Here is a 56703-nt window from a genome sequence, read left to right on the forward strand (position 1 = left end):
TCTTGCAGTTCTCCACCGCGGCAAACGAACTGCCACTGACTGCGTTTCGTCTCCGCGAACACGAAGGCTTCGTCTATGTGTATGACTTCAACGCGTGGTGGCGCCACGAGATACGGGTGGAGCGGCGTAGGCTGCGGCAACATCCTGGCGGGCTGCCACGTTGCGTGGCCGGTTGCGGGCCTTGCCCGCCAGAGGACATGGGCGGGATCGAGAGCTATATGGCGGCCAGGGACGAACGCAGTGAGTATGAGTTCCTCGATTGGCTCGAGTCGCTGCGCGAGCGTCCAATCGTGCTGGAAGATTTACGCGAGGAGGTCGGCCAGTGGCTGGATCGGCGCTTCGACCGCCGGACCGCCAATAATCGCTTGCAAGAGATCCTGGCATAGACTGGCTGCCCGGACATGCGTGGGAGAGCGGTTCGTCAAACGCCAACAGATGGCCTGGCGGCCACGGCACGCGCACGCACTGGTACAAATCCGGACTGCCGTGCTCAATGCCCAGATCCGATCGCACATTGAACGATGGTATCCCTCCATCGCCAGAGCAGAAAACCACCGCATTGCCGCTTAGTCAGCCCCCGCTTTGGCTCGGTCTCCTTCAAGGGCGGTGATGTGCAGGAGGTCGGCTCTAGCCGCTAGATTTGCATCGGAGCGGACGGGATGCCGAGCACGGTGTGCGTCGCATCGTGCCCGTTGACGTCGGCGCACGCGTCCTCGCGCAGATGCGGCAAATTCCCCGCCGATGTAGCACTAGGATTGACATCGAGGATGCCGTGGGATTGATCAGGGCAAAGCAACCGCCAAGTAGGGATCAAGTTTCGGCAGTGCGGGCGGGGGGGCGCAATCCTCCAGGGAGGTGGGCATGTCAAGCGCTGGATTTCCGTATGCAAAAGCCTGTGTTATCGCTACTCCCTTCGTTTACTGATCGTAGCCTGCAATGCGCGCTAGGACGCTGGCAACCGCGAGCAGGCGTGCGTCATCCGCATAGCGTCCGATCAGTTGGGCTCCAATTGGCAGCCCGGCGGGGCCAGTAGCTATGCGCAATGAAATCGTGGGCAGGTGCAGTGCTGTCCAGAGTGCGCCGAAACGTGGCGAGCCCGAGTCCATCAGGCCTAGCTCGGCTTCGCCGTCCGCGGCGGGGTAGAGCAGCACGTCAAAATCGCCGAACATGGCGTCGGCTTGTCGCGTACCTACATGCATACGGCTTCGTATTTGCAGGTAGGCCTCTGTGCTCACGGTCTCCCCACCGGCCAGGCGCGTTTGCAGGCGCGCACTGAGCTGCTCGTGATGTTGCGTACGCTCATGGGCGAGCGATTGCCGGGCCTCATAGGCGAACATGCTGCTCTGCAGATCGATCAAGGCTTCCAATTCCTGCGGCAGTCTGCAGCGCAGCACGCTTGCGCCGGCCCGCTCGGCGCGTGCGGCGATCGCGTCGAGGGCGTCGTGCGTTTCGGGGCTGGCATGCTGCCACTGACTCGACAGGCATACGCCAATGCGTGGCCTCAACCCCAGTTGTTCGGTGACGCGCGTCTGCGCCAGGCCAAGGGAGAAGAAGGCGGCGTCCGCGACGGTACGGGTCAGCAGGCCCACCGTGTCCTGGGTATGGCTGAGCGTCTTCACGCCCCCACTACTGATGAGGCCGAAAGTCGGCTTGTAGCCGACAACGCCGCAGTACGCCGCCGGGCGCGTGATCGACCCGGTAGTCTGCGTACCGAACGCGACGGGCACCATGAAATCGGCGACGGCGGCTGCGGAACCGCTGGAAGAACCGCCCGGCGTGCGCGCCAGGTCGAGTGGGTTACGGGTTGCGCTCGGCGTCTGCGTGGCGAATTCGCTGGTGGCAACCTTCCCAAGTATGACGGCACCGGCCTCATGCGCCGACGCAACGCAGCCGGCGTCTGCTGCAGGACGATGCCCGGCATAGATCGCTGCCGAGCCATAGGCCGTATCGTAGCCGACGGTATCGATGATGTCCTTGACGGCGACAGGAATGCCGCGCAGCAGGCCACCGGGGCGACGATCCGCCGCACGCGCCTGGGAGAGAGCCAGATCGGCATCGACCGCCACGAAGGCGTGCACCGCGCCGTCGCGCTCTTGTATGCGATCGAGACAGGCTCGCGTCAGTATTTCGGCGGTAAGGTTGCCTCGCTCGATCCGGGCGGCCGCCTCAAGGGCGGTGAGACGATTGGGGGTGCGCATGAGCTGGATGGTCTTAGTTTACAGTGATGCCGGCATTGCGGATGACAGCCGCCCAGCGATCATGTTCCTTGCCGACAAAGACGGCAAAGGCTTCGGGCGTATCGCCGACGGGCTCCGCGCCCTGGGCCAGCAGTTGCTCGCGTGTCTTGGGATCTTTCAGGATGCGGACAACTTCCGCATTGATGCGGCTGACCACTTGTTTGGGCACACCGGCTGGCGCAAACATGCCGAACCAGCCTTCCACTACGTAGCCGGGCAGGCCCGACTCGGAAATCGTGGGAACGTCGGGCAGCAGAGGCGATTTCCGCGCCGAGGTCACGCCGAGGGCAATGAGCTTGCCGGAGCGGATATGCGGCAGGCATAGCGGGAGGTTGCAGAACATCATTTGCACGCGCCCGGCGAGCAGATCGGTCAGCGCAGGGGCACCGCCCTTGTAAGGCACGTGAAGGATATCGGTCTTCGACATGGACTTGAACAATTCGGCCGACAGGTGCTGGCTGCCACCGGCGCCTCCCGATGCATAGCTGTATTGCTGTTTGTGCAGCAGTGCCAGGAGTTCCTTGACTGAGCGCGCGGGAACGCTAGGGGGAACCACAAGCACATTGGGCACGCTAGCTACATTGACTACCGGCACAAAGTCGCGTTGGGGGTCGAACTTGAGGTTGGTGTGGAGGCTGGCGTTAATCGCGTTGGTGCTGGCCGCGCCAAAGAGCAGCGTGTAGCCGTCGCGCTCCGCAGCGGCAACATAGCCTGTGCCGATGTTGCCGTCGGCGCCCGCCCGGTTGTCAACCACGACAGGCTGGCCCCAGGCCTCACTGAGCCTGGTCGCAATGATGCGCGCCAGGGTGTCGGTCACGCTACCAGCGCCGAACGGTACAACCATATGGATCGGCTTGACTGGGTATTGCGAATGTTGTGCCACGGCGGGGAAAGGCAGGAGGGCGCTGAAGCACACTGCGGCGATACTTCCCGCCAGGGTACGGAACAGGGCTTTGAGATTCATGTTGGAGTTCCTCTGGGCAAGAATAGCGGGGACATCGAAGGCAATCTTATGCTGGTCTATTCGATAGATCCAATATAATATTCCAAGGAATTCATTCACTTTTATGTATCAATGGCTCTCTCGTTGCACGCACTGCGCCTCTTTGTTGTGGTGGCCGAAGAGCTGCATTTCGGACGTGCCGCGGCGCGGCTCCATATGGCACAACCGCCTTTGAGCCAGCAAATCCGGCAACTGGAAGCAAACGTTGGTGCGGACCTGTTTGCGCGAACGACGCGGTCGGTCCAGTTGACGGAGGCGGGCAGGGTGCTATTCGACCGGGCAAGGCAATTGCTGGCCGATGCGGACGCCGCCGAGCAGGCAGTGCTCAGGGCAGCGCACGGCGAGACGGGACGGATCTCGCTGGGATTTACAAGTAGCGCGGCGTACCGCCTCTTGCCACGCATACTGTCTGCTTACCGCAGTGCTTATCCTGCCGTGGCATTCGATTTCACGGAGGCAACGTCAGCCGAGCAGTGGGATGCCTTGCGCTCCGGCAAACTCGACGTGGCGCTGCTTCGCCTGTCCACACTGCCGGTGGAAACGGATTTCGATGCGTTCGAAGCCGATCGTGAGCCGATGTTGCTGGCGTTGCCGCTCGGGCATCCGCTCGCCGCTGACACTGCGGTGGCGCCAGCGGCGCTTGATCGCCTTCCGATGGTTGSATTCAGCGCCGTCGGCTCAACCTATTTTCGCGACTTGAGCCAGAAGATCTATCATGCGGCCGGCGTGCAGCCGCGCATCGAGCAGGAGAGTGTACTCCCGACGATACTCGCTCTGGTCGAGGCCGGGCTAGGCGCCGCGCTGGTGCCCGCTTCGGCGGCGGAAATGCGCTCGGCACGCGTGACATACCGGCCGTTGCAACCGGCAAAGTCCAGGCGAGGCGGCACTATCGATGCCGTGTTGCACTGTGCACGCCCGCATGCCAGCACCAACATGGCCGCGCTCGTATTTGTCAGGCTGCTTGCCACGATGAGCGCGTCGCCGGCACATACAGGCCAGGCAGGATGAACGGAAGGCATTGTCTTCCGCTTTGGGGGCTGCGTTGATTGAGCCGAAGGCACCAATCGCCAGCGCCCACGCATCACTCGGCCACTCGCCGCTCTCGCTTTGATTAGGACCTCAAGAATGGCTGACTCCGCGCCTCCCACCCTCGACCCTGCCCAGGAGGTTCGCATCGAGGCCGTACATGGCGGATTTCTGTACCAGCACCTGTATGCCGTCGGCTGTCTCCTCGCCGCCGCTCGCCTGAACGCGACGCAGGTCGTCATCGAGCGCGACGAGGATATCGAGGTCGATACAGGGCAAGGCCGCACTTACATTCAGGTCAAGAAGCGCAATCGACCGATCATCCGCAGCGACATCCAGTCCGCATTCAACAGGTTCGAGGTACTTCGGGAAGAGCACCGCCAAGGGCGCCGAGCGGGCGCGGCGACTTTCGCGATCGTGGTCAATCAACTGTTGGGGCCTGAGTTGGCCTCCGATGTGGCGTCTGGGGCGATTTCGCCGGACGTCGAGGTGATGTGGCCCGGCCGACCGCCAAACTCCGTGTTTGCGGGCTTCCCGCCGGCTTGGTCATCGATTGATGATGCCCTGGCATGGTGCGTTCAGGCGGCGTCGACTGTCCCGCTAGCGATGTTGGCGCCGGACTCGCTGGTCTGGAAACTCGCGGGCCGTGTCCTGTCCGCCGCGGCAGGCACGGCGCCACACGCCGACCATGGCCGAGCAGGAGACAGCCGCCGTACAGGCCGACTTCGACGCCGCCCAGCAGGCGCGCGCGGCGCTGCAGGGGGAACTGGACGCCGAACGCCAGGCCCACGCGGCCGCGCAGGCGCGTCACGAGGCAGGAACCCGCCAGGTCGAGGCGCTCGAGCGGCAACTGGTTGAGTTGCGTACCCAATTCTCGACGGAGCTGGAGCGCACCCGCGCGCAGGTCGCGGTGACGCAGGAACGCGCCGAGGCCACCGAGCGCCGCGCGTTGCGCGAGATCGACCAGGAGCGCACGCTGCGCCAGAAGGCCGAGCAGGCGGTCGCGGACCTGCGCGCTGAGCTGGCGGCGGTGCAGGCGAGGGCGCAAGACGCCGCCGTGGCCGGTGCCGAGGAGCGGGCGCGGTTGCAGGCCGGGCGCGACACGCTCAGCCGGCAACTGGCGGAGGCAGAGCAGGCGCTCGGACGAGGGCAGGCGGCACAAGAAGGGCTGCGCGCCGAACTGGAAGCGGCGCTGCGGCGGGCAGAGCGCGCGCAAGCCGAGACCACCGCGACGCGCCGCCTGGCGACCCCCAGGCGCCAGGTGCCAGCGACCAAAACCAAGTTCACGTTCAAGTTCAAGCCGGGGCCGGCCTGAGGGGTGTGGGCGGCAGTAGGATTTGTCCACCGCGCCATGGGATAAACCTGTGGACAAATCGCGCGAGGACCAGATGCCCGGCGGGCTCCTCGGGTCTGATTAATTTTTGAGCGGCGGGGTGACCACGTGATTCCCAACTCCAAGCGAGCGGGTTGCGTTACACCAGCGATCCGCCGGACCAATGTTGAGGCCTAACGGTCTTTGAGACGACAACGCAGGATCCTGCTCCGCAGCTTCCTCAAATCTGTGCACCTAAAATGATGTCGATCGAAATCGAGCGCGCCGAAGCGATTACCTGGATCCGCATTCAGTTGGCTACCCGGACTTGGCCCTGGCTCTACCGGTTTGCCTGGCTGGCGAAAACGCTTGCCCTCCGGAAGACGTTGGCGGGCCACACGGATATGCGGAATTCCTTGCAGCGCTTCGGGACAAGACCCACGAACAGCACAATGACTTCCGGTCGTGGGTTGGCGGCGTATTCGACCCAGTTGGCTTTGATGTGAATGCGGTCAATGCGAGGCTGCGGGCGATTCGGTGACGCCTGCTGGCCTTTTGTGTCAGATGAGACCGCGCCAAAGCGGGGGCTACGGTCAGTCTTACCTCAGAGGATAATGAGACACCTACAGTGTGTACACGCCCCTCCCCCGCAAGCGATCTCCGTTTTCCAGTTGCGAATCCGCCTGCGGGGATTGACCCCGCCGCTTTGGCGACGCGTCCATTCCTTGAGCGGTGGGAGACGAACTGGAGAATCCGGATGGCCCATGCCGCATGGCGTCGTGGTTTCGGCCACCGCGTTTCACATGGTTCCGTTACGAGCCCCAAAGGCGTTGTGCCCCCAAAAGCACAAAATGGCAGTGCTTGTGCGCAAGATGCCTTGCACGCCGAGCCGAAATTCGTTCGCCCATTTGCGCCAAGTCCTCGCATTCGGGAGATAGGCGCGGCCAAGACTCCTTCAAGAGGAAATTGAATGCCGCCCCCTTGAAAACCGGCGACAGATTGCCTAATTTAATTTCGCCCAGGCAGCCGCGATGTTGCGCGCTGCGTGTTTCTGTTTGTTTGCCAGCAGTTTGGCAGGCGAGTGGGAGCGCATAGGCCCGTTCGCCTCCTTGCTGCATCAAAGGAGGATACGATCATGAGTGATCTCTTTTTCGGGACCGACCTCTTCAGCGAGTTCGACCGCCTGCAGCGCCAGATGGCGAGCTTGTTCGGCGGTTTCCCGTCCAGCATCCGCTCCGAGCGATCCGGCGCGTTCCCTGCCGTCAACGTTGGCACCACGGAAGATTCGATCGAAATCGTCGCATTCGCTCCTGGCATCAAGCAAGACAAGCTTGAGGTGTCGATCGACAAGGGCTTGCTGACGATCAGCGGCGAACGCGAAGCCGCGCACTCGGAGAATGACGCCGAGGTACGGCCGTACGCGCAGGAGCGATTCGTCGGCCCCTTCCGGCGCATCGTCGAACTGCCACAGAATGCTGACCCCGACAAGGTACAGGCGCACTACGCCAACGGCTGCCTGTCGATCAGCATCGGCAAGCACGAATCCTCGAAGCCTCGGTCGGTCACTGTCCAGTAACGTGAGGAGAATGCCATGAGCGACACTACCCAAGTGGTTGAGCGCGGCCAAGGCGCGGTGGCGCAACGCCAGGAAGAGAGGCCAACGCGCAAGATCACGCTGCTTCCCGCTGTTGACATCTTCGAGGACAGCAACGGCGTCACCCTTTGGGCGGATCTGCCGGGGGTCACCAAGGACAGACTCAATGTGAGTGTCCATGATGGCACCCTGAACATCGAGGCGGAAGCCGTGGTGCCGACCCCGGCCAACCTGCGAGTGCAACACGCGGAAATTCGCGAGCCGCACTTCGCCCGCGCGTTCGCCTTGAGTCCAGAGTTCGATACGTCGAAGATAGACGCGCACTTGCAGGATGGCGTGTTGAAGCTGACGATCCCGCGCCGAGACGAGGCACGGCCACGTCGCATCGCGGTTAGCGTCGGGTAAGCTCTGTCGTGCCATTCACGGGGTCGAAACGGCAGGGTGGCGTCCGGGTGGGCGCCACCGTCGGCCCTTAGAAGACGCGGATGACCGTATCGGCGGCCTCACCACCAGGGTTGGGTCTTGCGGCGTCGCCGGTGGCCGGGCGCGACCGGTCGTTGCCGGCGGTCATTCGTACCCATCAACTGAGCATTCGGCAGGAGGGTAGGATGAAAACGGAACTGGGCAAATGGAACCCCTTCAAGTTCCTGCGGAAGACGACAAGTGACAAACAACCGATGGGGGATGCGTCCAACGTGCCCGCGCCGAGGCACGGCACGCCCGACTGGCCTGACGTTGCGCGACTGTTTTCTAGCGATCCCTGGCGAGCGATGGGAGAATTCCTGCACGAACCGTTCGCGAGCTTCGGTGGTTTGGATCGATGGTTCGGCGACTTTAGTTCGTCTCGCTTCCAACCTCGGATCGATGTGGTCGACGATGGCACTGCCCTGAGAATCACAGCTGAGTTGCCGGGCATGGACCGCGAAGACCTCCAGACCACCATCGAGGATGGCGCGCTGGTGTTGCGGGGCGAGAAGAAGCAGGACATTCGGAGCGAAGAAAACGGCTGCTACCGCCTGGAGCGAGCGTACGGCGCATTCATGCGCAGTATTCCTCTGCCGGATGGTGTCGACGTGGATCACGTTGACGCGAAATTCGAAAAAGGACTGTTGACACTACGCCTCCCCAAGACCGGGTCGTCGCGCTCTGCCGTAAGGACGATCGAAGTGAAGTGAGATGATGTCTGCAATCCTGAGGAATCGTATGTATTTGCGCGAAGCGTGCTCCACGCAGGCGGGCAATCCTGGCGGCCGTGGAAGGGGGCGGCTGACGCGGAACGCCAGAGGCGGGCGCAGCCCCTTTGGCGCGCGCGGTGCTTGCGGCTGCACGCTACGGGCTTCCAATGGGGCTCATTGCAGCGGCGAAGCAAGGCGCGACGTTGCGTTCTTGAAATCGCCGGACTCGCCCCTATTTTGGCGGCAATGTACTGTCGGATGGAGACTTCCATGGAGTTCAATTCTGAGTGGCTGACGCTGGGCAAGCATCGGGTACAGCTCAAGTGCGCGCGCGGCTTCCCTACCGAGCGAACGCGGAGTGTGGCGGAGCTGGCCAAAATGGCCATTGAGAACAACCTGAGCGCGGGGGCCCGCTTGGTCGAGGTCACCGCAGAGGGCGAGAAGGCCTATGTGATCAGTGTCGGCACGACCTTCGCGAAAGACAGGGAGGCAGCGCCCCACCTGGAAGTGGCATTGGCCACAATGTTCGGCCTAGCGCCCGAGCAGGTCAACATAGACGTCGTCGTGGTAAGTCAAACGGAGGTGGATATGCACTTTGGCGTGTATGAGCGGATGCTGGCCGAAAAGCTTGGCGCCGTGCCACCCATTCAGTGAAGCGCCAGAATCGGGTTTCTGGGCCAGTGACGCTTGTGCCGCGAATCCAGGCATCGGCGTTAAGGCTTTCAAGCACGAACAGTGTCAGGACTGGTCGGCCCGTCAAGCTCATGATCACAGTGATTGGATGAGGAGCAAGGCTATGAACATCCGTCCACTACACGATCGCGTCATCGTCAGACGTCCAGACGCAGACCACAAGACGGCCGGCGGCATTGTCATCCCCTAAACTGCCGCCGAAATGCCGGACCAGGGCGAAGTCCTGGCCATCGGTCCCGGCAAGCGCCTGGGCGATGGCCGTGTCTGCGCGCCTAGCGTGAAGATCGGCGAGCGCGTGCTATTTGTGGTAATCGTCCTTTTCCTGCAGATTGATACGGTTATAGTCAGCCCCGAGGGGGTGGGTTGCAGCCCATTCGCCTGACCTTATTGCGGCCGTCCGAGCACTTGTCGTACAGTTTTGTCCCGAACGACACCCAGAAAGTGCAGATTTCGGCATTTGCGTATCGCTACGTTGGCAAGATGCGCCGCGGTCGGCCTACAGCTCGTTTTCCTCCGGGCCTTCGGTCGGCCGTTGGACCGGTTTTGCTGCCGTTCCGCGCAATCTCCTTCAGTACGTGTGCGAAGCTTTCTCCGCGCCGTTGCTGTCGATCGCCAGCCTGAAGACGCTGTACGGTACATCACGGGCACCTGATCTGCGTAACGCTCTCAGGAGGTGACTGCGGCGGTGTGGTATGCGGTACTTGTCGTGTGCTTTATTGAAAAGTATTGCACCGAGTGCTAGATTTTCTCATCTGATTTCTGGCCAGCTACATGAAAAGTCCTGCGCAGCGTGTCTTCAAAACGTCCTGGTTCAGCAAGACGGCAAGCAAGGCTGGAATCGACGATGCTGAATTATGTGAGGCTGCACAGGAACTGATGCTGAGCCAAGGCGATGATCTAGGCGGCGGCGTTTGGAAGAAGCGGCTCAACAAGAACAGGCATCGCTCAATTGTCCTCAACAAGGTCGGCAAGCGATGGATATTCACCTACTTGTTCGCGAAGAAGGACCGGGAAACATTAGCGATAAGGAACTGGAAGGGTTCAAGAAGCTTTCCAAGGATTACGCGGCGGCCTCCGCGTCGCAGATCGCTGGACTGCTCGATCAAGGGGAGCTACTGGAGATTTGCCATGACTGCTAAACGATTCAAGACCGACGCCTTTGAGGCGATCCACAGCGCCGCATCTGGCCTCCTGAAGGCGAAATCCATCGACAAGAAAACCATGCGCGAGTATGACGACTTGTGCCTGGAGGAACCGCCACACTTCGAGGCTAAGGACATCGTTCAGATCCGCAAATCGGTCAAAGTGAGCCAGCCCATTTTTGCTCGCTACCTGAACACAAGTACGTCAACCATTCAGAAATGGGAGAGCGGGCAGAAGCAGCCTAGCGGGATGGCAGCCAGGTTGCTGCAAGTCGTCCAGAAGCATGGTTTGGAAGTGCTTGCTTGAACCCCGACTGCCCGGTCAAGGGCTGACAGGGTAAAGGGCGCCACGGCGCCCCTCGTATATTGGTGTCGCAGTAAGAGACGTGAAGAGGCTCCTGGGTCTACGGGTGGATCAGGTCAGGCGGCCGGAGAATAGAATTGCTGCGCAGCGGACGCAGTGCTCCCCTCCGGACCTCAACCGATTAACTGGATCGAGGAATTGGCGCCCTACAACTGGAAACCCTCTGGCGCGGCCGGATCGGCATCAACCGTGGCGTCGACGTCGTCCTTGCCAGTTGCAGCCTCGGCGACCCGGCATTGAACCGCTGTCGCGCATCAAGCGGAGCGAAACAATGAACCAAGCAAGCGCGGGCAAAGCCGAACGCAAGATCTCCGAGACGATTCTGGACTTCGGCGAGCCGCTTCTGTCCGAGGCCATTACCGAAGACACGCCGATCGCCGTGGTGCGCGAGACATACAAACTGGTGGTGCTTGTCTGGAACGCGCACGTCGCAGCCACGCCCCGCTGGGGAGATCCCAGTTATCTGCAGATGCTGCGACAGATGGCCGCCGCGCCGCAGATGCCACCGCAAGGGCGTGCATGCATCGAGACTCTCTCGCGCCGATGGCGGGAGAAGTTCTCCGACGCCAAATAYTGCGTTGGAGAATGGCACGTCAGGATCAAGCATGACGATACCCTGAGCTTTCTTTGCGACGCCCGGGAAGCGCCGAGGCGGTAGTCCGTCGTCGCGCGCACTGTCCTCGCAACGGTGGCGACGTCGCCGCGTATCCGCGAATCGAGTCCGACATGGAGACCGCGCCAAAACGGGGGCTGACTAAGCGGCAAGATGCGCGTGACCATCGACCATCCCGAGTTGCCGGGCGCGCTCAAGGCGATCGCCGCCAATGCTGCGCAATCGATCTGGCAGGCCGCCAACGAGGCCGCTAGCAGTGAGGGAAGCGTTGCCTGCCCGCTTGACAGAATTTGACCTGCGGCAATTTTTTCAGCTCACTAGTGCTGACATCGCGGCAATACGGGAGCGGTTTCGGCCAGAAAGATGCGCCGCGGTCGGCCTACAGCTCGTTTGCCTCCGGGCCTTCGGTCGGCCGTTGGACCGGTTTGCTGCCGTTCCGCGCAATCTCCTTCAGTACGTGTGCGAAGCTTTCTCCGCGCCGTTGCTGTCGATCGCCAGCCTGAACACGCTGTACCAACGACGCCCGACGTTGTACGAGCATCAGCAATGGGTCAAGGAATCACCAGCCAGGCCGCTTTGCTGGAAATGCTCCGCGTACAAGCCGCCGCAGCGGCACACGTGGATGAACTTGTCACCACCGCTCAGCGATGGCTCTACGATCGGTGCCGCCTCATTCCCGGCCAACGCCAGATCACCGACATGGCACGGCATGCATTTTCCGCCTACAAGGCGCAAATGCTCGCAGCGGTCAACCGCGCAGTGCCGGCGGCCACGCTGCAGCACTGCATGGAATCTGTCCGCAGTCCACGGGCTGACGGCTCTGCAACGCACCTCGAGTGGATCAAGGCGCCTTCCAGGGTGGAATTTTGCCACCGTCCTCGGCTAGACTGGCTGGCCCTTCAGAGATTGCCGAGATCCTGTATGGCTACCGTCGAGCGTACCGCCTACCCGCGTTTCCCGAAGGTTTTCTCCACCAAGGAGCTACAGGCGTGCTATACGCTGGATGCCGAGGAACTGGAGTGGGTCACCCGCTCAACCCGTGGACAAGGTCCGCGACTTGGCTTGCTGGTGCTGCTGAAGGTCTTTCAGTAACTGCATTACTTCCCCAACCTGGACAGCATTGCCGTCGTCGTGATCGACCACGTGCGCGCCAGCGCTGGTCTGGCGCCAGATGCCGCGTTTGGCTATGACCGCAAGCTGTCCCCCACGCTGTACCGGCATTACACGGCGGTGCGCGAATTTCTAGGCGCCCAGGCGTATATTGGCACCGATGCCAACAAGGTCACGATTCGCTCCGCGCGCGAAGCCGCGGAAACGATGGACCAGCAGGTGGACATCATCAACGCCCACCATCGATGCGCTGATCCTGCACCAGGTGGAGCTGCCAGCGTTCTCCACCCTAGACAACATTGCCGAGCAGATTCAGACTCGCAGGCAGTCCGCGCTGTTTCGATGTTTCGCAAGGCGCTTGTCGGATGAGGAACGGCAGCGGCTGGACCGGCTTCCGACCCGGGAATTCACCAACCGCCTGACCGCCTACAACAACATCAAGCGCCACGCGCGCCGTCCATCACGCAAGCATCTCAGCCTACTCATAGAACACCTGACCTTACTCGACGGTCTTGGCGATTTCTCTTGCGCGATCGCAGGCGTGCCAGCCTCGAAGCTGCGCTCGCTGGCCAGCCAGGCCATGAGCCTGGACGCGGCCAATCTACGGGAGATCCTGCCTGAGAAGCGCTACACGCTGATCGTCGCCTCGCTCAACCATATGCGCGTGCGCACCCGCGACGATCTCGCGGAGATGTTCATCCGTCGCATGGGCGCCATCCACAAGCGGGCGCGCGACGAGATGGAGCGCATCCAGTCCCGTCAGCGCGCGCAGATGGAGAAGCTGGTCACCTTGCTCGACGGCGTAGTGGATATCGTCGCCGACGGCCAGGACGACGCGCTKATCTGCCGCCAGGTGCGCCGCTTCCTCGCGCCGTCCGGCGATCTGGAGCAGCTGCGCGAGAGCTGCGCCGAGGTGCGGGCCTTCAGCGGTAACAACTACCTACCGCTGCTATGGCGGCATTTCCGCGCGCACCGCTCCGTGATGCTGCGCCTGGCCCAGGTGCTGGAATGGGAGTCGACCAGCCAGTCGCGCACGCTGCTGGCGGCACTTGCGGTGGTGCTGGACAATGCATCTCTGCATCGCGAATGGATCGCCGCCGACGTCGATGTGAGCTTCGCCTCGGAACGATGGCGCAAGCTGGTGCGCCGCCCCCACGACTAGGGCGCCCCCACCAACCGGCGGTACCTGGAACTCTGCGTGCTCTCGCATATGGTCAACGAGCTGCGTTCCGGCGACTCGTGCGTGGTGGGGTCGGATGCCTTTGCCGACTACCGTGCGCACCTGCTGCCCTGGCGCGAATGCGAACGGCGCCTGCCCGAATACTGCGCCAAGCTGGATATGCCGGCCAACGCACAGGGATTCGTGGCGCATCTACACCAATGGCTGACCGACACGGCGCGTACGCTGAATGCCAGTTTTCCCGACAAGCGCCAGCACGTCACCATCGGGCAGGACGGCGAACCCGTGCTCAAGCGGACAATCGCCAGGGAGATCCCGGCCAGCGTGATCGCCCTGCAACAGGCGCTGATCCGGCGCATGCCGACGCGCAATCTGCTGGACGTGCTGGCCAATATCGAGCACTGGACCCACTTCACCCGGTACTTTGGGCCGCTCTCCGCCAGCGATCCCAAGATCCGCAATGCGGCCGAGCGCTACCTGCTGACCATCTTCGCCATGGGCTGCAACCTGGGGCCCACCCAGGCCGCCCGCCATATGGGGGATCGGGTCACGCCGCACATGATGTCGTTCGTCAACCGCCGGCATCTGAGCCTGGAGCGCCTCGAGACATCGCAGCGGGAATTGATCGGCCTGTATCTGCGGCTCGACCTACCCAAGCACTTGGGGGATGGCAAGACCGTCGCGGCTGACGGCACCCAGTACGACTTCTACGACAACAATCTGCTGGCCGGCTACCACTTCCGCTACCGCAAGATGGGCGCGGTGGCCTACCGGCACGTGGCCGACAACTACATCGCGGTGTTCCAGCATTTCATTCCGCCCGGTGTATGGGAAGCCATCTACGTGATCGAGGGTCTGCTCAAGGCCGGCTTGAGCGTCGAGGCCGATACTGTGCACGCCGACACCCAGGGCCAGTCGGCGGCAGTATTCGCCTTCACGCATCTGCTGGGCATCAACCTGATGCCGCGCATGCGCAACTGGCAGGATCTGAAGCTTTACCGTGCCGATACCAACACCAAATACAAGCACATCGACCGGCTGTTCTCGGACACCGTGGACTGGGAACTGATCGCCTTCCACTGGCAGGACCTGATGCAGGTAGCGCTATCGATCCAGGCCGGAACAATCTCCTCGCCGCTCCTGCTGCGCCGGTTCGGCTCGGAAAGCCGCCGCAATCGCCTGTTTCTGGCGGCGCAGGAACTCGGCAAGGTGCGTGCGCACGGCGTTCCTGCTCGAATGGATTGGCAGCCGCGAACTACGCCAGGAGATCACCGCCACCACCAACAAGATCGAGTCCTACAATGGCTTTGCCAAATGGTTCGCGTTCGGCGGTGACGTGCTGGCCGAAAACGACCCCGACGAACAGCAGAAGCGCCTGCGCTACAACGACCTGATCGCCTCGGCCTTGATTCTGCAGAACACGGCGGACATGATGCAGGCCCTGCGCGCGATGGTGAAGGAAGGGATCAAGATCGACGTGGCCGATCGGCTTCCTGAGTCCCTACCTGACCAGCAACATCAAGCGCTTCGGCGACTATAAACTCAACCTGGAGCGGGTGCCGGAAGCCTGGATTCGCGATAGCCTCTTCGCCGCTCCCGCCCATACCGTCCGCAAGCCTCGCCATGCCTGACACCGATACCCCTTACGGCAGGGTCGACGCCGAGGCGTTGCAAGCGCTTCGAGACACGTTCGACACGACCACCATCCTGCGCGTGGTGGAGCAACTCGATGCGATCCGCGCGCGTTGCTGTGAGCCAGCCGGGCTGCGCGACGATCTGCTGCGCTTGCACGGCATGGCACATACTCTAAACGGCGCCGCATTGTCGTATCCAACCACTGGTCCGACCATCGTGGACCAAGCCGAGGCCATCATAGAAGAACTGGACGACTGGATCGTGCTGCTCAAGCGCGCCGTGCAAGCGCTGCGTCCACTAGAGCCGCTGCGCCCCCGCGACGATGTCTAACTCGGCCAGGTCGCTTGCCCGTCGAGACGGCGCATGTAGCCGGCTGCGACAAAGCGGCAGAACAGAAGCCGGAACGAGCTGGAGCAGCGTAGCCGCGTCCACTACGCCCTTTGGCACACTTTTCCCGATTGCAGCGATGCGATCAGCGGGCAGGATACGTTGCCCTGGCGGGCATGGCAGGCGCACACCAGCTCGCACAGCACGGTCTCCATGCGTCGCAGGTCGGCCAGCTTTGCGCGCACGCCGTTGAGCTTGCGTTCGGCCAGGCTGCTGGCTTCCTCGCAATGGGTGCCGTCCTCCAAGCGGAGCAGTTCGACCCGCTTCATCCTTCGGGGTGGGGCATGCCCGATGGACAACTGTTAAGTCATTGATTTTTCGAAAAACGCAGTCCGGTGAATTCCGATTCCTCACAACAGGCCGCCAGCTTGTGCCAAAGCTGCCGTCAGCCGCTCCTGCAGCGCCCGGGCGTCTAGCGGAGGACCGGCGGCACGACGCCATGTCATGGCATTTCCAAGCAAGTGGTGGCGCCCCGTTGCAATCACCGGCGGCGACGTTCCGAGAGACTGAGGCCTCAGCAGCCCTAACTTCACGGAGACATAACATGCCTATCATTGTTTGCGAATGCAAGGTCGGAATCGAAGCTGGCGTCAAGGCCAAGATTGCCAGCGAGTTCACGAGCGCGATCAGGGAGATCATCCTTTCGCCGCTCGACTTGATTAGCGTCGTATTCCATGAAGCCACGCCCGACAACCTCTACCGTTCGGGAGAGCCCACTTCCGAAACGCTCATCTTCTGCCACATACGTGATGGGCGCAGCGACGGCGCCATACTATCGCTGGCCAAAAAAGTGAGCTCGATCTGGAGCGCGTGCACGGGGGCAACGGAGGACGAAGTCGAGGTTCTCGTCACACTGTATCCCGCCAAATACGTCGTGCGCGGCGGTGAACGCCTGCCCGAAGCCCCTCGCGTGTGAGATGCGGCCATCGTGCATCTGCAGGCCGGCGACCCAGAGCCTGCCAGCCGGACCGCACTACCGAGCGATTCAAGCCGATCCCCCAGCGGTCCGGGCGCGCTCCAACTGAGTCGTGAATCTAACGCCCGGCGGTTCGCCAGCCATGAGGCTCGAAGAGCGCTTGCCCCGTGCCGTTAGATTCAGTCAGCGAGCGCCATGCTCGGACTACCCGGGGCGAGGTATCGGCCCCGCCGCATCCCGAACCTCATACCGAAGATAGGAGAAGATAAGTCAATGAAGTCAACCCGCCCTAAGCTGGCAACAGCGGATGCCGCCTGATGCGGACTTCCTGATTCATATTATGAGCAAAGTCATCATCACATGTGCTGTCACCGGTGCGATTCATACGCCCTCAATGTCACGGTATCTACCGGTCACACCGGAAGAAATCACTGAAGCCTCGGTCGGCGCGGCCGAAGCGGGCGCCGCGATCATTCACCTTCATGCACGCGATCCTGTCACAGGCAAGCCGGACCAGAGCCCCGATGCATTTGGCCGATTCTTGCCGCAAATCAAGGCACGCACCGATGCAGTGTTAAATATCACAAGTGGCGGCTCGCCCTACATGACGATCGAGGAGCGCATTCAGCCGTCAATGCGCTTTGCGCCCGAGTTGGCTTCACTCAATATGGGCTCGATGAACTTCGCGCTGTTCCCAATGCTGGCGCGTTTCAAGGAATTTAAGCATGCCTGGGAGCGCGAAGCGCTCGAAGCCAGTCGTGACCTGATTTTCCGAAACACCTTTAAGGATATTGAATACGCCCTAGCGCAATGTGCCGCCAATGACACGCGCTTCGAATTCGAGTGCTACGACGTGAGCCACCTCTACAACTTGGCGCACTTCGTCGAGCGTGGTCTGGTCAAGGCGCCGTTCTTTGTTCAGACCGTGTTCGGCATCCTGGGAGGTATCGGCACGCATCCTGACGACGTGTTGCACATGAAGCGGACGGCCGACCGGCTGTTCGGCAATGACTATCACTGGTCGGTGTTGGGGGCAGGCAAAGATCAGCTTCGCCTTGCAGGAATGTCTGCCAGTATGGGCGGCAATGTGCGCGTCGGATTGGAAGACAGCCTGTGGCTTGGACGGGGCACTCTGGCCGAGAGCAACGCCGCACAGGTGCGGCAGGCGCGCCAGATTATCGAGGGGCTTGGACTCGAAATCGCCAGCCCGAACGAAGCCCGGGAAATCTTGCAATTGAAGGGCATTGGGAACGTCAAGTTCTGAGAGAAGGAACAGGGGCGGCGTTTTTTGCCAAGCAAATCGCGTTGCGAGGTCCATGGGGCTGAGCGCCGAGATCAGGCGCGCCGGTGCGGCCGACGCTGCAATCGGCCAGGAGTGCCTTTCACCGAGATGTGGCGACGCCGTCGGCTAGACCTAAATCGCCGATCTACTGTGCTTGATGCCGGGCCCCTCGCGGGCCCGTTGTCTTGGCTCATCGCATCGCTATTGCTTCAGACCAGCACGAGTCGAGCCAAGATGCACGATGCGCGGGGGCAAAGCGAACGCGGTTGACGTCCATGCGTCAGCGACCCTCTCCATAAGGGGTATTCACCAGCGACTGATTCGCTTGCGAGGTCAATCGGCCGCGCGCACAATGAGGCTGGACGCAAGGTCGAAGTGGAGGTAAGCAATGCATGGTCACCTTGACTCACAAGCTGAATACCGCGAGGTTGGGGGCGAACTCATATCCGGCACCATTGTTGACTCGCGCACCACCCATGTTGAAGTCCTCGCGCGTCGGGCGACCGGGCCCATCTCTTGGCGTTTTCGTCAACCGCGGCTCGCGCTGTTCTGGTTTCGTAACGGCCTTAAAGAGTTGCATCTGCAACTCGACGGCCGCCGCATCCACTCGGGAATAACACAAGGAACAAACCTTGCGCTGTTCCCGGCCTCGATTTCAGTCGAAGGAGAGTTCGACGTAGCCCCGTGCTTCGACTACACGGTGGTCTTCCTTGACCCGGCCATTGCCTCCGAAGCCGGCTGCCACTTCAATCGGCCGTTGATTGCCTTTGGCAACGAAGATCTGCAACGTGGCCTTTCGGTCCTATGCCGTGAGGCGCGCAATGCAGACAGCCTTTACGGGTTGTTCGCCGAAGGCTGGGCAATGCAAGCACTCGCCCTCCTGGCGCGGGTCGACGGCAGCCAGAGAGCCGCCATTCGGCCGTGCGGTGGCCTCGCACCAAGCAGCTTGCGGCGCGTTATCGACTACATCGAGGCCGACTTGTCGCGGCCGTTCACAATCAAGGGCTTGGCGCAAGTTGCCGGTGTCAGTCCCCGACATTTCATCCGGGCTTTTCGCGAAAGTGCCGGGCAGACGCCTTTACGCTTTGTGTACGGTTTGCGTCTCGAGCGGGCCAAAGAGTTCCTCTTGGATCCTCGTCGCACCGCAACTGAAGTCGCCCTGGATTGCGGCTTCAGCCACGCTCAGCACTTCAGCACCGCATTTAAGAAGGCGACCGGCGTCACGCCATCCGATTTCCGCAGGGCTGCGATGCGTTAAGCGGCCCCGGGGTGCCGTAGTGGCGTTGGTCATCGTGATTTCCTTCAAGGACAAAGTTCGGTGGATCGCACATCAAACTAATCCAGACTTCACGGTGGTCACCCAGAACGAAATGGCCGCCGCGCGGCACAATACCTAACCCGCTTCCTGGGACACCAACCGATGGAGAGCTCATGCTCGAAATACGTCTAGGTTGTCGGTCAACCATTCCGTTAACGAACGTGGGGCCTTTCCGGTCAGTTCCTCGACCGTTGAGGTCGTTTCGGCGATCACAGACTCCCGGAACATTTGGTCGAGTCCAACCAAAAGATCGGCTACGAGCGGAGCAAGTCCGGCGCCGAGCAGAGCCTCTCTCTGCTCGGCAGGCGAACGTTCGACGTAAGTAACCGGATGTCCAAGTAGGCGGGCCAACTCCTCTGCCACCTGGTTCATGGTCCACGCACGTGGACCAGACAGGTGGTACGCACGTTGCGACGCCGGCTCGATTTCCTCGAGCAATGCAATGCGGGCCACTTCAGCAACGTCGCGGGTATCGATGAAGTTCACACGCCCGTTACCCGCTGCGCCGGCCCAGGAACCGGCGGCGATGTGTGGCCCCAGACGCTTGAGCACATGGCTGAAAGTGCTAGGGCGCAAGACGGTAGATGCGATCGGCTGCTGCGCCAAATGCGCTTCGATTTGCATGTGCCAAGCGATGGGAAGAAGTCGGGTCGCGGGACCAAGGGCGGACAGTTTGACGATGTGCCGAACGCCTGATGCAACTGCTGCATCGATCAACGCGATTTCGTTGGCGACCTGTTCGAGGGAGGTGCCGTGCGCGATGAAGAGCCGGTCGATGCCGCGTAGGGTCTCCTCAAGCGTGTCGGCGCGTTTGAAGTCGACCTTGAATGGGATCACCCCTTCGGGCAGTCGCGCTGTGCTGGGTTGGCGCGTTAGCGCGATCAGGTCGATTGGGTCAGCGGCGAGCAACGCCGTCAATGTAGCCCCAACGCGTCCTGTTGCCCCCGCGATGGCGATCCGCGGTTTCTTGATCTTAGCCTTGGAGGGGTTGATCATGGTTAGTACCTCTAAGATGTATCATGGAACGAACGATCCACATATCTTGGAACGATCGGTCCAATTTGTCAAAGGGTATTTGAATGAGCGGTAAGCCGCAATACGACGAAGGTGCCGTCATTGATGCAGCCCTGGATGCCTTCTGGCGTCACGGATACGCGGCTACATCGATCAATGTGTTGACGGAAGCGACCGGACTATCACGTTCAAGCCTTTACCAACGTTTTAAGGACAAAGATGGCCTGTTCCAGATGGCACTTGCAGCCTATACGGATCGGGTGCTACAGAGGATGAAGTCATACGAGGGCGACAGTGCCCGTGCGCGGCTCGAGGCGCTGCTGCGGGGGCTGCTGCCGATGGGGTCCCGTCGCCCCCCTGGTTGCCTGCTGGCACGAAGTTGTGCCGAGCTAGTCGATCTGCCGGAAGCAGGGCAGGAGGCGGCGCTCTCGGGGATGAGTCAGCAGCGCGATCTGCTCGAAGGTCTGCTTCGGGAAGCAATTGCAGATGGCGAACTGCCAACTGATGCAGATGTCGCTGCGCTGGCTTGGTATTTTCTCGGCGTGATGCAAACGATCTTGAATTTGCCGCAGGCGGGTGCTAGCAGGGGCGAATTGGACCGCATGATCGCCGTTGTGATGTTGGCGTGGCCGGCGACCGGTGTCGCACAAACGAGATCTTGAGCCTATACAGGCTCGATGGCCTCAATGTGACCGCGACTTCCATCATCATGGCGCCAACGAGGCGCAGGATGGATGCGTCGTTGGGGAAGATACCCACCACGTTCGTGCGCCTACTCGGAATCCACGTGCCGCTTCGCATAGGAGCCGCAGTGCATTTGCGTTCTGGGAAAACAGGTGCATGTTGCATAACCCGATTGACGACTACCACGGATTCCGTCGCGTCATGCACCGGATCACGCTGGCGGGAACGAGCCCAGTTCGGGCGGCCTAGTCTAGTGATAGTTTTCGCGCGAGATCAGCGCTCCAGGCTATCGCTACGGTACTGTGCAGGTCTTCGACATGGTCCAGACGCATGCAGTTGTCCTGGCGCGCGGTGGACGTGAGGGGGACGCGCCGTGTATATCCAGAATTGGAACTCGGCATTGTCATATTTGCCCATGCTGCACTTGGTTGTAGAGCCCAACTTCTTCGGTGCCCGGCATGCAGCAAACTCTGTATGGCGGCAGCGCATTCTGCTGCGGCTGCCGCCAAACAGACCATAGCGAAAGTGGAGGCGTTAGCCGAAATCAAGCTCCATGATCGGACCGGAGCCGGCGGCGATCGCCGCTGCCAGAGATTGTATTTCGGGTAGCAGCTTCTTGAAATAGAAGCGCGCCGTCGCGATTTTCGATGCATAGATCGGGTCGGCAGAGGCGGCGTTGACGAGCCCGATCGCAGCCATACGTGCCCACATCCATGCTAGACCGACATGACCGGCAAGCCGAAGGTATGATGCAGCAACGCTTCCCAAGACGTGAGGATCCGCCTTGGCTTGCATCGATACTTCGTGCGTCGCATTCCGCAACACATCGGTCGCGCTCAAAAGCGGGGCGGTGAATTCCCGCAGGACTGGATTATCGGCATTCGCGTTGATGAACTCGGTGACGATTGCAAGGAACATCTCCAGCCGTGTGCCCTGGTCGAGGAGAACTTTGCGTCCAAGGAAGTCCATGGCTTGAATGCCGTTGGCACCTTCGTAGAGCGGGATGATACGTGCGTCACGAAGATGCTGTTCGACCTGGTTATCCACGATATAGCCATGTCCACCAAGGACCTGCATTGCCAAGCTGGTACATTCGACGGCGAGGTCGCTGCTGAATGCTTTAACGATCGGTGTAACCAGCGCAGAGAGTTCTGCCGCCTGATGCCGAATCCCGGAGTCATCGCCGAAGTGCTGGGTGTCGGCCAACTGGCATGCCCACTGCGCGAATGCTCGTGTTCCTTCGATATATGCTTTCTGAGTCAGCAGCATACGGCGCACATCAGCATGCTCGATAATCGGATCCGCCGGGCTGTTACGGGCCGATGCTGTTGGGGACCTTCCTTGTGTGCGGTCCTTTGCATAGCCCAGTGCCTTCTGGTACGCCGCCTCCATCAGTCCGATTGCATTGACTCCGACAAGGAGCCGCGCGTGGTTCATCATAACGAACATAGCCGCGAGCCCCTTGTCTGGCTCGCCCACCAGATAACCTGTTGCACCATCGAAGTTCATCGTGCAGGTGGCGTTCGCATGGATGCCCATCTTGTGCTCCAGGGAGCCACAAGTGACTGCGTTGCGTTCGGCCAGATCTCCTTCAGGCGACACCAGGAACTTTGGAACAAGGAAGAGGGAAATACCCTTGACGCCGGGGGGCGAGTCCGGTAACCGGGCGAGTACCAAATGGACGATATTGTCCGTGAAGTCATGTTCGCCTCCCGAAATGAAGATCTTCGTACCGGTTATGCCGAAGGTGCCATCGGCATTCCGTACAGCACGGGTGCGCAAAAGTCCGAGGTCGGTGCCGCAATGCGGCTCGGTCAAACACATGGTTCCCGCCCATTCGCCGGAAGCTAGCTTCGGCAGGTAGAGCGCCCTCTGCGCGTCCGAACCATTTGCCGCCAGGCATGTGTAAGCCGCCTGCGACATACCCGGATAAGCCGCCCAGGCCATGTTAGCACCAGCGAATATCTCCATGACAGCCGCATTGACGGCGTTCGGCAGTCCCTGCCCACCATGCTCCGATTGACATGCCAGTGCGGTCCAGCCTGCCTCAGAAAATCGCTTGTACGCGTTCTTGAATCCCTCAGGCGTCGTCACCACACCTGACGAAGGCATGGTGCAGCCTTGGAGGTCTCCAATGCCGTTCAGGGGCGCCAGAATCTCTGTAGCGAACTGACCTGCGGCTTCGATTACCTGGTTGATCGTGTCGGGATCGGCAATTTCGGCAATTGCGGAGCCGGTGGACACGTCGAGCAGCTCATGCAGCACGAACTGAAGATCGCGGAGGGGGGCGTGATAGTAGTTCATAAGGGCCGGGTGTGCTGGCAGCCGCATGGCTGGCCAGAGAGAAATCGAGAAGGGCTGAGCGGGGCGCTATGCATTGCTTTGCTCAGCAACCAAGCGCGAACGCAAGTCTCTACGCAGGATCTTGCCCACCGTTGATTTGGGCAGGGCATCGACAAACGTAATGTGTCGTGGCACTTTATAGGCGGCAAGATGGGAGCGACAGTGTGCCTCCACTTGTTCCGTGGTGAGCGCCATATTGCATGGGACGATGAAGAGGTGCGGGGCCTCGCCAGAACGGTCGTCAGGCACGCCGATACAGGCGGCCTCGAGGACATCGGGCATCATAGCGACGACGGCCTCGATCTCATTCGGATAAACGTTGAAGCCTGAGACGAGAATCATGTCCTTCTTGCGGTCGACCATTGTCATGAATCCCAATTCGTCCATGACCACAATGTCGCCCGTCCTGAACCAGCTACCATCAAGGAACGCTCTCCGTGTTTCGTCCTCCTGATTCCAATAGCCGCTGAAGAGTTGTGGTCCCTTGATCAGAAGTTCGCCGGCAACACCGAGTGGGACGTCGTGCCCACTTTCATCTACTAGGCGAACGTCGGTCGAAGGCACAGGAATGCCGATCGACCCACTTCGGCCAGGAGGATTGAAGGTGGCGCTCGGTGAGGTCTCTGTAAGGCCATAGGCTTCGGTAACAGGGGGAGCACCGGCCGCGAGCCATCGCTTTGCAATAGCGTCCTGGATTGACGCCCCGGCACCAATCACCAAACGGGTAGCGCCGAAGTCTACGGAAATGAGTTCCGGTGTGTTCACCAAGCTGTTGAACAAGGTGTTGACCCCGACAAGCATTTGAAACGGCCGCCGCTTCAATTCAGCAAGCACAGAACCAGCCTCACGCGGATTGGGAACCAAGCGATTCTCACAACCGAGCGATAGCGCCAGAAGTGCAGTCGCAAGCGGGAAGATATGATACAGAGGCAGTGGTGTCACCATTGATGCCTCCGAGCCTGCTAACGGTGGTCCAACCCAAGTCAAAATTTGCGCCAAACTCGCGCAAACTGACTTGTGCGTGAGGACTGCCCCCTTGGAAACACCCGTCGTGCCACCGGTGTATTGCAGAATGGCGATGTCCTGAGCGGTCTGTGCAACTGGGGAAAGACTGCCTCTGTTTCCCTGCAGAATCGCTTGGGCTAAAGGTTGGCACGTGCGACCACCGGTCGTACCGGCTTGTTGAGCAGCGCCAGCGTCTTTTGCGAGTGCCACGAGTTGACCGACAATGGGTTTCATTCCAACAACCGGTGCCGTCAGCACCTGAACAATGTTGGTTTCCTCCAGCACGTGCTGCAGCGACGGCTGCAGTTGGTCGGCGACGATAATGCAGGTGGCGCCAGAATCCTGTAGCTGATGCCTCAATTCACGCGGTGTATACAGTGGGTTGACTGGAACCGCCACCATCCCTGCTTGAAATACCGCTGCCAAGCCTATCAGGAAAGCGGGGCAACTTGGCAGCATCAACGCTACACGGTCCCCCTTTTTCAATCCCGACTGCTGCAGAAAAGTCGCGAGCGCTTCAGACAGAATGCCGAGCTCTGCGTAACTAAGTGATTCCTCCAGGCAGGTTACCGCAGGACGCGTGGCGAACGAGGCCACCGCACCTGCAATCATGGACCCCAGTGTCGCTGTCGCGTCCACATCAATCTCAAGCGGTATCCCGGGCGGGTAGGAGCTATGCCAGCGTCTGGCTTCCATATTGATGTCTCTCAGTTGTTATACCCTGGTTAGACCCCAGGGTTGTTTCGCTCTGTTGCCATCTGCCCCACGGCTTTCCGAATGAAATCGACTCCGTGTGGTGAGAAGCATCGTGACGAACGCGCAACTCACTGGTAGGCCTACCGACCGAATTCTCGTGTCGGGGACTGGCGCAAACAGATGGCGCGTGGCTCTTTAGTTAACGATCGTTTTGCAAACATGCTAGGTTACCCACTGAGTGATGTCAACAAGTATTCGCGGTTGGTGATTTGACCTGCGCATGCCGTTTGGTGCCCACGGCATAGGAGCGGGACGCGAGCTGGGCGCCTTCGTGTCCCGAGGATGGCACTCAGGCGGGCCGAGAAGAGACAGCGCTTAGACGGGCTTCGACGGCCGATGTACAGGACGGCATCCGCGGCCCCCAGCCCTGGCGAGCGCAGGCCTGTATCTTGGGAATTGGCAGTCCGTTGCGCCGCAGCATCAACCCGAGGCAGAATTTTCCTGAACGATCGTCATGCTATAATTCGTGCCATGTCCTGAATTCGAAGTGAGCTGAAAATGCGCTACTCAAGCACGCACAAGCAGGAGACGCGGGAGAAACTCCTTAACAGTAGTCAAGCGATTGCAAAAAAGGGGGGATTCGATTCAACGGGAGTCGATGCCCTGATGGGTGCCATCGGGCTCACGGGGGGCGCCTTCTATAGTCATTTTGGCTCTAAAGCGGAACTGTTCGCGGAGGTCATCCAGCGGGAGTTGACCAACAGCGCTGAAATGCTCGCAGGCGAGGATGAGACGGCCGAAGATCATTTCGTGAAACGCATCAGAAGCTATCTCAGCAGTTCTCATGCGCTGCATCCAGAATCAGGGTGCGTCCTGCCGACCTTGGGACCTGAAATCGCGAGGTCTGGGCCAGCAGTCCGCGCCTCAGTGGAGGAAAGCGCGAAAAAGCTGCAGAGCAGTTGGAGGCAGCGTTTGGACGATCCGGATGCGGCTTGGGCGTTGATTGCGCAGTGCGTGGGTGCCATTTTGCTGGCCCGGGTGGTTGAAACCGACCGGACCAGGCAGCAGATTCTCGCTTCCAGCCGTCGCTTTCTCGGTCGGTCTATTGAACGGCTCGAACCCCTCAGCAAGACCTAAGCGGTGCCGATGTAGCACCCACCTCCTCCGGGCGCAGTTCTGCGCCCTTTTGAGATCTTCTCGGTGCGCGCAGATATGTGCGTGCATGCCGCGGTACCGCGCTGTCATTGCGACGGCTTCGACTGCCGAACCGGGCCGCACCGCAAGTGCTGTCGATGCTTCCGCTTCGGGGTCCGGCGCGCGAAGCCATGCAGCCAAGTGCGGTCGCGGCTTTTCTTCTTTCATCCTTACCATCCTCGCCACTTCGCGTGCCGCGCACAGGGTGCTCCTGAGCTTCTTCGTTGTAGGTGCGTTAGGGTAAGTTGCCCTTGACTCCTGCACGGGGGTGAAGTACTCTTTCGTTACTAAACGATCGTTTGTTAATAAAGGAGACAGAGATGGATGTCAGAGAGCAGAGGGTAGCGCTCGTGATCGGAGCGGGGGACTCCACGGGTGGTGCAATCGCCAAGCGTTTCGCCGCGGAAGGCATGGTCGCTTGTGTGACGCGTCGTACAGCGGACAAGCTCCAACCGCTGGTTGACTCCATTCACGATGCCGGCGGAATGGCCTACGCGTTTGGCACGGACGCGCGCAAGGAGGAGGAGGTGGTCGCCCTCATCGACAAGATTGAGTCCGAGATCGGCCCAATTGACGTTCTCGTATTTAACATTGGTGCCAATGTGCCTTCTTCCATCCTTGAGGAGACAGCGCGAAAGTACTTCAAGATCTGGGAGATGGCCTGCTTTGCAGGATTTCTGAACGCAAGGGAAGTTGCCAAGCGCATGGTACAGCGTCAACGCGGGACGATTCTCTTCACCGGCGCTACCGCGGGTCTGCGAGGCAAGGAAAACTATGCCGCGTTTGCGGGTGCCAAGCATGCGCTTCGCGCGCTTGCGCAAAGCATGGCCCGCGAACTCGGATCGAAGAACATCCATGTGGCCCATATTGTGGTGGACGGCGCGATCGACACTGACTTTATCCGTACCAATTTTCCGGACCGTTATGCATTGAAAGACCAGGATGGCATCCTGAATCCGGAGCATATCGCGCAGAACTACTGGTACCTTCATTCGCAACCACGCGACGCCTGGACCTTTGAACTCGACCTGCGTCCCTGGACTGAGACCTGGTAATCAAAACGTCTGACCAATGGGATAGAGACCGCTTCCGCACGATCGCAATGCCTTGCCATCCGAAGAAATTTTCCATTCTGTCTGTTGGTGGCCCAGCTTAGCGATGCGTCAGAGAGAGACGCGGTCATAGCGGGATGTCTACCCCGGTATTCACATCATCAAGAGGGCAGCATGAGGGAAGCAGTCATTGTCTCGACGGCACGGACCGGGATCGGTCGCGCCTATAAGGGTTCGTTGAACAACACAAAGTCGCCGACCCTCATGGGGCACGTCATATCGCATGCGGTTCAGCGTGCCGGAATCGCCGCGGAAGAGATTGAGGATGTAGTGATCGGTACCTCGATGCCGGGAGGCACGGCCGGCATGAACATTGGCCGTCTTAGCGCGCTAGCCGGCGGACTTCCGGTCAGCGTCGCGGGTCAGTCCATCGACCGGCAATGCGCCTCTGGCTTGATGGCGATGGCCACCGCAGCAAAGCAAATCATTGTGGACGAGATGGACGTGGTGGTGGCAGGGGGGCAAGAGAGCATCTCGTTGGTTCAGGACCGTTTTGTCGAATGGATGACGAGTGCGGCCGACACGGAATTGATTGAGAGGGTTCCACATGCCTATATGCCGATGCTGCAGACCGCTGAACTCGTCGCGGGGCGGTATGGCATTTCCCGAGAGGCGCAGGATGTTTACGCGGCGGAATCACAGCGCCGTACGGCGCTTGCCCAGGAGAGGGGCCGCTTTGCAGCCGAAATTGTACCCTTCCAAACCTCCATGGCTATCCAGGATAGGGAGACAGGGGAGATCAGTTTCCGTGACGTGCTACTGGACCGCGACGAAGGGAACCGTCCCGACACAACGGTAGAGGGGTTGGCAAAACTCAGGACAGTCATCGACCGCGGCGCTGTCACCGGAGGAAACGCAAGTCAGCTTTCGGATGGTGCCTCTGCCTCGGTCCTGATGGATCGCCGCTTGGCCGAGCGGCGCGGATTGCAGCCTCTTGGTATCTACCGCGGCATCGCGGTGGCGGGCTGTGCGCCCGAGGAAATGGGTATTGGCCCGGTTTTTGCGGTCCCGAAACTCCTGGAGCGGCATGGGTTGAAGGTTAGCGATATCGGTCTGTGGGAACTGAATGAAGCGTTCGCGTGCCAGGTTCTTTACTGTCGCGATCGCCTTGGAATCGATCCGGACCGATTGAATGTGAACGGTGGCGGGATTTCCATCGGGCACCCGTATGGCATGACGGGTGCAAGGCTTGTGGGTCACGCCCTGATCGAGGGCAGACGCCGTGGAGAGAAATACGTTGTCGTCACGATGTGTGTCGGTGGCGGAATGGGGGCGGCGGGGTTGTTCGAGGTAGCGTAAATCGCCATTGGATCACGGTTTTCGGTCACCTTAGATCTACCTCAGATCTATAACCGGTATCGCTGCGATTGCGATGCCACCATACAGAGGATCCAACCGAGGATAGCAATGAAAGACACGGCGTTTGGAAATGATCACGATTCGCAGAAGGCAGCACAGATATTCTCCCTTTTTGTATTAAGCGCTGAAATCGAGCTGGCAGGTGTCATCACGGTAGCGGCGGAATCGGCAGACGATGCGCGAGGAAAATTCGAAGCTGCCCGATCTGCTCACCAGCACTTGTTGTCGGTGAGTCCCGTACCTGGGCAGGCTGTATGACCGCGCTTGCGGAGCGTGGGCCGATTTCGACAGGGATCGTGGAGCATCCGTCGTCAGATCCACAGCAGGTAAGCGGGCTTTGCTAAACGTTCCACCCAAATTTCACCACGTCATATATTAGGAGACACCATGAGCGGCGTACGAGTTCAGTTCCACTTTGATTTCGGCAGCCCGAATTCCTACCTTAGCCACAAAGTCATTCCGAGTATTGAGGCGCGGCAGGACGTCCAGTTCGAATATGTTCCGGTGCTTCTTGGGGGGCTGTTCAGGCTAACGGGGAATCGTTCTCCCGCGGAGGCTTTTGCGGGTATCAAGAACAAGCCGGAGTTTGGGCGTTTAGAGATCCAGCGCTTCATCACCAAGCACGGACTGACCGCCTATCGGGACAATCCATTTTGGCCCGTCAATACATTGCAGATCATGCGCGGGGCTGTGGCTGCCCAGAAGAACGGCACCTTTATGCACTACGTAAATTCCGTGTTCGCAAACATGTGGGAACAAGGTTTGAAGATGGATGATCCCGCCGTCATCTCGGCAGCTCTGGATGTCGCCGGTTTGGACGGAAAAGGCTTCGAAGCCCGCATTGCGGATCCCGAGGTCAAGCAGATCTTGCTGGCGAATACCCAGAACTCATTCGAACGCGGTGCGTTTGGCTCTCCGACCTTCTTTGTCGGCGACGAGATGTTTTTTGGGAAGGATCAGTTGCGGGATTTGGAGGAAGAGATTGAGAATGCGAAAGCACGACTAAGGTAAGCGAACCGTTGCCCACGGCGCATCAAGATGGTGGGGAAGCGTGCACGCACGGTGAGCGACAACCATGGCTCTCAAGAGGGCAGAAAAATCTAGAATGGAAGGCTGGCCCCGCCGGGTACCACTCCAGGAACGAACATCATAAGGAGACGAGATGCAAATCGGTATCCCGCAGGAGACGCGGGCCGGCGAGACCCGTGTTGCCGCCACGCCAGAGACAGTCAAGAAATACGTCGCGCAAGGTCACGAAGTCATTGTCCAAGCGGGCGCCGGAGTCAGGGCAAGCCAGCCGGACTCGGCCTATGAGGCCGCGGGCGCCCGCATCGGCACCGCCGCGCAGGCACTCGGCGTCGAACTGGTGCTAAAGGTGCGCGCGCCGGACGAGGCCGAACTCGGCCAGATAAAGCCCGGTGCCACCCTGGTCGGCATGCTCAATCCCTTCGACGCCGAAAACAACGCGCGTATGGCTGCGGCCGGCATCGTCGCCTTCTCGCTCGAGGCGGCACCCCGCACCACGCGCGCGCAGAGCATGGACGTACTTTCGTCGCAGGCCAACATTGCCGGCTACAAGGCAGTGCTCGAAGCCGCCAACCACTACCAGCGCTTCATGCCGATGCTGATGACCGCGGCCGGCACCGTCAAGGCCGCGCGCGTGCTGATTCTCGGCGCCGGCGTTGCTGGCCTGCAGGCGATTGCCACGGCCAAGCGCCTGGGCGCGGTGATCGAGGCCTCCGACGTGCGCCCAGCGGTCAAGGAACAGATCGAGTCGCTCGGCGCCAAGTTTCTCGACGTGCCCTTCGAGACCGAGGAGGAGCGCGAGATCGCACAGGGCGCGGGAGGCTATGCCCGCCCCATGCCGGCCAACTGGATGCGCCGCCAGGCGGAGCTGGTGCACCAGCGTGCCAGCCAAGCCGACATCGTGATTACCACCGCGCTGATTCCGGGCCGCCCGGCGCCGGTGTTGCTCAAGGAAGAGACCGTGATGGCGATGAAACCCGGCTCAGTGGTAGTCGACCTGGCCGCCGCGCAAGGCGGCAATTGCCCGCTGACGGTGGCCGACCAGGTGGTCGAGCGGCATGGCGTGGTGCTGGTTGGCCATACCAACCTAGCCAGCATGGTGGCGGCCGACGCCTCGGCGCTATACGCGCGCAACGTGCTCGACTTCCTTAAGCTCATCATCGACAAGGAAGGCAAGCTCTCCATCGACCTCGAAGACGACATTGTCGAGGCCTGCCTGATGACCCGGCGCGACGAGATGGCATTGGCCAGTTAAGGAGACATTAATGGAAATGGTGAACCACACGGTAATCAACCTGATCATCTTCGTGCTCGCGATCTATGTGGGCTACCACGTGGTCTGGACGGTCACGCCCGCTCTGCATACGCCTCTGATGGCCGTGACCAATGCAATCTCGGCCATCATCATCGTCGGCGCGATGCTGGCCGCAGGCCTTACCGAAGGCCCCACCGGCCGCATCATGGGCACGCTGGCCGTGGCGCTGGCCGCGGTCAATGTGTTCGGCGGATTCATGGTGACCCAGCGGATGCTGGAGATGTTCCGGAAGAAGGCACCCAAGGCTGCGCCGCAGGCTAGTACCAAGTCCGTGGCCGATGATCTTGTGGCGGAGGCGGCACGATGAACTTTCTGTCCATGAACTCGGTAACGCTGTTTTACCTGTCCGCCTCGGTCTGCTTCATCCAGGCGCTCAAGGGTCTGTCGCACCCGGCCTCGGCCCGCAAGGGCAATGCTTTTGGTATGGCCGGCATGGCGATCGCCGCAACGACCACCGTGGCGCTGATCGTCAAGCTCAAGCAGGAATTCCTTCCTGCCGCCGCTGGCCAGTCATCGGTCGGCACGGGCCTGGTGCTGATTCTCGGCGCGCTGGTGGTAGGCGGCGGTATCGGCGCCTACGTGGCGAAGAAGGTCGAGATGACCAAGATGCCTGAGCTGGTCGCGGCGATGCACTCGCTGATCGGCCTGGCGGCGGTGTTCATCGCGGTGGCGGCAGTCGCCGAGCCAGCGGCCTTCGGCATCAGCACGCCGGGCTCGCATGCGATCCCGATGGGCAACCGCGTCGAGCTGTTCATCGGCTGCTTCGTCGGTGCCATCACGTTCTCGGGCTCGGTGATCGCGTTCGGCAAGCTCGCCGGGCGCTACAAGTTCCGCCTGTTCCAAGGCGCGCCGGTGGTCTTCGCCGGCCAGCACATGCTGAACCTGGCGCTGGCCGTGGCGATGTTCGGCTTTGGCGTGGCGTTCTTCCTCACGCAGAACTGGCAGCCGTTCCTGCTGATGCTGGCGATCGCCTTCGTACTCGGTGTCCTGATCATCATCCCGATCGGCGGCGCGGACATGCCGGTGGTGGTGTCGATGCTGAACTCGTACTCGGGCTGGGCGGCGGCCGGTATCGGCTTCTCCCTGAACAACCCGATGCTGATCATTGCCGGATCGCTAGTGGGATCGAGCGGTGCGATTCTGTCGTACATCATGTGCAAGGCCATGAACCGCTCGTTCTTCAACGTGATCCTGGGCGGCTTCGGCGGTGCGGCGACGGCCGCGGCCAGCGGCAGCGCCGAGCAGCGCAACGTCAAGTCGGGTTCGGCGGATGACGCGTCTTTCCTGATGAGCAATGCCGAGACGGTAGTCATCGTGCCGGGCTATGGCCTGGCGGTGGCGCGCGCCCAGCATGCACTCAAGGAACTTACCGAGAAGCTGACGGAGCACGGCGTGACGGTAAAGTATGCGATCCATCCGGTGGCAGGCCGCATGCCGGGCCACATGAACGTGCTGTTGGCCGAGGCCGAAGTGCCTTACGACCAGGTGTTCGAGATGGAAGACATCAACAGCGAGTTCGGCCAGGTTGACGTGGTGCTGGTGCTGGGCGCCAACGACGTGGTTAACCCGGCGGCCAAGACCGACCCGAACTCTCCGATCGCCGGCATGCCGATCCTGGAGGCGTACAAGGCCAAGACCATCATCGTGAACAAACGCTCGATGGCGTCCGGCTACGCGGGCCTCGATAACGAGCTGTTCTACATGGACAAGACCATGATGGTATTCGGCGACGCCAAGAAGGTGGTCGAGGACATGGTCAAGGCCGCGGGATAGCCGCATGTGCTGACGGTCGACGAACCGGCCTCAGCCCGCCCAGGTGGCCGCCTCCCTCGATTRCACCGTGCCGTCAAGACGTAGCGGCAGGGCTCGACGTGGTGCTGCTCGAACATCGGCGCAGCCGCCATCCAGAAAGGCCTGGCTACGGTGAGCAGCACCCTCGCCCGCCTGGTCAATAGTGGCAAAGCGAGCGAGGCCGAGCACGCGTGGACGGCTCGGTATCCATCGTGCAATACCCATCGTCGCCTATAACGGGCTGGCGACCTTCTCAAGTCGATGCAAATCGGCGCGGTGCTTAGGAGACCGCAATGAAGCACATAGAAGTTGTGGCGGACCGTGGCGTCATGCCCATTGGCCTTAACAGACCAGACCGGAAGAATGCCATCACTTTCGATAGGCACGGAGCCCTTGCTGAGTCAATCAGAGACGCAGGCAGGCGCGGCGAAGTTCGCGCTGTAGTGATACACGACAGCGAAGAAGCATTCACGAGCGGAAATGACGATGCCTCAGAGGCAACATCGAGCTTGGGACTTTGCCCGGAGTTCGGGTCAAGTCAATTGCCGCCGAACAACGTCGGGACGCCTAAGGCGATTGAGTTGCTTCTGCTTAGCGAGCCCTGCACCATGCAAGACGACGCTGAATGCGGCCTGATCGACATTGTCGCGGGAACGGCGTTAGAGCACACGATGGACCCTGGCGGAGTTCGGGCAATGCGTTCCCTCATTCGCAGAAGTGAAGATGAGGGAACGCTCGATCCTATTGACCTCAAACTGCCAGAGTTTGCCATCCGTCTCAGGTCCGCCGAACGCAAGAGTGCTTTCGCGGCCTTTTTCGAGTGTCGTGCGCCTGGCTTCTCCCTTTTCTCTTGAGAGGTGACATGGCGCATCCATCGCACTACGCGCAGACCATGCCTAAGAAGATTGCGGCGGTCTTCATACCTGGCGGGCGCGAAATCACGTATTTCCAACTGGAGGAGGGGGCCAATCGGGTTGCCAATCTTCTCCGCAGTGCCGGGATAAAGACCGGAGACGCTGTGCTCTTCTGCATCGAGAATTGCCCCGAGTTCCTGTATCTGGGATGGGGGTGTCAGCGCGCTGGCGTCGTTTTTACGCCGGCGTCAACCAAGTTAAGCGCCGACGACCTGCGCTATATCGCGCGCGATTGTGGAGCGCGCGCTGTGTTCGTTTCAGTGGCCGCCGTCAACAGCGCGGGTCTCTTAGCGGCCGATTTTGGTTCCGCAGCATGTTTCGCCCTTGGGGGCGATATTCCCGGTTTTGAGCGATTCGAGGACGCGCTTGGTGCGTGCCAAGTCACATCAATCCATGATCCCGCTCGTGGCAGGGAGATGATGTACTCGTCCGGGACGACCGGGCGGCCAAAAGGTGTGCGCAAGCCGATTCCTCCCATATCGTTCCGTGACATGGACCCGCGCGATGCTTCGTTTGCCAGCAAGCCGGGCGTCGATACGTCCATGGTCCATCTCTGTACATCACCTCTGTATCATGCCGCGCCGCACCGAAACGTCTCGGCGACCCTGGCGCTCGGCGGTACCGCTGTGGTCATGGAGCACTTTGATGCAGTTCAGGCTCTCCATGCCATGGAAAAATTCCGGGTTACCCACAGCTTATGGGTTCCGACGATGTTCCATCGATTGCTGCGCCTTGACCCAGGCATGCGCATGCAGTTTGACCTTTCCAGTCATCGTTTAGCGATCCACGGCGCCGCACCTTGCCCCATTCATATCAAAGAGGCAATGATCGAATGGTGGGGGCCGATCCTGGAGGAATATTACGCGGGAACAGAAGGGATCGGCGCCTGTGCGATCAGTTCGCTTGAATGGCTCGCTCACAAGGGGTCAGTGGGTCGTGCCGTCGATGGAATCGTTCATATCCTTGCCGACGATGAGAACGAAGTGGCTTCTGGCTCGACAGGAACGGTGTACTTTGAGTCGGATGCCAGGTTTGCCTACTGGAACGATACCGACAAGACTGCGGCGAGCAGAAGCAAACAGGGGTGGTGGACCTACGGTGATATAGGCCATCTCGACGAAGAGGGATACTTATACCTCTCGGACCGCCGCGATTTCACGATCATATCCGGCGGCGTGAACATCTATCCACAAGAGATAGAGAACATTCTCGTAACAAATGATCGCGTGCTCGACGTGGCTGTCTTCGGCCTGCCCGATGACGAGTACGGGGAAGCGGTACACGCAGTGGTTCAGGTCGAGCGGCAACCGGGCACCCCTCACGCGTTAGCTGAGGAGTTGAGAGCCCTTTGCCGCAGCAAGCTCGGTCCGGTACGGGTTCCGCGGTCCTTCTCGTTTGTACTCGATTTTCCGCGCCTTCCCACGGGAAAGCTTCAGAAGAAGCTGCTGCGGGACACATTAATTCGCTCGATGAAACCTTCGTCCGTGGGCATTTGAGCCGCATATCACCAAGACCGGTAACAGCTACGCAAGGAAGTTGTTCGTCGAGGCAGTCTTGAGCCACCCGCACCCCGGCACGCGTGAGCCTAGAGATCCAGCGTCGGCACGAAGGCATCCCGAAGGCCATCATCGATCGCGCAGGGGACGCGCAGCTGCGGCTATGTTGCCGCTATCGCAAGCTGGCGGCGCGCGGCAAGAGCAGGAAGATCGCGGTAGTCGCGTTGGCGCGCGAGCTGGCCGGGCTCATCTGGAACATCAGCCATGTCGTTGGCCGTGCCGCGAGAGGCGCGCACGGCGTAACACAGCGCTTCGACGACTCAGGCACTGTGGCTGCACCCACAACGCATGGAAGGCGCTGTGCAGGAAATCCGGGAACCGGTCGGGCATTCTCATCTGTACGCCGGTGGCGGCTCGCATTAGCGTGAGCGTGATGAAGGGAAAGTGCGGGTTGCACTGATAGGGAACGCCGTAAGCCTTGCGTGCCGGTCGCAATCTATGTTGGTGTATGCGCCCTTGGCGGGAATTGTCGCGGGCGAGGCATTGCCAAAGGCCTGGAATACCCCGCGGAGCAATATGGGCTTGTGGACAAGCGTGCCACCGGTTTCTTCGCAGATCGTCGGCAATTGCGTCCATGCGAGGTACGATGCCGGACTGCGAGGTCGAAATAGAACTCCGCAGTCTTGGACATGAGTTTTCTCCTGAGTCTGATGGATTTCCGATGTGTACGTCGAGTTTCCTCAGGCGGCAACGCTTTCCTCGGGCATCTGTTCGGACCCGAGAATCCGGGCGAGGCGCTGCCCGATCAGGTGGCTGGCATCCGCCATGATGCGATCGATGAGCTCGCGTACGCTCGGAATGTCGTCGATGAGGCCGGCGACCATCCCGCAACTCCAGGCACCTGCATCCATCTCTCCGTCGAGCATCACTTTCGGATAGACGCCTGCGACCTGCTCAAGGATGTCGGAGATCTGGATCTGCTCACCCTTGACTCGCTCGATTTCCAGGATCTTCTCGACGCCAGCGTTCTTCAGCACACGCTCCGTGTTGCGCAATGGGCGCATCACGAGTCGCGTGTCGAGCTCGGTGGCCGCGACGATGGCGCGCTTCACGTTCTCGTGAACAGGCGCTTCCTTGGTCGCCACGAATCGCGTGCCCATGTTGATGCCGTCGGCGCCGAGGGCGAGGGCGGCCACCAGGCTACGGGCGTCGGCCATACCGCCGGAAGCCACAAACGGGATCTTGAGCTCATTGGCGGCTCGGGGCAGCAGGATCATGTTCGGGATATCATCCTCGCCGGGATGGCCACCGCACTCGAAGCCGTCCACGCTCACCGCATCACACCCGATCCTCTCGGCCTTCAGAGCATGCCGCACTGACGTACACTTGTGGATCACCTTAACTCCAGCCGCCTTCATCGCCGGCATGTATTCCTCAGGGCTGCGCCCTGCTGTTTCGACGATGCGCACGCCTCCCTCCACGATCGCCTGGATGTACTCGGGATAGGGCGGGGCGGAAAAAGTCGGCAGGAATGTGAGGTTGACGCCGAAAGGCTGGTCCGTCATCTCGCGACATCTGGCGATCTCCTTCGCCAGCAGTTCTGGTGTGCGCTGCGTCAGCGCGGTGATGACGCCCAGCCCGCCGGCGTTCGAGACTGCGGCCGCCAGCTCGGCCAGGCCAACGAAGTGCATGCCGCCTTGCACGATGGGGTGTCGAATGCTGAACAGTTCGGTGATCCGTGTCTTCATGGGATTGAGTCGTATTGGTTGTGGAGTGGGTCCGTCTCAGAAGCGTCCCATGTAGGGCCTGAGATCGAGTTCGTGGGTCCAGGTATCACTCGGCTGCGTGTGCAGGTACCAGTAGTTGTCCGCGATTTGCTCGGGATTGAGGATGCCGTCCTGGTCCTTGAGCGCATAGCGCTGGGGGAAATTGTTGCGGATGAATTCGGTGTCGATGGCTCCGTCGACGACAACATGGGCCACGTGGATGTTCTTCGGACCCAGTTCGCGAGCCATGCTTTGTGCCAGCGCTCGCAGCGCATGCTTGCCACCAGCAAAGGCGGCGAAGTTGGCGGAGCTGCGAATGCCGGCCGTCGCGCCGGTGAACAGGATTGTGCCGCGGCCGCGTGCTACCATTCTGCGAGCCACTTCGCGGCCATTCAAGAAGCCCGAGAAACACGCCATCTGCCAGATCTCGAAGTACTTGCGACTTGCGCCCGGTCTCTTCCAGGATGCTGCACGGCACATTGGCGCCGAAGTTGAACACGAGCACCTCGATGGGACCGATCTCCGACTCGATCTTCTCGATGAGTGCGACAATTTCTTCTTCCTTGCGGGCATCGGAACCAAAGCCGTCGGCCTTGCTATCCTGGTCGCGGATCTTTTCGAACAGCGGCGTAAGCTTCTCGGCATCGCGGCGGGTGGCGCAGACAACGAACCCTTCACGAGCAAACCGGCGTGCGATGGCTCCACCGATCGAATTACCTGCGCCGATGACCAGCGCGCCTTTCAGGCTAGTGGGTTCCATGAACTCGCTCTCCTTTGATAAACGATTCGTTATGTAAAAGTACGTGCTTGCGCATCAGGTGTCAGGACTTCTCTCATGTAAAAAACTCTAGTTGCATTCGTAAGGCCCGGACCGCCCTCAGGCGGCGTCCAGCAGACCAGCGTATCGGCGTCCGACCACCCAGTGGTTCAGGCGTACCGCGGGCATTCGGATGAATTTCAAGTGTTCGCGCACGGTGGAATACCGCACGCCTACCATGTCCACGGCCGGCGGTTGCGCCAGCACTAGGCCGGCATAGGGGTGTTGCATCTCCTAAGCCTGTGACGTCTTTCGGACGGTGTGTGCTATCCCTTGCCGTGCGACGACGGGCTGCTAGCGCCCGCGAGCCGCGCGATCTGAAAGACATTCTCTGGCGAGACCTGGACATAGTCATTCAGTCCGCCGGACCGCATGATCGGATATGCCTCGGCTGTCTGATACACGCCGTCTTTCAGGAGTGTCTTGTCGATGTACACGGCCACCACTTCGCCCAAGACGAGCCAGCCACCTACCTTTTCGCCTTCGGTGTTTCGGAATTGCACGATGTCGATAACCTTGCATTCCATAGCCGCGCGGCTTTCGCCCACCCGCGGGACGTTGACCTTGCGACCCGCCACGGCCGTGAGGCCGGCGAACCGGAACTCATCCTCGCCGCGCGGAAGCGGTGATGAGGTCTGGTTCATCTGATCACCGAGTTCGCGGGTGACCAGGTTCCAGGTGAACTCACGCGTTTCTGATGCGTTTTGAACGCTATCCTTCCAGGCGATCGAAGAAAATCCGATGATCGGTGGGTCGTAGTTGAACGCGTTGAAGAAACTGTAGGGCGCGAGATTGACCCGCCCCTGCGCGTCGCGTGACGAGATCCAGCCGATGGGTCGCGGTGCCACCAGCGCATTGAGCGGGTTGTGGCTCAGCCCGTGGCCCTCGGCGGGCTCGTAGTAGTGAAAGTCTCGAACGGTCATAGTATGGGCCTTTCCGGCGCGGCAGCGCTATTGCGCCACCAGATTAAGGGTCTTTGCGATGTTGACAAACTTTTCGTTCTCTACGCGCAAGAAGGCCGCTGCCTGCTGCGGCGTCATTGAGTCCAGCTTGCGAAAGCCCTGCGCAGTAGCGAGCGCAAGGAACTCCGGGCTGTCGTTCCACTGCTGGAAGGCCCTGCTCAGGCGCGCGACAACGGCATCGGTTGTACGCGCGGGCGCGAACAAGCCCGTCCAGATGCCGAATTCGAAGTTCTTGAATCGAGCGTGCTCGCTCAGCGTCGCGACATCCGGCATGAGCGGATGTCGCTTGGCGCTCGCGAAGGCGATGGCCTTGATCCGCCCGGTCTGAACCATTCCTAGGATTGGCCCCGCAAGAGGAACAAACGCGAGGTCCACCTCGCCACCTGCGACGGCCGTGGCCATGGGAGCGATGCCTTTGTACGGCACCTCCAGCAACTTGACGCCGACCCGCTCCTGGAATTCAGCGGCCGCGAGATGAGCGAGCGTGCCCTGGCCCCAGTGGGCAATGGAAAGCTCCTTCGCGCCACGCTTTTGCATGTGTTCGAGGAGCGCGGTGAGGTTGTTGAAAGGACGATCGGGATGACTGACGAGGACCATGTCCGAAATCCCGAACGAACCGATGAGCTTGAAGCTGTCGAACGTGTACTTAGCCGAAGCGACCGTGAGCGGCGCCATCAGTAAATCCGGACCCGCCGTCGCGAGCAGCGTGTATCCGTCTGGCGACGCCTTCAACACATTCATCGCCGCGATGGAGCCGTTCGCACCGGGCATATTGTCGATCACGAGAATCTGCCCAAGGGCCCGCTCCAGCACGGGTGCGGATGGACGCACTGAAGCGTCCACCCCGAACCCGGGCGGGTAAGCGACCTTGATCAGGATGTTTTTGTTTGGATAGGGCTGCGCCATCGCGGCGGCGGCGCAGCAAAGCGCGACTACAACAGCGGCATCAAAGAGTCTGCGAGTCAGTGCTTTCATGTTTGTCTCCGTGCGCCGGTCAAACCGGTAAATTGTTGTGAAGGAAGGAGTCATGTCATAGACCCTGCGCCCTCGATCCTGAAGGGCGGTGACCGCCCTTCAGGCATCAGTTCAGCGAGGCGTAAACGCTCTTTTCAAAACCGTAGAACACGTCCACGGTTCTCGGGTCCACGGACGGCAGCGACTGCATCATGGCCAGGCCTGCGATGTTCCGGGTGGGGTCGATCCAGAAGTACGTATTGGCCAGCCCCGCCCAGGCCAAGCTGCCGGCACTGCGGCCGGTGGGCGCCGCACTCTCGTTGATCATGAAGCCCAGGCCCCAGGTCTTGGGCACACCGGGGAAGAATTCCACGTCGCGCGAGAGAAAAGGAATCTGCGTCGGTAACTTGCTCACGCGAAGCGGCCCCATGGCATTGCGCGACATCAGGGCCACCGTCTCCGGCTTGAGGATCTGGTTGCCGTTGCCCCGCCCCGCATTGAGGATCATGCGCATGAACTTCAGGTAGTCGTCGGCGGTCGAGTACAGGCCAGCGCCGCCCGACTCGAACTCGGGATCCTGCACTGTTCCGAGATCGATCACGGATAATTTTCCGTCGTCTCCGCGCAAATGCATGCCGGCCAGTCGGGTGCGCATGGCCGCGGTGATCTTAAACGCCGTGCTGTCCATGCCCAGCGGTCCTGTGATGTTGCGCTGGAAGTAGTCACCCAGGCGCAGGCCGCTGGCGGCTTCGATCAGCTGGCCCACCCAATCGATGCCGATGCCATAATTCCAGCGCGTGCCGGGGTCGAAGCACAGAGGCACCCGCAGCGCCGCTTTCTGCCCCGTTAGGATGCCGGGGACGTTCTGCGTGCGGTAGTAGCGCTCCAGGTCCGCGTTCCAGATCTCGTAGGTAAAGCCGGACGTATGGGTGAGCAGATGCCGCAGGGTGAGCTGGCCCTCGGCATCCCGCAGTTCGGGCGCGCCATTCGTGTCCCAGCCCTCCAGAACCTTGAGAACGCCCAGCTCGGGGATCACTGCGGACGCTGGACCGTCCAGACTCAACTTGCCCTGCTCGACCAGCTGCATGGCTGCGGCGCTGGTGATCGGCTTGGTCATGGAGGCGATGAGCATCACCGTGTCCATGTCCATCGCTGCGGAGGCGCCGAGCGCGCGCGCTCCCTGCGCCGCGGAGTAGAGGGTCTCATCGCGAGTGATCACCGCGGCGGCTACGCCGGCGGTGTCGCCGGATGCGACGGCACGGGTCAGCACGGAATCGGCGTTGGCTTTCAGTGCGGCGGTGTCGTCCGACGACGAAAGGCAACCGGCAACCGGCAAGGCTGCCAGCCCCACGGTGGACTTGAGAAATGTGCAGCGACCTTGTGCCAAGGTTTGTCTCCGTACGCCGGTCAAAGCCGGCAAATTGTTGTGAAAGAACGAGGGAGTGGAAGCGCAACTGGAATCTCCGGTTGACACGTCTTGGCCTCAGAGCGTCTCCATCCCGGGCCGCGGCTCTATCTCGTCGTCCAGCATCGCGGGTGGCCCAGTCCGCGGGCCATGCTTTGCGCCGGCGAATGCAGCGGGACCTTCGCGTCCGCGCAAACTGGCCGTTGCGCCCGTAAAGATGATGGTGCCGCGCCCCCGTGGCAGCATGACCTTCGCCGTTTCGCGGTCTTCCCTGCTCGCCTCGCCGCCTTCGGCCCTGATCTCGTCAATCCGGGGCTGGTGCTTGTCAGCGGTGCGGCGGGTAACGCACTCGATGTAGCCTTCTTTGGCAAAGCGCTTGGCGACGGCGCCGCCGGTAGCGTCGCTGGCTCCAATCACCAGAATGGCCTTATCGTCTGCCATGTGGATTGCTCCATGGATGAGTAAGATGCCGCGTCGCCACACCTCGCAGGCGCTTAATCCAACGAACGTTTAGTAAACGAAGCGTATGTTATCGTCAGCCCCGTGTCAACGAGGGGTTTCTCCATCCACCCGGTGACCAGAGTAATGCAGCCCTCCCTGCAAGAACTTTCCGCACGAAAGACCAAATCGGCCGCGCATGTCTTGCCGAGCAGGTCGCCATTCTTCGTCGACCGATATCACCTTGCTGGCCTGGAGTCTCCACCGATGGCGCCCCTCACGGGGACTGCTTCAAGTTGGCGCCGGCCTTCACGCAGCTGTTCGGCGCGTCCCTGTGGATGACTTAAGGGGCGAACATCTCCAGCTGCGGCTGTGGGGCCATCTGTCTACTAATCTTGAAGAGCGCGATCTTCAGTGGCTGCGTTAGCGTACGGGGCGCGTGGCCTGTGAGGTGCACGACCGTGGAGGCCGACTCCGCGATGGCCGACTCTCTCAACGTGCAATCTTGCGGGTGCGAAACGTGTGGGCACTGTTTGGTGCACGTCGCACTGGCCGGCACCGGACCACCGATAACGAGCACGGCTTGGACCGGCGGCACGACGCCACGTCATGGCACTTTGAAGCAAGTGTCGGCACCCCTATGCAATCGCCCGCGGCGACGCTCCGAGAGACTGAAGGCTCAATAGCCCTATCTTCACGGAGACACAACATGCCCGTCATTGTTTGCGAATGCAAGGTTGGAATCGGAGCTGGCGTCAAGGCCAAGATTGCCAGCGAGTTTACGAGCGCGATCAGGGAGATCATCCTTTCTCCGCTCGACTTAATTAGCGTGGTATTCCATGAAGCCACGCCCGAGAATACCTACCGTTCGGGAGAGCCCACGTCCGAAACGCTGATCTTCTGCCACATACGTGATGGGCGCAGCGACGGCGCCGTGCTATCGCTGGCGAAAAAGGTGAGCTCGATCTGGAGCGCGTGCACTGGAGCAACGGAGGATGAAGTCGAGGTTCTCGTCACACTGTATCCCGCCAAATACGTCGTGCGCGGCGGTGAACGCCTGCCCGAAGCCCCTCGCGTGTGAGGGTGGGGCAGCCTGCACGGACTAAGGGGAGCGCCATTGTCTGCGCAAGGGCGGTCGTTGGCCGTGAGGTCTCGGCCCAGAATGAGTTACTGCGCCGCATGCCGAACCTCGAACCGACGATAAATGGAGACAAGTCAATGAAGTCAATCCGCCCTGAGCTGGCCGCAGCACCTTCAAGCGTGCACCGGATAGATGTTCACAAACTGGCCGACGAGGCCAAGTTCAACAGCTTTCACTGGTCCGTGCTGATCTGGTGTTTCGTGATCCTGGTGCTCGACGGCTACGACCTGGCGGTCGCCGGCACCGCGCTTCCGTCGATCATGAAGACGATGAATGTGGAGGCCGCGACCGCGGGCTTCATGGCCAGTTCGGCGCTGTTCGGCATGATGTTCGGAGCGATCGCGCTCGGCGCGCTGGCCGACAAGATTGGCCGCCGCTGGGCGATCTCGATCTGCGTGTTCCTGTTCAGCGTTCTCACCGCGGCCGCCGGGTTCACCAACGACCCAATCACCTTCAGCGTGATGCGCTTCTTCGCCGGGCTCGGCATCGGCGGCGCGATCCCGAATGCAGCCGCACAGATGACCGAGTACTCGCCGAGGAAGGTGCGCAGCGTAATGGTCACGCTGATGTGCTGTGGCTACGCGGTCGGCAGTATCCTCGCCGCGCTGCTCGGCAAGCAGTTCATCGAGACCTATGGCTGGCAATCCGTGTTTATCGCCGCGGGCGCCGCGGTGGTGCTGATCCCGTTCATCTTAAAGTACATGCCTGAGTCGCTGCCGTTCCTGATCAAGCAGCATGACGACACACATCTGCGCGAAGTGGTCCGAAAAATCCGACCGGATATGCGGCTCGAGCCGCACGAGGAGTTCCTCGTTCCTGCCGAGGACAAGGCCGAAGGTCCATCCGTCGGCAGACTGTTTCTGGACGGCCGCGGCTTCAGTTCGGTGATGCTCTGGGTCGCCTATATGACCTGCCTTTTCATGCTCTATGCGCTCAGTTCGTGGTTGGTCAAGCTGATGGGCATGGCAGGCTACAGCCTCGGTTCCGCGTTGAACTTCCTGCTCGCCTACAACGCCGGTGCAGTCATCGGCGCCGTCGGTGGCGGATGGCTCGCCGACAAGCTAAACATCAAGTGGGTGACGGCCGCATTCTTCGCGGTCGCTGCGGTCTCGCTGACGCTGCTCGGCTACGGCGCGCAGCCGCTGTTCCTTATCGTTGCCGTAGTCGGCGCGTCGACGCTGGGCACGCAGATCCTGCTGTACGCGTATGCCGGGCAGTTCTACCCGGCGGCGATCCGTTCGACAGGACTGGGCTTTGCCTCGGGGGTCGGGCGCATCGGCGCGATTGCGGCGCCGATCGTGATCGGGCTGCTGGTCTCGATGAAGCTGCCGCTGGTGCAGAACTTCCTCGCGATTGCAATGGCCGCGGTGATTGGCGGTGTCGCGGTTACGCTGATCAAGCACAAGTCGTCGGCCTCTTCGCACAGCCACGGCGAGAACGTGGTCGGACAGGGATCTTGATGCTTGCACCGTTGCAAGTGTACGAGTTGGTGAAGAGCCCTTTCGCCGATCTGCCAAGCGGGAAGCGACGAGCGCGTGCACCCGGGCACCGGAGGACGAAGTCGAGGTTCTCGCTCCAACTCGTAACCAGCCAAGGAGACTTTCTCTCGCGCAAGCCTGAAGGCAAGATCGCAATCTCTGTCGCGTAGCGCGCCTCCCCAGAGGGCTAATATGTGAGCATGCGCCCATTTTGCACGCGTTGCGTGCCAGCGGAGAGGACCATGTCGAATGATGTTTCCCTATGCAACTGCACAGCGATTCGCAAAGCGGCGCGGCACATGACGCGCTTCTATGACGCGTGTCTTGCCGAGGTCGGCCTGCGTGGAACCCAATACATCATTCTTCGATCCCTGTCGGCACATGGCCCGATGACCATCAATGCGCTGGCTGAGGTGATGGTAATGGACCGGACGACGGTGACGCACAATGTGAAGCCCCTGCAACGCGATGGCTTGGTGGGGATTGAAGTGGATCCCGCAGATAGGCGGTCCCGCATCGTGGCGCTCACGAAGCGCGGAGTGGCAAGCGTTCGTCAGGGTGAGGCAGCATGGGCTAAGGCTCAGACTCAGTTCGAGTCACGGTTCGGTAAGGCTAAAGCGCTTGAGATGCGCAAGGTGATGTCCGAGGTCACCCATACTGAGCTCGTTACCGAGTAGATGCTGAGCAAGGCGCTGGGCGTGTCCCTGCGCCTTGCAAGCCGACTGGCGGCTCAGCGACCTTCGAAGTCGAGTGCCGGTCGCTTCATGCCTCTGGACATGGCGTCCATGGCCGACTGCAAGCCGCGCTTCGCATCTTCGGTTTCAAACAGCGGCATTTGGATATCGAAAATAGCTTCGTCCGCCGCTTGCACGCCGCCCAATGCCCACAAGCGTAGCATCGCCTTGTGTGCGGCATGGGCTCGGGTCGGGCCCTTTGCAAGACGTCGTACCAGCGACGTGGCTTCTTGCTCCAGTGCTCCCACATCAACAACATGATTGACGACGCCGCGTTGGTGCAGCGTTTGTGCATCGACCGGATCGGAGGTGAAGGCAAGTTCTGCGGCAAACGCGCGCCCCGCACGTTCAGCCACGCGGTACACGCCCCCGATCAGCGTCGTGATGCCTAGCGACTGCTCCGGATGGGCAAACCGAGCGGAACTGGTGGCCAGGATGATGTCGCAACGCAGGACCAGCTCGAAGCCACCGCCGAAGCAAGTACCCTGTACGGCAGCAACGGTCGGACAATGCAAGCTCTCAATCCGATTGAAGACGGCCATGTAGCGCTGGAAGAGGGCGCGCAACTTTGCCGCATTCATGCCGGCCCACGGCATGATGTCCCCCCCGAAGGAGAAGTCCGGTCCGTCCGCGCGGATGAGCAGCGCGCGCACGCCACTATCGCAAATAGTCGCAAGAGCGACTTCAAGCTCTTCGAGCATCCGAATGCCGAGGCGGTTCTGCGGCGGGTTGGTCAGGGTTACCGTCGCGATGGCACCGTCAATACTGAGGTCAAGATGTTTCACGTTTCATCTCCATTTCGGGTCGGACTAACAAAGGTGCGTGCGGAACCATTCGACTGCAGCATGGCTGGCAAGCTCAAACTGGCGGAGATAGGGATCGAAGTGGCCACCGGGGACCAGCACGAGTCGCATCGGCTCCAGAGCGCGTTCATAAGCGGCAAGCTCAAGGTCGGTCAGCGTGACATTGTCCTCTTTGGCCACAATCATCATTAATGGTGTTGGAGACGCTCGCGAAATCCAAAAGCCAGGCTCGTACATGCGCGCCGCGCGAGTCGAGCGCACTGTCACCTCGTTCTCCCAGATGCCTTCGGGAATGGGCTGCAAATAGGGGTCATCGTACTTTTGATGCGAAATCTGGCAGTTCTGTCCTGAAAACCCTTTGGAATCAGTTACCTGTGGGATCGGCGGGTACGCGGCGCCAAGTAACCTGGAAAGCCTTGCCGCAAGCGGCATCCCGGCTTGCTAGCGCCAGATTTCGCACCAAAAGTACGATGACCCCTTGAAGGATTCGAGATCTCCGAGCAGACCGAGATCTGAGGCCGTCGGCGGCGGCCGCCCCGGCATCGCGCTGAGGTGACCGCCTCGAGGGCAGCTATGTGGCGCACGGTCGAACTCGCAGGCCCGGCCATGAGCAGTCGTCTGACAGCTTGGTGAATACAGTCGAACTCGCAAGGGCGTTCACCCAGAAGGTCAGCCGAATTACGCGCCCACCTGCTTGGCGAGCTCTTGAAAGTGCGCCCCGAGCGCATCGACGAGGCCGGAAACGAGCGCCGTCTTGAGCCGTCCTTTCATGCTCACCGCGAAGAACTCGACCGGCACCACTGGCTCTACGAGTGTGTGCACCGTCACGTCGTAGCGTGCGCACGCAGGCACCACGAAGCCGGGTAGGGCGGCCACTCCGTGGCCCGCCTCCACCATCGAGATCATGGCCTGGATGTTCTGGAGTGCGGTGGTCCGTCGCGTGGTGATTCCGAGGGCGCGAAGCTGCGTGTCCACGAGCTTCTGGATCGGGTTGTCATTCGGGAGCACGATGAGCTCCTGGTCGTCCAGGGCCGACCACTTCACCTTGCGCCCCGTTTCGAATCCGCGCCCGCGTGTCCTGGAATCCTTCGCCTTGGCCCTGACCAGCACCATGTCAAAACGGGCGAGCAACTGCCGGTCGATGCCCGTGGCCGGCCGGAAGAAAGCACCAAGACCGACGTCAAGTTCTCCCGCTTCGATCCCCAACAGGATCTCGCGTCGGTCGAGGTCGCTGATCGAGACGCGGACTGCGGGGTGCGTCTCATGGAACGCCTGCAACCACAGGGGAAGCACGCTCGATGCAATCAGCGGCGTCGCCGCAAGGGAGACCCGTTGCTCCGCTTCCGCGGCGAGTCGCCCGACGTTGGATGTGGCGGCTTCCCAGTCCGCCATCATGCGGCGCGCGGTCGGCAGCAGTGATTCGCCTGCAGGCGTGAGTCGCACGCTCCGCGTCGTGCGGTCGAACAGCCTTGCGCCGACCTGCGCCTCGAGGTCCTTGAGCATGAGGCTTAGGCCTGCCTGCGTCACGAAGATTTCCTCCGCCGCGCGCGTGAAGCTTCCTAGCCGGGCGATGGCCAGAAACGCCTGCAGTTGCCGAGTGCTGACGTTCATTTCGTTTACTAATGAATTGATTTGATAGTTTAACTTCCAAAATCTTTGTGCGTGCGATGAAATTGACCTCCATCAACGCAGCGATCCCGCAAAAGGAGCATCCAACATGACGCCGCCCTCCCAAAGAATTCTCATTGCCGGTGCTGGCATCGGTGGTCTGTGCTGCGCTCTGGCACTGATCCAGCGCGGCTTCCGCGTCACCGTCCTGGAGCAGGCACGGCAGCTTGGGGAGGTGGGAGCCGGGWTCCAGGTCAGCGCCAACGGCGTCCGTTGCCTGGCCGACCTGGGCTTGGCATCGGAGCTGAAGGACATCGCCACCGAGGCGGGCGGCAAGCAGGTGCGCCTGTGGAGTACCGGCCAGACATGGAAGCTGTTCGATCTCGGTGCCGAGTCGGTGCGCAAGTATGGCTTCCCCTACTACATGATCTACCGGCCGGACCTGCATGGTCTGATGGAATGTCACGTGAGACGGTTGCAACCGGACGCGATCCGGTTGGGCGCGAAGGTGGTCGGCGTCGAACAGAACGACGTCGGTGTCGAGGTGGAGCTCGAAGGCGGCGAGCGGATTCACGGTGACATCCTCATCGGTGCCGATGGCGTGCATTCTTGCGTGCGCCGCGCCCTGTTCGGAGCGGGCGACGCGCAGTTCACCGGCTGTGTCGCCTGGCGCGGTCTCATTCCGCGCGAGAGGATTCCGCGCCATCTTCAGGCCAACGTTGGTACCAACTGGATCGGTCCCGGTGCGCACGTCATCCACTACCCGCTTCGCAATGGCGAACTCACGAACTTCGTGGGTATCGTCGAGCGCACGGACTGGCAAGTCGAGTCTTGGACGGAACGAGGCAGCATCGAGGAATGCCTGAAGGACTTCGAGCGCTGGCACGACGACGTGCACGCGTTGATCCAGGGGATCCAGCAGCCGTACAAGTGGGCGCTTCTCAGCCGGCAGCCCATGGACCGATGGACCGTCGGCCGTGCCACTCTCCTGGGTGATGCCTGCCATCCCACGCTGCCCTTCCTTGCACAAGGCGCGGTGATGGCTCTGGAGGACGGCATCGTGCTTGCACGCTGCCTGGCGGCGAACGCCGAACACCCGGAAGCGGCCCTGGCCCGGTACGAGGCCCTGCGGCAGGAACGTACCTCGCGCATCGTGCTGGGCTCGGCGGCGAACGGGGCGCGCTTTCACAATCCGTTGCTGGCAGACCCGGTGGAGGCCAGTCGCTACGTGGATGCCGAGTGGAATGAGCAGCGTGTGCGCGAGCGCTACGAATGGCTTTTCAGCTACGACGCTACCGCGGTCGACGTGTCCGTCGGTCACTCCACTGCGACGCAGACTTAATAACCCAGTTAGGACCTCAACATGAAACAGCCAGAACCCTTGCACGACCTCCTGCACGACCTGGTGCACGCCTTCCAGATTCTAGCCATGGATGGACAAGGCAGTGGCATCTCCGGACACCTCACAGCGCGCTTGCCCGGTGCGCGTACGTTCTGGAGCATTCCGTACGGATACGGATTCGAGGAGGCGACGGCAGACGCATTGATCGAGTCCGACTTCGACCTGCGCACCGTGACCGGTACGTTGCCATGCAACCCGACTCTCAATATCCACACCGAAATCTACAATGCGCGTCCTGAGGTATGCTGCATCCTGCACACGCATTCGGAAGCTTCCCTGGCCCTGGGCGTGATCGGCAGCAACCTCGAGCCGGTGACGCAGAGCGGCGCGCTGTTCTACGAGGACATCGTGCTTTTCGACGAGTTCGAGGGCATAGTCCTCGACAAGAAGGAGGGCGCCAGCATCGCATCCAGGCTGGGCCCGAACCGTGCGATCCTGCTGCGCAACCACGGGTCCGTGGTCGTGGGCAACTCGATTGCCGACGCCACGATCGCCGCGACCGTCCTCGAATTCGCAGCGCGGGTGCAACTGCAAGCCATGTCCGCAGGCACGCCCAAGTTGTTGCCGACCGCCGAAGCGCGGCAGACCAAGGCCTTCCTGCAGCGCCCCGACGTCGTCGATCTGCGGTGGCAACTGCTGGTGCGACAGGCGCGCAGGCACAACCCGAACTTCTCGTACGAGCGAACCGTTTGAAGAGCATGCAATCCCCTTCGTCCCCCAAAGTCCTGATGCTGCTGACGTCGGACTTCGTCAAGAGCCGCTACGAAGCACTCCGCTCCCGCGCCCCCGGTCTGCACGTGATCACCGACATCGAAGGCGCCTCGGATCCAGACGTCACCGCGCTGTTCGCCTTCAAGCTGCCTGCCGGCATCGCACCGCGCCTTCCCAACCTGCGACTGGCAGCCTCGGTGGGCGCCGGTGCGGACGGCATCCTCTCGGCCCCGGACCTGCCGCCCCATGTGAAGGTCACGCGCGCCGTCGAACCGGGCCTCGGGTTCAGCATGGCGCAGTTCGTGAGCCTGCAGATCCTGCGGCACTTCCGCTCGCTGCCAGCGATGGAGCGACAGCACGCGGCGGGTGAATGGAAGCGGTTGCCCGTCCCCGACGCCAGCCAGCTCACCGTGGGCATCATGGGGCTCGGTTCCATCGGCTCCGTCGTCGCCGACGCACTCTTGGCGCTCGGATTCAGGGTCATCGCGTGGACGCGCACGTCGGCGCGAGAAGCGCGCGTTCCCGTCTTCGTCGGCGAGAGCCGGAAGGACGACTTCCTCGCGCAATCGAACTACCTCGTCTGCCTGCTGCCTTTCACGGCGGAGACGAAGAGCACCCTGGACCACGCCAGCCTTCGCAAGTTGCCCAAGGGCAGCTTCGTGGTGAACGTGGCGCGCGGCGGCATCGTCGTGGAGGACGACCTGCTAGCCCTCGTCGACGAGGGACATCTCGCCGGCGCGGCGCTCGACGTGTTCGCGTCGGAGCCGCTGCCCGCCAGCAGCCCCTTCTGGCACCACGAGCGGATCCTGGTCACGCCCCACGTCGCCGCGCAGCCGACGGTCGGCCCTGTCGTGGAGCAGTTCCTGGAGAACCTGCAGCGCCTCGCGCAGGGCCAGCCTTTGCTCAACGAGGTCGACAGAAGCGTCGGTTACTAGCCGGCGCTCATCCCACACCCAATTCAGGAGACAATGAAGTGAAGATCATCGAAAAACTGCTTGCCTGCGGCGCACTCGCCGTCGCAGCCACCATCGTGCCCACAGCAGGCATGGCCGCGGATGCTTACCCCTCCCAGCCAATCAAGCTGGTCCTGCCGTTCGCGGCCGGGGGCCAGTCCGATGTCGTCGCCCGCATCGCTGCGGAGCGCCTCACGTCCGCCCTGGGCCAGCCCCTGGTTGTCGAGAACGTCGGAGGTGCCGGCGGCATGATCGCGGCCTCCAAGGTGGCGCGATCGCCCGCGGACGGCTACACCCTCTTTCTCCCGAACGCCAGCACGTTGACCATCGCGCCCCACTTGCAACCAAGCTCCGGCGTCACGCCCTCGTCGTTCGCGCCGATCGCCACAGTGAGCCAGTTTCCGCTGGTGCTGGTCGTGAACAGCAAATCTCCCTACAAGTCGCTGGCGGATGTAATCGCAGCGGCCAAGAGCAAGCCTGGTAAGCTGAGCTTCGCCTCGCCGGGCGTCGGYACGACACCGCATCTTGCCGGTGAAACCTTCAGCCAGGAAGCAGGCATCACGATCACCACCGTGCCCTACAAGGGCGGCGCGCCCGCGCTCAACGACGTGCTCGCCGGCCAGGTCGATCTCTACTTCGAGGCACCCGGGACGATCGTTCCGCACATCCAGGCGGGCAAGCTGCGCGCACTGGCTGTCACGGGCAAGAAGCGCATGGCGGCGCTTCCCAACGTGCCCACGGTTGCGGAGCAAGGCTTCCCCAAGCTCACCCTGGAGAGTTGGGCTGCATTCGTCGCCCCGAAGGGGACGCCCCCGGCCATCATCGAGCGTCTGCGCACTGAAATTGAGAAGGTGGTGAAGAGCCAGGACTTCACGCGCAAGCTGGAGGAGCGGGGATTCGAGCCCCTCTCCACGAGCCCGGCAGAACTCGCACGCATGATCAACGAGGAGAGCGTGCGCTGGGGGCAGATCATCAAGGAACGTCACATCACGGTGAATTGATCGCTGCCTGTGCAAGGCGAGCGCGCATGGCCCATGGATGACATCAAATATCAAAGCGGCTTCGGCAACGAGTTCGCGAGCGAGGCCGTGCCCGGATCGCAACGAGATGCCTCTGCCCACCTTACTCACCGTGCGATCGTTCGCGCTTCACTGGCGTGCATGCGAGCGTGGTTCGAGCCCCTCGGTCGCTCGACCTGCGTCCCTCGCACACTCAAGCAAATCTATGCAGCCGGAGGCAGCTATCGGCCATGAGGGGCCATTTCACTTGAATACTACGCGGACGTTTGAAGGTCGGCTCCACGCYGGACGCGGTCATCCCCGCCATCACCGGCAATCGATCGCTTCTTGGGCGAAAAGCGACAACGAGACGGATATTGGGCTGGTCCCCGGCTATGACGACAGCGCCCCAGCAGGCGCGGTGAGCCCCGCCGGCTGCAGCCGGATTTTTAGTGGTTCCGTTTGTTCGACGGCTACAGCCGCGAGGGGTGGCTGTTGTTTCCAGCCCGCGGCAATGTTTTGTCAGTTGAGCGGGCAGCCGGGCCTGACGGAGTGAAGTGCGCCGTACACATGCCACGCACTGCAACATTTCTAGGTAAGCATAAGCAATATTAGTGCCCGTTACAGCACTTTAATTGTCAGGTTTTCAAGACTTTTTGGGTATGTCCCTAGGGATCACATTAGACGAAACACTCTAGAATTCGCACTCGGATGGTGCACCGGAGGATTGGCGGCGCTGCCAATCTGGAACCCATGCCTTGACGGATTAACTATACAGCACTTTTGCGCAAGTCCGTTCGATCAATTCACAGGAGACTACGCATGACCGCTTTTATGTCCGATCAGTTCGCTGCAGTGCAAAAAGCCAATCTGGGCCATCTGTTCGCGCTGACGAACATGGCTTTTGACGGCTTCCAGAAGTTGACCGAGTTGAACCTGCAGGCAGTCAGGACGACGCTTGCCGAAGGCCAGGAAAAAGTCGAAGCGGCGCTGGCCGGAAAGGACATCCGTGAAGTGTTCGCCGCGCAAGGCAATCTGGCCCAGCCTGCCGCGGAGAAGGCTGTTGCGTATGCACGCCATGTGTACGAAATCGCATCGAACACGCACGGGGAACTGACCAAGGCAGTCGAGACCCAGTACGAACAGCACAACCGTAATGTGCAAGCCTTCGTTGACACCTTCGTGAAGAACGCGCCGGCCGGGTCTGAAGCGATCACCGCGCTGCTGCAATCGAGCGTAGCCGCCGCCAACAACACCTATCAATCGATCCAGAATGCGGCAAAGCAGACGGCTGAAGTCGCCAAGGCCAACTTGGCCACGACGGCCGCAGCCGCCTCCGGCGCGGTACAGCAGGCAGCGCCCCGCGCTTCCAAGCAGTAACGCCGTACCGCTGGCAATGCAGGCCAGGCCAGCGCGCTGAACAGAGATCGCTGGCTTGCAAGCCAGGGGACATCAGCGCCCCTGGTTTGCCGAACCGCGACAACCTTCCCGCAAAGACATACAAACTGGGACCGGAATCATCCGGCCCGGCTCGCCCTCGCCTTTCGCGCGCCAGGGCAACGGGAACTTGCTCGGGACAACCAGGGAAAAAGCCCTTCCCGGCAAGGCAGGGGTCTTTCAACTTTACGAGAATGAAGCAGGCAGCATGACGAAGAGAATCGCACTAGTAACGGGTGGTATGGGTGGGCTGGGAGAAGCCATCAGCATCAAGTTGTACGACGCGGGCTATGCCGTGATGGTGACGCACTCACCGCGCAATGCGAACGCTCAGAACTGGCTTGCCGCGATGGCCGCCACCGGCCGCGAGATGCGTGCCTACGAGATTGACGTATCTGACTACGATGCCTGCGCAGGCTTGCGCGGCGCAGCTCCTGGCCGACGTAGGCCGCGTGGATTTCCTGGTGAACAACGCAGGCATTACCCGCGACATGGCCTTCAAGAAGATGGACAAGCCGAACTGGGATGCCGTGATGCGGACCAATCTCGACTCGGTATTCAATCTCACCAAGCCGCTTTGCGAAGGCATGGTCGAACGCGGCTGGGGACGCATCATCAACATCTCGTCGGTCAACGGTTCCAAAGGCGCTTTCGGTCAGACCAACTATGCCGCCGCCAAGGCTGGGATGCACGGCTTCACCAAGTCGCTTGCGCTGGAAGTGGCAAGAAAGGGCGTGACGGTCAACACCGTCTCTCCGGCCTACCTTGCCACCAAGATGGTCAACGCAGTGCCTAAAGAAATCATGGAAACCAAGATCCTGCCGCAGATTCCAGTCGGCCGTGTCGGCAAACCGGAAGAAGTTGCAGCGCTGGTTGCCTACCTGTGCTCGGAGGAAGCGGCCTACGTGACCGGGTCCAATATCGCCATCAACGGCGGGCAGCACATGCAGTAACCGCAGATCGAGCGCCGGGCCGCTTGCGTTCGACTAGACCCATCGTGCCCGAACGTACCTGCACCGCCTATCCTGAGCCACCATCGGGCGCCGGCGGCGCATGCATGCAGGGGCGGCACGGCGCTCATGACGCCAAGGCTGAGCGCCTGCCTTCGTTTCGCCTGAAGGGACGGCATTGCGTCGGAAGCGTCCGGCCACCCCATCTCGGCCGACTGCCCGCTTCCGGCCAACTCCAGCCATCCAGACTCCGCAAAGCCGGGTCCCACATCACACTGGAATTGCCGCGCCAGTCCACGGCGCTCGAGCCATGCTACTCGAGCGCCTCTTCAACAGTTCGGGCTGTCTTCGCGATCATCTCGCGCAGCCACGAGTGACCCATGTCGTGATCGTCGCGGCTATGCCAAACCGCACGCGTGGTCTCAATCCCAGCCTGGTACGGCGGAGGTCGGCGAATTAGGTCACCGCTTTTTGCAAGAGCCGTAGCCAGGGACGCGGGCACAATGGCGAGCATGTGTGTATCACGCAGCAGCGCCGGAATGGCGAGCGAGTGCGGGACGGTGACCCTCAACCGCGGCATCTCCTGCGACTCAAGGAGCGCCTGCTCTAACGCCCGCCGGTCGAACATCTCCGATTGGCGCGCGAGGCCGCGCTCAACAATGAAGCCCCCTACCGCGCCCTCCTCCTGCCCGCCGACGGATAGGGTGACAAGCGGGTACTTCGTCAAATCCCGGAGCTTGAGCTTCCGGCGTGAAGCGGGATGTCCTTTGCACATCAAGATGGACTCTCCCTGTGACATCAAGTCTCGCGAGTTCAGGCGCGGTGGCACCTGCGAGAAGATGCCGATGGCTAGATCAATGCGCCCCAGGTCGATCTGCTCGGCCAGGTCCAGCCGAGTGGACGGCCGAATAACAAGGTCGACACCTGGGGCAACCTTTTGCAGTTCACGGGACAACGGCGCAACGATTACTTCAGTGACGTGATCGTTGGCCGCGATAACGAATCGCCGTCTGGAATGATCTGCAGTAAACGGCTCCACGCCCAGGGCATCCTCGATGCGGCGCAGTGAGTCCAACAGGGTTGGCGCCATCGCCATTGCACGGCCGGTTGGCACCATGCCCTTCCCCATGCGTATGAATAGCTCGTCGCCAACCAGCTCGCGCAGTCTTCGGAGCGCGTGGCTGACCGCCGATTGCGTGAGATGCAGACGCTTGCCTGCCAGAATCAAATTGCGCTCCTCGTAGACAGCCTCGAACACTTTTAACAGGTTCAGGTCCGTGCGGCCGATGCTCATGATCGCGCTCCATCCATTGAATCGTATGCATTATGCGGTTGCATGGACATCAATTCCATTCAATTCATGGTCGGCGCATGATGATGTCAAATCAATGGACAGCAAAGGACACCATGATGGCCGACAACCTCAACAACGATCGAGAAGCGCTGGTCGAACGCTGCATTCCCTTCCTTGAGGAAGTGAAGGACATGACCGCCGGCAGCGCGGTCGAGCGCTGGTTAAACCAGAAGTACGGACCTGGCAGCGAGCTCTACCAAACCCTGTCTCGCATGATAAGGCAGGGCGTGAAGGACGGCTGGGCAGCACATACCCAGATTGACGGCTCAACCTACCGCCGGAGTCGTATCTCGGAGCCCTCCGAGCGCACGCTCCACTTCAGCATCACCGCTGTCTACATGGATAGCACCGGCAACAAGCAAGGGCATCCAGACCACCGATTCCGAGGGCAATACCACGGTCATCCCTATGGCGAGTTCAACATGGTCGTTCCACTCGATCCGGGCGCCGTCCTGAACGGGCCGAATGGCTGGTGTTCCGGAGGCTGGACCGCCCCGGCGCCGGGCAGCCATCACTATCCGGAAGCAAAAGGTGGCGCCGTTATCGCGCTGTTCTTCCTGCCTTCCGGTCGGATTTCCTACCATGACGTCCCGCAGGAGTAGTCCATGGTTCAGACTGCAATTGAATGGTCTCAAGAGGCGGTCGCAAGATGCGTCGCCACCGTCGTCGGCACCCGGCGATCGGTTCGCGCCTTCAGGCCTGACCCGCTGCGCCGGGAACTCGTGGAACAGATCCTGGAGGAGGCTGCGACCGCCCCCAGCGGGGCCAACATTCAGCCCTGGCGGGTGTATGTGGTCAGCGGCACAGTCAAGGATGTACTGGCCGACATCCTGGTCGCGGCCTTCCGCGCCGGGAGCGCACCAGCACCCGCCCACTTCCCTGATCCGTTGCCGGACGTGTTCCGCACGAGACTGACCGACTTCGGCGCGCGGTACTACGCTTCACTCGGAATCCACCGCAACGACACCCTGGCGCGCATGCGCCAGACCGAGCAGAATTTCTCATTCTTCGGCGCGCCAGTGGGTCTCATCATCAGCATCGACCGCAGATTGAAGCCGCACAGTTGGATCGACATTGGCCTTTTCGCGCAGAACCTGATGATCGCGGCGAAAGCACGTGGAATCGACACATGCCCGCAGGTTGCCTTCGCGCCATTTCATGACCAGATCGCGTCGCATCTGCATATGCCACCGGAGGAAGTCACAGCGTTCGGTATGTCCATGGGATACGGGGACCCGGAAGCCAAGGTGAATCAGACCAGGATGCCGCGGGAGCGCGTGCAGGACTTCGCGCGCATCCTGGGGTTCCCGGCTCCCCCCGCCCCCCGCTGATTGATGCCATGTGTTCGGCGCCCTTCCTTGGGTGAAAGAGCAGGCCGCCTGCATCGCTCCCACCGGCCCAGGCCACTCAGTCTCCAGATATCAAGATGATTGAATTTTTCAAATTCGAGAAACCGGGCATGAAAATGAATACCGTTCTAAGGTTGCTATTGGTAGTCCTTAACATCACCATCGGCGCCTCACTTCCTTTTGCGGCGACCCATACCGATTCCGCCAATCAGTCAAGCTCTGGCGAGAATGTCGCGCCAGACGATTATTTTCATACGGGTGCGGGCGCCAGATATCTACGCCGTGCCGACGAGAATATCGTTGCAAAACCCTTGCGCGGTAATGTAACCGTCTTGATGGGCTCCGGTGGAAATATAACCGTTCTATCGAGCAAGGAAGGAAAATTTCTGGTTGACGCTGGAATCAGCAAATCACAGAAGAAGCTACAGGTGGCGCTCGATGAAATTGGAACAGGGCCACTCAGATACGTGGTCAATACGCATTGGCACTGGGATCATACGGACGGCA

At 61.0% G+C, this 56703-nt stretch carries 51 protein-coding genes and 11 pseudogenes (1 of these 62 only partly in view); 43 read left to right on the forward strand and 19 right to left on the reverse strand.

Annotated features, from left to right (window positions below; genetic code table 11):
* Window positions 1-386: IS1096 element passenger TnpR family protein (locus AC1DT6_RS29855; RefSeq protein WP_477115166.1), on the forward strand; the 386-nt coding region annotated here is incomplete at its 5' end.
* 531 nt (window positions 387-917) lie between these two features.
* On the opposite strand, the gene AC1DT6_RS29860 is transcribed toward AC1DT6_RS29855, so the two are convergent.
* Both AC1DT6_RS29860 and AC1DT6_RS29865 read right to left on the reverse strand, forming a co-directional pair.
* A complete protein-coding gene (locus AC1DT6_RS29860; protein WP_477103543.1) occupies window positions 918-2198 on the reverse strand; it encodes an amidase in 1281 nt (426 codons plus the stop codon).
* Between the two features lie 13 nt (window positions 2199-2211).
* Window positions 2212-3300, reverse strand: a complete 1089-nt coding sequence (locus AC1DT6_RS29865) for a tripartite tricarboxylate transporter substrate binding protein (protein WP_477103544.1) — start codon at window positions 3298-3300, stop codon at window positions 2212-2214.
* Window positions 3301-3312: 12 nt separating this feature from the next.
* On the opposite strand from AC1DT6_RS29865, the gene AC1DT6_RS29870 reads away from it, so the two are divergent.
* Entirely contained in the window at window positions 3313-4248 is a 936-nt protein-coding gene (locus tag AC1DT6_RS29870; protein WP_477115167.1) for a LysR substrate-binding domain-containing protein, read from the forward strand.
* A 111-nt stretch (window positions 4249-4359) separates the two neighbouring features.
* Here AC1DT6_RS29870 and AC1DT6_RS29875 read toward each other — a convergent pair whose 3' ends face one another.
* Complete coding sequence (locus AC1DT6_RS29875; RefSeq protein WP_477103546.1) at window positions 4360-4695, reverse strand: hypothetical protein; 336 nt, start codon at window positions 4693-4695, stop codon at window positions 4360-4362.
* A 217-nt stretch (window positions 4696-4912) separates the two neighbouring features.
* On the opposite strand from AC1DT6_RS29875, the gene AC1DT6_RS29880 reads away from it, so the two are divergent.
* The 14 genes and pseudogenes from AC1DT6_RS29880 (at window position 4913) to tnpC (ending at window position 15414) form a co-directional block, all read left to right on the forward strand.
* Window positions 4913-5581 (forward strand): hypothetical protein, encoded by a 669-nt coding sequence (locus AC1DT6_RS29880; RefSeq protein ID WP_477103547.1) that lies wholly within the window; start codon window positions 4913-4915, stop codon window positions 5579-5581.
* Between the two features lie 325 nt (window positions 5582-5906).
* Window positions 5907-6119: a plasmid pRiA4b ORF-3 family protein gene (locus AC1DT6_RS29885; RefSeq protein WP_477103548.1), complete on the forward strand. Its 213-nt coding sequence runs from the start codon at window positions 5907-5909 to the stop codon at window positions 6117-6119.
* A 594-nt stretch (window positions 6120-6713) separates the two neighbouring features.
* Complete coding sequence (locus AC1DT6_RS29890) at window positions 6714-7154, forward strand: Hsp20/alpha crystallin family protein (RefSeq protein WP_441635140.1); 441 nt, start codon at window positions 6714-6716, stop codon at window positions 7152-7154.
* Window positions 7155-7169: 15 nt separating this feature from the next.
* Window positions 7170-7577: an Hsp20/alpha crystallin family protein gene (locus AC1DT6_RS29895; RefSeq protein ID WP_441635142.1), complete on the forward strand. Its 408-nt coding sequence runs from the start codon at window positions 7170-7172 to the stop codon at window positions 7575-7577.
* Window positions 7578-7780: 203 nt separating this feature from the next.
* The gene (locus AC1DT6_RS29900; protein WP_477103549.1) at window positions 7781-8347 is read left to right on the forward strand and encodes an Hsp20/alpha crystallin family protein; all 567 of its coding nucleotides are present in this window, start codon (window positions 7781-7783) and stop codon (window positions 8345-8347) included.
* Between the two features lie 270 nt (window positions 8348-8617).
* Window positions 8618-9001, forward strand: coding sequence for a hypothetical protein (locus AC1DT6_RS29905; RefSeq protein ID WP_477103550.1), 384 nt, complete (start codon window positions 8618-8620; stop codon window positions 8999-9001).
* 142 nt (window positions 9002-9143) lie between these two features.
* Window positions 9144-9344 (forward strand): annotated as a pseudogene (locus tag AC1DT6_RS29910) (co-chaperone GroES); the annotation flags it as partial.
* Window positions 9345-9811: 467 nt separating this feature from the next.
* Window positions 9812-10179: pseudogene (locus AC1DT6_RS29915) on the forward strand (type II toxin-antitoxin system RelE/ParE family toxin).
* Window positions 10169-10489 (forward strand): helix-turn-helix domain-containing protein, encoded by a 321-nt coding sequence (locus AC1DT6_RS29920; protein WP_150992829.1) that lies wholly within the window; start codon window positions 10169-10171, stop codon window positions 10487-10489. The pseudogene AC1DT6_RS29915 and the gene AC1DT6_RS29920 overlap by 11 nt, the downstream one beginning before the upstream one ends.
* A 328-nt stretch (window positions 10490-10817) precedes the next feature.
* On the forward strand, window positions 10818-11204 hold the full coding sequence (locus AC1DT6_RS29925; RefSeq protein WP_477103551.1) for a hypothetical protein: 387 nt from the start codon (window positions 10818-10820) through the stop codon (window positions 11202-11204).
* 96 nt (window positions 11205-11300) lie between these two features.
* A pseudogene (locus AC1DT6_RS29930) lies at window positions 11301-11420 on the forward strand (DNA-binding protein); the annotation flags it as partial.
* A pseudogene (locus AC1DT6_RS29935) lies at window positions 11371-12017 on the forward strand (DUF4158 domain-containing protein); the annotation flags it as partial. The pseudogenes AC1DT6_RS29930 and AC1DT6_RS29935, both read left to right, overlap by 50 nt.
* 63 nt (window positions 12018-12080) lie before the next feature.
* Window positions 12081-15080, forward strand: a pseudogene (locus tag AC1DT6_RS29940) (Tn3 family transposase).
* Window positions 15073-15414: a Tn3 family transposase post-transcriptional regulator TnpC gene (tnpC, locus tag AC1DT6_RS29945; protein WP_477103552.1), complete on the forward strand. Its 342-nt coding sequence runs from the start codon at window positions 15073-15075 to the stop codon at window positions 15412-15414. The pseudogene AC1DT6_RS29940 and the gene tnpC overlap by 8 nt, the downstream one beginning before the upstream one ends.
* Window positions 15415-15515: 101 nt before the next feature.
* Here tnpC and AC1DT6_RS29950 read toward each other — a convergent pair.
* Window positions 15516-15728: pseudogene (locus tag AC1DT6_RS29950) on the reverse strand (MerR family transcriptional regulator); the annotation flags it as partial.
* A gap of 287 nt (window positions 15729-16015) precedes the next feature.
* On the opposite strand from AC1DT6_RS29950, the gene AC1DT6_RS29955 reads away from it, so the two are divergent.
* The 3 genes from AC1DT6_RS29955 to AC1DT6_RS29965 all read left to right on the forward strand — a co-directional run bounded on the left by AC1DT6_RS29955 (window position 16016) and on the right by AC1DT6_RS29965 (window position 18927).
* Entirely contained in the window at window positions 16016-16387 is a 372-nt protein-coding gene (locus AC1DT6_RS29955) for a tautomerase family protein (RefSeq protein WP_045242993.1), read from the forward strand.
* A 340-nt stretch (window positions 16388-16727) separates the two neighbouring features.
* Entirely contained in the window at window positions 16728-17651 is a 924-nt protein-coding gene (gene kce, locus AC1DT6_RS29960; protein ID WP_045243166.1) for a 3,5-dioxohexanoate:acetyl-CoA acetone transferase, read from the forward strand.
* 406 nt (window positions 17652-18057) lie between these two features.
* A complete protein-coding gene (locus AC1DT6_RS29965) occupies window positions 18058-18927 on the forward strand; it encodes an AraC family transcriptional regulator (RefSeq protein ID WP_045243165.1) in 870 nt (289 codons plus the stop codon).
* Window positions 18928-19098: 171 nt separating this feature from the next.
* On the opposite strand, the gene AC1DT6_RS29970 is transcribed toward AC1DT6_RS29965, so the two are convergent.
* Window positions 19099-19983, reverse strand: coding sequence for an SDR family oxidoreductase (locus AC1DT6_RS29970; RefSeq protein WP_477103553.1), 885 nt, complete (start codon window positions 19981-19983; stop codon window positions 19099-19101).
* Window positions 19984-20066: 83 nt separating this feature from the next.
* On the opposite strand from AC1DT6_RS29970, the gene AC1DT6_RS29975 reads away from it, so the two are divergent.
* On the forward strand, window positions 20067-20663 hold the full coding sequence (locus AC1DT6_RS29975) for a TetR/AcrR family transcriptional regulator (protein WP_477103554.1): 597 nt from the start codon (window positions 20067-20069) through the stop codon (window positions 20661-20663).
* Here the strand turns inward: AC1DT6_RS29975 and AC1DT6_RS29980 are convergent.
* The 3 genes and pseudogenes from AC1DT6_RS29980 to AC1DT6_RS29990 all read right to left on the reverse strand — a co-directional run.
* Window positions 20581-20775: pseudogene (locus AC1DT6_RS29980) on the reverse strand (transposase); the annotation flags it as partial. The gene AC1DT6_RS29975 and the pseudogene AC1DT6_RS29980 sit on opposite strands and share 83 nt — an antisense overlap.
* Window positions 20776-21219: 444 nt before the next feature.
* Window positions 21220-22989, reverse strand: coding sequence for an acyl-CoA dehydrogenase C-terminal domain-containing protein (locus AC1DT6_RS29985; protein WP_477103555.1), 1770 nt, complete (start codon window positions 22987-22989; stop codon window positions 21220-21222).
* 66 nt (window positions 22990-23055) lie between these two features.
* A complete protein-coding gene (locus AC1DT6_RS29990) occupies window positions 23056-24729 on the reverse strand; it encodes an AMP-binding protein (protein ID WP_477103556.1) in 1674 nt (557 codons plus the stop codon).
* Between the two features lie 558 nt (window positions 24730-25287).
* Between AC1DT6_RS29990 and AC1DT6_RS29995 the strand changes: the two genes are divergently transcribed.
* The 11 genes and pseudogenes from AC1DT6_RS29995 to AC1DT6_RS30045 all read left to right on the forward strand — a co-directional run.
* A complete protein-coding gene (locus tag AC1DT6_RS29995) occupies window positions 25288-25866 on the forward strand; it encodes a TetR/AcrR family transcriptional regulator (protein WP_400096603.1) in 579 nt (192 codons plus the stop codon).
* A gap of 377 nt (window positions 25867-26243) precedes the next feature.
* Window positions 26244-26978: an SDR family oxidoreductase gene (locus AC1DT6_RS30000; protein WP_477103557.1), complete on the forward strand. Its 735-nt coding sequence runs from the start codon at window positions 26244-26246 to the stop codon at window positions 26976-26978.
* 171 nt (window positions 26979-27149) lie between these two features.
* Entirely contained in the window at window positions 27150-28334 is a 1185-nt protein-coding gene (locus tag AC1DT6_RS30005; RefSeq protein WP_477103558.1) for an acetyl-CoA C-acyltransferase, read from the forward strand.
* Window positions 28335-28442: 108 nt separating this feature from the next.
* Window positions 28443-28652: a hypothetical protein gene (locus tag AC1DT6_RS30010; protein ID WP_477103559.1), complete on the forward strand. Its 210-nt coding sequence runs from the start codon at window positions 28443-28445 to the stop codon at window positions 28650-28652.
* A gap of 129 nt (window positions 28653-28781) precedes the next feature.
* Window positions 28782-29405 carry a DsbA family protein gene (locus tag AC1DT6_RS30015; protein ID WP_477103560.1) on the forward strand — a complete coding sequence of 208 codons (624 nt, stop codon included), beginning with the start codon at window positions 28782-28784 and terminating at the stop codon, window positions 29403-29405.
* Window positions 29406-29556: 151 nt separating this feature from the next.
* Entirely contained in the window at window positions 29557-30675 is a 1119-nt protein-coding gene (locus AC1DT6_RS30020) for a Re/Si-specific NAD(P)(+) transhydrogenase subunit alpha (protein WP_477103561.1), read from the forward strand.
* A gap of 10 nt (window positions 30676-30685) precedes the next feature.
* Window positions 30686-31042 carry an NAD(P) transhydrogenase subunit alpha part 2 gene (locus AC1DT6_RS30025; RefSeq protein WP_267602024.1) on the forward strand — a complete coding sequence of 119 codons (357 nt, stop codon included), beginning with the start codon at window positions 30686-30688 and terminating at the stop codon, window positions 31040-31042.
* A complete protein-coding gene (locus AC1DT6_RS30030) occupies window positions 31039-32508 on the forward strand; it encodes an NAD(P)(+) transhydrogenase (Re/Si-specific) subunit beta (RefSeq protein WP_477103562.1) in 1470 nt (489 codons plus the stop codon). The genes AC1DT6_RS30025 and AC1DT6_RS30030 overlap by 4 nt, the downstream gene beginning before the upstream one ends.
* A gap of 311 nt (window positions 32509-32819) precedes the next feature.
* A complete protein-coding gene (locus tag AC1DT6_RS30035; RefSeq protein WP_477103563.1) occupies window positions 32820-33380 on the forward strand; it encodes a Clp protease/crotonase-like domain-containing protein in 561 nt (186 codons plus the stop codon).
* Between the two features lie 8 nt (window positions 33381-33388).
* Entirely contained in the window at window positions 33389-34936 is a 1548-nt protein-coding gene (locus tag AC1DT6_RS30040; protein ID WP_477103564.1) for an AMP-binding protein, read from the forward strand.
* A 7-nt stretch (window positions 34937-34943) separates the two neighbouring features.
* Window positions 34944-35223: pseudogene (locus AC1DT6_RS30045) on the forward strand (IS110 family transposase); the annotation flags it as partial.
* A gap of 453 nt (window positions 35224-35676) precedes the next feature.
* On the opposite strand, the gene AC1DT6_RS30050 reads toward AC1DT6_RS30045, so the two are convergent.
* The 7 genes and pseudogenes from AC1DT6_RS30050 to AC1DT6_RS30080 all read right to left on the reverse strand — a co-directional run.
* The gene (locus tag AC1DT6_RS30050; RefSeq protein ID WP_477103565.1) at window positions 35677-36684 is read right to left on the reverse strand and encodes an NAD(P)H-dependent flavin oxidoreductase; all 1008 of its coding nucleotides are present in this window, start codon (window positions 36682-36684) and stop codon (window positions 35677-35679) included.
* Window positions 36685-36720: 36 nt separating this feature from the next.
* Window positions 36721-37462: pseudogene (locus AC1DT6_RS30055) on the reverse strand (SDR family oxidoreductase).
* Window positions 37463-37579: 117 nt separating this feature from the next.
* Window positions 37580-37750, reverse strand: coding sequence for a hypothetical protein (locus tag AC1DT6_RS30060; RefSeq protein WP_477103566.1), 171 nt, complete (start codon window positions 37748-37750; stop codon window positions 37580-37582).
* Window positions 37751-37785: 35 nt separating this feature from the next.
* Window positions 37786-38442 carry a flavin reductase family protein gene (locus AC1DT6_RS30065; protein WP_045242991.1) on the reverse strand — a complete coding sequence of 219 codons (657 nt, stop codon included), beginning with the start codon at window positions 38440-38442 and terminating at the stop codon, window positions 37786-37788.
* A 27-nt stretch (window positions 38443-38469) separates the two neighbouring features.
* Complete coding sequence (locus tag AC1DT6_RS30070) at window positions 38470-39456, reverse strand: tripartite tricarboxylate transporter substrate binding protein (RefSeq protein WP_477103567.1); 987 nt, start codon at window positions 39454-39456, stop codon at window positions 38470-38472.
* 106 nt (window positions 39457-39562) lie between these two features.
* On the reverse strand, window positions 39563-40822 hold the full coding sequence (locus AC1DT6_RS30075; RefSeq protein WP_477103568.1) for a serine hydrolase domain-containing protein: 1260 nt from the start codon (window positions 40820-40822) through the stop codon (window positions 39563-39565).
* A gap of 159 nt (window positions 40823-40981) precedes the next feature.
* Window positions 40982-41281 (reverse strand): annotated as a pseudogene (locus AC1DT6_RS30080) (Rossmann-fold NAD(P)-binding domain-containing protein); the annotation flags it as partial.
* A gap of 706 nt (window positions 41282-41987) precedes the next feature.
* Here AC1DT6_RS30080 and AC1DT6_RS30085 point away from each other — a divergent pair.
* The 3 genes from AC1DT6_RS30085 (at window position 41988) to AC1DT6_RS30095 (ending at window position 44574) form a co-directional block, all read left to right on the forward strand.
* Window positions 41988-42359: a tautomerase family protein gene (locus tag AC1DT6_RS30085; RefSeq protein WP_477103569.1), complete on the forward strand. Its 372-nt coding sequence runs from the start codon at window positions 41988-41990 to the stop codon at window positions 42357-42359.
* A gap of 179 nt (window positions 42360-42538) precedes the next feature.
* A complete protein-coding gene (locus tag AC1DT6_RS30090; RefSeq protein ID WP_477103601.1) occupies window positions 42539-43879 on the forward strand; it encodes an MFS transporter in 1341 nt (446 codons plus the stop codon).
* A 260-nt stretch (window positions 43880-44139) separates the two neighbouring features.
* Window positions 44140-44574: a MarR family winged helix-turn-helix transcriptional regulator gene (locus tag AC1DT6_RS30095; RefSeq protein WP_477103570.1), complete on the forward strand. Its 435-nt coding sequence runs from the start codon at window positions 44140-44142 to the stop codon at window positions 44572-44574.
* Between the two features lie 53 nt (window positions 44575-44627).
* On the opposite strand, the gene AC1DT6_RS30100 is transcribed toward AC1DT6_RS30095, so the two are convergent.
* The 3 genes from AC1DT6_RS30100 to AC1DT6_RS30110 all read right to left on the reverse strand — a co-directional run bounded on the left by AC1DT6_RS30100 (window position 44628) and on the right by AC1DT6_RS30110 (window position 47045).
* A complete protein-coding gene (locus AC1DT6_RS30100; RefSeq protein ID WP_477103571.1) occupies window positions 44628-45416 on the reverse strand; it encodes an enoyl-CoA hydratase/isomerase family protein in 789 nt (262 codons plus the stop codon).
* A 24-nt stretch (window positions 45417-45440) separates the two neighbouring features.
* Entirely contained in the window at window positions 45441-45866 is a 426-nt protein-coding gene (locus AC1DT6_RS30105) for a hypothetical protein (RefSeq protein ID WP_477103572.1), read from the reverse strand.
* Between the two features lie 246 nt (window positions 45867-46112).
* The gene (locus tag AC1DT6_RS30110) at window positions 46113-47045 is read right to left on the reverse strand and encodes a LysR family transcriptional regulator (protein ID WP_477103573.1); all 933 of its coding nucleotides are present in this window, start codon (window positions 47043-47045) and stop codon (window positions 46113-46115) included.
* Between the two features lie 106 nt (window positions 47046-47151).
* Between AC1DT6_RS30110 and AC1DT6_RS30115 the strand changes: the two genes are divergently transcribed.
* From AC1DT6_RS30115 to phbB, 6 genes and pseudogenes are all read left to right on the forward strand, one after another.
* Window positions 47152-48384, forward strand: coding sequence for an FAD-dependent oxidoreductase (locus AC1DT6_RS30115; RefSeq protein WP_477115168.1), 1233 nt, complete (start codon window positions 47152-47154; stop codon window positions 48382-48384).
* A gap of 21 nt (window positions 48385-48405) precedes the next feature.
* Window positions 48406-49137, forward strand: coding sequence for a class II aldolase/adducin family protein (locus tag AC1DT6_RS30120; RefSeq protein ID WP_477103575.1), 732 nt, complete (start codon window positions 48406-48408; stop codon window positions 49135-49137).
* Between the two features lie 35 nt (window positions 49138-49172).
* Complete coding sequence (locus AC1DT6_RS30125; RefSeq protein WP_477103576.1) at window positions 49173-50090, forward strand: 2-hydroxyacid dehydrogenase; 918 nt, start codon at window positions 49173-49175, stop codon at window positions 50088-50090.
* Window positions 50091-50128: 38 nt separating this feature from the next.
* Entirely contained in the window at window positions 50129-51109 is a 981-nt protein-coding gene (locus tag AC1DT6_RS30130; RefSeq protein WP_477103577.1) for a Bug family tripartite tricarboxylate transporter substrate binding protein, read from the forward strand.
* 819 nt (window positions 51110-51928) lie between these two features.
* Window positions 51929-52486: a TIGR01841 family phasin PhaP3 gene (gene phaP3, locus AC1DT6_RS30135; RefSeq protein ID WP_477103578.1), complete on the forward strand. Its 558-nt coding sequence runs from the start codon at window positions 51929-51931 to the stop codon at window positions 52484-52486.
* Window positions 52487-52751: 265 nt separating this feature from the next.
* A pseudogene (gene phbB / locus AC1DT6_RS30140) lies at window positions 52752-53496 on the forward strand (acetoacetyl-CoA reductase).
* A 310-nt stretch (window positions 53497-53806) separates the two neighbouring features.
* Here phbB and AC1DT6_RS30145 read toward each other — a convergent pair.
* Window positions 53807-54787, reverse strand: coding sequence for a LysR family transcriptional regulator (locus AC1DT6_RS30145; protein WP_477103579.1), 981 nt, complete (start codon window positions 54785-54787; stop codon window positions 53807-53809).
* Window positions 54788-54900: 113 nt separating this feature from the next.
* On the opposite strand from AC1DT6_RS30145, the gene AC1DT6_RS30150 reads away from it, so the two are divergent.
* The 3 genes from AC1DT6_RS30150 to AC1DT6_RS30160 all read left to right on the forward strand — a co-directional run.
* On the forward strand, window positions 54901-55449 hold the full coding sequence (locus AC1DT6_RS30150) for a 4-hydroxylaminobenzoate lyase (RefSeq protein ID WP_477103580.1): 549 nt from the start codon (window positions 54901-54903) through the stop codon (window positions 55447-55449).
* Between the two features lie 3 nt (window positions 55450-55452).
* The gene (locus tag AC1DT6_RS30155; protein ID WP_477115169.1) at window positions 55453-56178 is read left to right on the forward strand and encodes a nitroreductase; all 726 of its coding nucleotides are present in this window, start codon (window positions 55453-55455) and stop codon (window positions 56176-56178) included.
* A gap of 95 nt (window positions 56179-56273) precedes the next feature.
* A protein-coding gene (locus tag AC1DT6_RS30160) for an MBL fold metallo-hydrolase (RefSeq protein ID WP_477103582.1) crosses the window boundary here: on the forward strand, window positions 56274-56703 show its 5' end (the start). Its footprint extends 629 nt past the window's final position; only the first 430 of its 1059 coding nucleotides appear in the window; its start codon is at window positions 56274-56276; the stop codon falls past the right edge of the window.

Source organism: Cupriavidus sp. 01L45 (assembly GCF_056399885.1).

Excerpts from the sequence above, each read along its gene's own strand:
- AC1DT6_RS29920 (WP_150992829.1), top strand. The coding sequence starts at position 10,169 with ATGACTGCTAAACGATTCAAGACCGACGCCTTTGAGGCGATCCACAGC.
- AC1DT6_RS30125 (WP_477103576.1), top strand. The coding sequence starts at position 49,173 with ATGCTGCTGACGTCGGACTTCGTCAAGAGCCGCTACGAAGCACTCCGC.
- AC1DT6_RS30050 (WP_477103565.1), bottom strand. The coding sequence starts at position 36,684 with ATGAAGACACGGATCACCGAACTGTTCAGCATTCGACACCCCATCGTG.
- AC1DT6_RS30155 (WP_477115169.1), top strand. The coding sequence starts at position 55,453 with ATGGTTCAGACTGCAATTGAATGGTCTCAAGAGGCGGTCGCAAGATGC.
- AC1DT6_RS30030 (WP_477103562.1), top strand. The coding sequence starts at position 31,039 with ATGAACTTTCTGTCCATGAACTCGGTAACGCTGTTTTACCTGTCCGCC.
- AC1DT6_RS29955 (WP_045242993.1), top strand. The coding sequence starts at position 16,016 with ATGCCTATCATTGTTTGCGAATGCAAGGTCGGAATCGAAGCTGGCGTC.
- AC1DT6_RS30015 (WP_477103560.1), top strand. The coding sequence starts at position 28,782 with ATGAGCGGCGTACGAGTTCAGTTCCACTTTGATTTCGGCAGCCCGAAT.
- AC1DT6_RS30065 (WP_045242991.1), bottom strand. The coding sequence starts at position 38,442 with ATGACCGTTCGAGACTTTCACTACTACGAGCCCGCCGAGGGCCACGGG.
- AC1DT6_RS30010 (WP_477103559.1), top strand. The coding sequence starts at position 28,443 with ATGAAAGACACGGCGTTTGGAAATGATCACGATTCGCAGAAGGCAGCA.
- AC1DT6_RS30120 (WP_477103575.1), top strand. The coding sequence starts at position 48,406 with ATGAAACAGCCAGAACCCTTGCACGACCTCCTGCACGACCTGGTGCAC.
- AC1DT6_RS30020 (WP_477103561.1), top strand. The coding sequence starts at position 29,557 with ATGCAAATCGGTATCCCGCAGGAGACGCGGGCCGGCGAGACCCGTGTT.
- AC1DT6_RS29970 (WP_477103553.1), bottom strand. The coding sequence starts at position 19,983 with ATGATCAACCCCTCCAAGGCTAAGATCAAGAAACCGCGGATCGCCATC.
- AC1DT6_RS30150 (WP_477103580.1), top strand. The coding sequence starts at position 54,901 with ATGATGGCCGACAACCTCAACAACGATCGAGAAGCGCTGGTCGAACGC.
- AC1DT6_RS29860 (WP_477103543.1), bottom strand. The coding sequence starts at position 2,198 with ATGCGCACCCCCAATCGTCTCACCGCCCTTGAGGCGGCCGCCCGGATC.
- AC1DT6_RS30035 (WP_477103563.1), top strand. The coding sequence starts at position 32,820 with ATGAAGCACATAGAAGTTGTGGCGGACCGTGGCGTCATGCCCATTGGC.
- phaP3 (WP_477103578.1), top strand. The coding sequence starts at position 51,929 with ATGACCGCTTTTATGTCCGATCAGTTCGCTGCAGTGCAAAAAGCCAAT.
- AC1DT6_RS30105 (WP_477103572.1), bottom strand. The coding sequence starts at position 45,866 with ATGCCGCTTGCGGCAAGGCTTTCCAGGTTACTTGGCGCCGCGTACCCG.
- AC1DT6_RS30060 (WP_477103566.1), bottom strand. The coding sequence starts at position 37,750 with ATGCAACACCCCTATGCCGGCCTAGTGCTGGCGCAACCGCCGGCCGTG.
- AC1DT6_RS29905 (WP_477103550.1), top strand. The coding sequence starts at position 8,618 with ATGGAGTTCAATTCTGAGTGGCTGACGCTGGGCAAGCATCGGGTACAG.
- AC1DT6_RS29965 (WP_045243165.1), top strand. The coding sequence starts at position 18,058 with ATGCATGGTCACCTTGACTCACAAGCTGAATACCGCGAGGTTGGGGGC.
- AC1DT6_RS30000 (WP_477103557.1), top strand. The coding sequence starts at position 26,244 with ATGGATGTCAGAGAGCAGAGGGTAGCGCTCGTGATCGGAGCGGGGGAC.
- AC1DT6_RS30085 (WP_477103569.1), top strand. The coding sequence starts at position 41,988 with ATGCCCGTCATTGTTTGCGAATGCAAGGTTGGAATCGGAGCTGGCGTC.
- AC1DT6_RS30110 (WP_477103573.1), bottom strand. The coding sequence starts at position 47,045 with ATGAACGTCAGCACTCGGCAACTGCAGGCGTTTCTGGCCATCGCCCGG.
- AC1DT6_RS29900 (WP_477103549.1), top strand. The coding sequence starts at position 7,781 with ATGAAAACGGAACTGGGCAAATGGAACCCCTTCAAGTTCCTGCGGAAG.
- tnpC (WP_477103552.1), top strand. The coding sequence starts at position 15,073 with ATGCCTGACACCGATACCCCTTACGGCAGGGTCGACGCCGAGGCGTTG.
- AC1DT6_RS29995 (WP_400096603.1), top strand. The coding sequence starts at position 25,288 with ATGCGCTACTCAAGCACGCACAAGCAGGAGACGCGGGAGAAACTCCTT.
- AC1DT6_RS30070 (WP_477103567.1), bottom strand. The coding sequence starts at position 39,456 with ATGAAAGCACTGACTCGCAGACTCTTTGATGCCGCTGTTGTAGTCGCG.
- kce (WP_045243166.1), top strand. The coding sequence starts at position 16,728 with ATGAGCAAAGTCATCATCACATGTGCTGTCACCGGTGCGATTCATACG.
- AC1DT6_RS30025 (WP_267602024.1), top strand. The coding sequence starts at position 30,686 with ATGGAAATGGTGAACCACACGGTAATCAACCTGATCATCTTCGTGCTC.
- AC1DT6_RS29985 (WP_477103555.1), bottom strand. The coding sequence starts at position 22,989 with ATGAACTACTATCACGCCCCCCTCCGCGATCTTCAGTTCGTGCTGCAT.
- AC1DT6_RS29975 (WP_477103554.1), top strand. The coding sequence starts at position 20,067 with ATGAGCGGTAAGCCGCAATACGACGAAGGTGCCGTCATTGATGCAGCC.
- AC1DT6_RS29890 (WP_441635140.1), top strand. The coding sequence starts at position 6,714 with ATGAGTGATCTCTTTTTCGGGACCGACCTCTTCAGCGAGTTCGACCGC.
- AC1DT6_RS29990 (WP_477103556.1), bottom strand. The coding sequence starts at position 24,729 with ATGGAAGCCAGACGCTGGCATAGCTCCTACCCGCCCGGGATACCGCTT.
- AC1DT6_RS29895 (WP_441635142.1), top strand. The coding sequence starts at position 7,170 with ATGAGCGACACTACCCAAGTGGTTGAGCGCGGCCAAGGCGCGGTGGCG.
- AC1DT6_RS30145 (WP_477103579.1), bottom strand. The coding sequence starts at position 54,787 with ATGAGCATCGGCCGCACGGACCTGAACCTGTTAAAAGTGTTCGAGGCT.
- AC1DT6_RS30095 (WP_477103570.1), top strand. The coding sequence starts at position 44,140 with ATGTCGAATGATGTTTCCCTATGCAACTGCACAGCGATTCGCAAAGCG.
- AC1DT6_RS30005 (WP_477103558.1), top strand. The coding sequence starts at position 27,150 with ATGAGGGAAGCAGTCATTGTCTCGACGGCACGGACCGGGATCGGTCGC.
- AC1DT6_RS30040 (WP_477103564.1), top strand. The coding sequence starts at position 33,389 with ATGGCGCATCCATCGCACTACGCGCAGACCATGCCTAAGAAGATTGCG.